This window comes from Stenotrophomonas sp. YJH_SMC_138 (assembly GCF_059369855.1).
This window is the reverse complement of record NZ_JCAFTB010000010.1, coordinates 1-55109: the sequence shown is the minus strand read 5'-3', so window position 1 is coordinate 55109 and position 55109 is coordinate 1. Positions and strand designations below refer to the sequence as shown.

The 55109-nt window shown below is 65.9% G+C and carries 60 protein-coding genes and 1 pseudogene (1 of these 61 running past the window's edge); 12 read left to right on the top strand and 49 right to left on the bottom strand.

Features of this window, described 5'->3' with window-relative positions; genetic code table 11:
* Positions 1-1193 (top strand): annotated as a pseudogene (locus AC5P7I_RS18330) (T6SS phospholipase effector Tle1-like catalytic domain-containing protein); it begins 264 nt to the left of the window's first position.
* Positions 1194-1260: 67 nt separating this feature from the next.
* Here AC5P7I_RS18330 and AC5P7I_RS18325 read toward each other — a convergent pair.
* From AC5P7I_RS18325 to AC5P7I_RS18295, 7 genes are all read right to left on the bottom strand, one after another.
* Complete coding sequence (locus AC5P7I_RS18325; RefSeq protein WP_049407161.1) at positions 1261-2085, bottom strand: ferritin-like domain-containing protein; 825 nt, start codon at positions 2083-2085, stop codon at positions 1261-1263.
* A gap of 9 nt (positions 2086-2094) precedes the next feature.
* Positions 2095-3561, bottom strand: a complete 1467-nt coding sequence (gene purF / locus AC5P7I_RS18320; RefSeq protein WP_005408246.1) for an amidophosphoribosyltransferase — start codon at positions 3559-3561, stop codon at positions 2095-2097.
* 30 nt (positions 3562-3591) lie between these two features.
* Positions 3592-4371, bottom strand: a complete 780-nt coding sequence (locus AC5P7I_RS18315) for a CvpA family protein (RefSeq protein WP_262088320.1) — start codon at positions 4369-4371, stop codon at positions 3592-3594.
* Between the two features lie 46 nt (positions 4372-4417).
* Positions 4418-5446 (bottom strand): SPOR domain-containing protein, encoded by a 1029-nt coding sequence (locus tag AC5P7I_RS18310; protein ID WP_262088321.1) that lies wholly within the window; start codon positions 5444-5446, stop codon positions 4418-4420.
* A gap of 80 nt (positions 5447-5526) precedes the next feature.
* Complete coding sequence (gene folC / locus AC5P7I_RS18305; RefSeq protein WP_262088322.1) at positions 5527-6798, bottom strand: bifunctional tetrahydrofolate synthase/dihydrofolate synthase; 1272 nt, start codon at positions 6796-6798, stop codon at positions 5527-5529.
* 41 nt (positions 6799-6839) lie between these two features.
* Entirely contained in the window at positions 6840-7484 is a 645-nt protein-coding gene (locus tag AC5P7I_RS18300; RefSeq protein WP_262088323.1) for a histidine phosphatase family protein, read from the bottom strand.
* A gap of 199 nt (positions 7485-7683) precedes the next feature.
* Positions 7684-9849, bottom strand: coding sequence for a S46 family peptidase (locus AC5P7I_RS18295; protein WP_046429104.1), 2166 nt, complete (start codon positions 9847-9849; stop codon positions 7684-7686).
* Positions 9850-10327: 478 nt separating this feature from the next.
* Here AC5P7I_RS18295 and tdh point away from each other — a divergent pair, with 478 nt between their 5' ends.
* Positions 10328-11350, top strand: a complete 1023-nt coding sequence (gene tdh / locus AC5P7I_RS18290) for an L-threonine 3-dehydrogenase (RefSeq protein ID WP_032955954.1) — start codon at positions 10328-10330, stop codon at positions 11348-11350.
* Positions 11351-11535: 185 nt separating this feature from the next.
* On the opposite strand, the gene AC5P7I_RS18285 is transcribed toward tdh, so the two are convergent.
* Positions 11536-12231 carry a TorF family putative porin gene (locus tag AC5P7I_RS18285; RefSeq protein WP_014646076.1) on the bottom strand — a complete coding sequence of 232 codons (696 nt, stop codon included), beginning with the start codon at positions 12229-12231 and terminating at the stop codon, positions 11536-11538.
* Between the two features lie 201 nt (positions 12232-12432).
* On the opposite strand from AC5P7I_RS18285, the gene kbl reads away from it, so the two are divergent.
* Positions 12433-13641, top strand: a complete 1209-nt coding sequence (gene kbl / locus AC5P7I_RS18280) for a glycine C-acetyltransferase (protein ID WP_041863091.1) — start codon at positions 12433-12435, stop codon at positions 13639-13641.
* A 161-nt stretch (positions 13642-13802) separates the two neighbouring features.
* Here kbl and AC5P7I_RS18275 read toward each other — a convergent pair whose 3' ends face one another.
* From AC5P7I_RS18275 to AC5P7I_RS18260, 4 genes are all read right to left on the bottom strand, one after another.
* The gene (locus AC5P7I_RS18275) at positions 13803-14138 is read right to left on the bottom strand and encodes a hypothetical protein (protein WP_005415439.1); all 336 of its coding nucleotides are present in this window, start codon (positions 14136-14138) and stop codon (positions 13803-13805) included.
* Between the two features lie 85 nt (positions 14139-14223).
* Complete coding sequence (locus AC5P7I_RS18270) at positions 14224-15030, bottom strand: pseudouridine synthase (RefSeq protein ID WP_425604940.1); 807 nt, start codon at positions 15028-15030, stop codon at positions 14224-14226.
* 20 nt (positions 15031-15050) lie between these two features.
* Positions 15051-15557, bottom strand: a complete 507-nt coding sequence (locus AC5P7I_RS18265; RefSeq protein ID WP_014646073.1) for a hypothetical protein — start codon at positions 15555-15557, stop codon at positions 15051-15053.
* A gap of 218 nt (positions 15558-15775) precedes the next feature.
* Positions 15776-16867, bottom strand: coding sequence for an OmpA family protein (locus AC5P7I_RS18260; protein ID WP_014646072.1), 1092 nt, complete (start codon positions 16865-16867; stop codon positions 15776-15778).
* 357 nt (positions 16868-17224) lie between these two features.
* On the opposite strand from AC5P7I_RS18260, the gene AC5P7I_RS18255 reads away from it, so the two are divergent.
* The 5 genes from AC5P7I_RS18255 to AC5P7I_RS18235 all read left to right on the top strand — a co-directional run bounded on the left by AC5P7I_RS18255 (position 17225) and on the right by AC5P7I_RS18235 (position 22958).
* Positions 17225-18244 (top strand): zinc-binding alcohol dehydrogenase family protein, encoded by a 1020-nt coding sequence (locus AC5P7I_RS18255; protein WP_046429091.1) that lies wholly within the window; start codon positions 17225-17227, stop codon positions 18242-18244.
* 195 nt (positions 18245-18439) lie between these two features.
* Entirely contained in the window at positions 18440-19069 is a 630-nt protein-coding gene (gene yczE, locus AC5P7I_RS18250) for a membrane protein YczE (RefSeq protein WP_014646070.1), read from the top strand.
* A 407-nt stretch (positions 19070-19476) separates the two neighbouring features.
* On the top strand, positions 19477-21507 hold the full coding sequence (locus AC5P7I_RS18245) for an FAD-dependent oxidoreductase (protein ID WP_262088324.1): 2031 nt from the start codon (positions 19477-19479) through the stop codon (positions 21505-21507).
* 296 nt (positions 21508-21803) lie between these two features.
* Entirely contained in the window at positions 21804-22262 is a 459-nt protein-coding gene (locus tag AC5P7I_RS18240) for a cell wall hydrolase (RefSeq protein ID WP_004154513.1), read from the top strand.
* Between the two features lie 84 nt (positions 22263-22346).
* Complete coding sequence (locus AC5P7I_RS18235; RefSeq protein WP_032955882.1) at positions 22347-22958, top strand: glutathione S-transferase N-terminal domain-containing protein; 612 nt, start codon at positions 22347-22349, stop codon at positions 22956-22958.
* Positions 22959-23078: 120 nt separating this feature from the next.
* Here the strand turns inward: AC5P7I_RS18235 and AC5P7I_RS18230 are convergent, their stop codons facing one another.
* The 6 genes from AC5P7I_RS18230 to AC5P7I_RS18205 all read right to left on the bottom strand — a co-directional run bounded on the left by AC5P7I_RS18230 (position 23079) and on the right by AC5P7I_RS18205 (position 29837).
* Positions 23079-24134, bottom strand: a complete 1056-nt coding sequence (locus AC5P7I_RS18230) for a suppressor of fused domain protein (protein ID WP_262088325.1) — start codon at positions 24132-24134, stop codon at positions 23079-23081.
* Between the two features lie 46 nt (positions 24135-24180).
* Positions 24181-24684, bottom strand: a complete 504-nt coding sequence (locus AC5P7I_RS18225; protein WP_046429081.1) for a hypothetical protein — start codon at positions 24682-24684, stop codon at positions 24181-24183.
* 215 nt (positions 24685-24899) lie between these two features.
* Complete coding sequence (gene prpE / locus AC5P7I_RS18220) at positions 24900-26780, bottom strand: propionate--CoA ligase (protein WP_014646065.1); 1881 nt, start codon at positions 26778-26780, stop codon at positions 24900-24902.
* Between the two features lie 687 nt (positions 26781-27467).
* Positions 27468-28082, bottom strand: coding sequence for an RluA family pseudouridine synthase (locus AC5P7I_RS18215; RefSeq protein ID WP_032955877.1), 615 nt, complete (start codon positions 28080-28082; stop codon positions 27468-27470).
* 158 nt (positions 28083-28240) lie between these two features.
* Positions 28241-29227, bottom strand: coding sequence for a malate dehydrogenase (locus tag AC5P7I_RS18210; protein ID WP_262088326.1), 987 nt, complete (start codon positions 29225-29227; stop codon positions 28241-28243).
* 118 nt (positions 29228-29345) lie between these two features.
* Positions 29346-29837 carry a peptidylprolyl isomerase gene (locus AC5P7I_RS18205; protein WP_005408225.1) on the bottom strand — a complete coding sequence of 164 codons (492 nt, stop codon included), beginning with the start codon at positions 29835-29837 and terminating at the stop codon, positions 29346-29348.
* 273 nt (positions 29838-30110) lie between these two features.
* On the opposite strand from AC5P7I_RS18205, the gene typA reads away from it, so the two are divergent.
* Genes typA through AC5P7I_RS18190 form a run of 3 tightly spaced genes read left to right on the top strand, consistent with a single transcriptional unit; the run spans position 30111 to position 34101 of the window.
* Entirely contained in the window at positions 30111-31958 is a 1848-nt protein-coding gene (gene typA / locus AC5P7I_RS18200) for a translational GTPase TypA (protein WP_046429077.1), read from the top strand.
* A gap of 11 nt (positions 31959-31969) precedes the next feature.
* Entirely contained in the window at positions 31970-32437 is a 468-nt protein-coding gene (locus AC5P7I_RS18195; protein WP_032955872.1) for a DUF2127 domain-containing protein, read from the top strand.
* A gap of 41 nt (positions 32438-32478) precedes the next feature.
* Positions 32479-34101 (top strand): amidase, encoded by a 1623-nt coding sequence (locus AC5P7I_RS18190; RefSeq protein ID WP_169411758.1) that lies wholly within the window; start codon positions 32479-32481, stop codon positions 34099-34101.
* Between the two features lie 72 nt (positions 34102-34173).
* Here the strand turns inward: AC5P7I_RS18190 and AC5P7I_RS18185 are convergent, their stop codons facing one another.
* Entirely contained in the window at positions 34174-35361 is a 1188-nt protein-coding gene (locus AC5P7I_RS18185; protein WP_169411760.1) for a mechanosensitive ion channel family protein, read from the bottom strand.
* Positions 35362-35739: 378 nt separating this feature from the next.
* Positions 35740-37131 carry a class II 3-deoxy-7-phosphoheptulonate synthase gene (locus AC5P7I_RS18180; protein WP_014646058.1) on the bottom strand — a complete coding sequence of 464 codons (1392 nt, stop codon included), beginning with the start codon at positions 37129-37131 and terminating at the stop codon, positions 35740-35742.
* 216 nt (positions 37132-37347) lie between these two features.
* Here AC5P7I_RS18180 and AC5P7I_RS18175 point away from each other — a divergent pair, with 216 nt between their 5' ends.
* Positions 37348-39471: a TonB-dependent receptor gene (locus AC5P7I_RS18175; RefSeq protein WP_262088327.1), complete on the top strand. Its 2124-nt coding sequence runs from the start codon at positions 37348-37350 to the stop codon at positions 39469-39471.
* A 104-nt stretch (positions 39472-39575) separates the two neighbouring features.
* Here AC5P7I_RS18175 and AC5P7I_RS18170 read toward each other — a convergent pair whose 3' ends face one another.
* From AC5P7I_RS18170 to AC5P7I_RS18030, 29 genes are all read right to left on the bottom strand, one after another.
* Positions 39576-40082, bottom strand: a complete 507-nt coding sequence (locus tag AC5P7I_RS18170; protein ID WP_005415421.1) for a disulfide bond formation protein B — start codon at positions 40080-40082, stop codon at positions 39576-39578.
* A 242-nt stretch (positions 40083-40324) separates the two neighbouring features.
* Complete coding sequence (gene rplQ / locus AC5P7I_RS18165) at positions 40325-40708, bottom strand: 50S ribosomal protein L17 (protein ID WP_005408217.1); 384 nt, start codon at positions 40706-40708, stop codon at positions 40325-40327.
* A gap of 190 nt (positions 40709-40898) precedes the next feature.
* The gene (locus tag AC5P7I_RS18160; RefSeq protein ID WP_005408216.1) at positions 40899-41897 is read right to left on the bottom strand and encodes a DNA-directed RNA polymerase subunit alpha; all 999 of its coding nucleotides are present in this window, start codon (positions 41895-41897) and stop codon (positions 40899-40901) included.
* Positions 41898-41952: 55 nt separating this feature from the next.
* Positions 41953-42582 (bottom strand): 30S ribosomal protein S4, encoded by a 630-nt coding sequence (gene rpsD, locus AC5P7I_RS18155; RefSeq protein ID WP_004145446.1) that lies wholly within the window; start codon positions 42580-42582, stop codon positions 41953-41955.
* A 15-nt stretch (positions 42583-42597) separates the two neighbouring features.
* Positions 42598-42987, bottom strand: a complete 390-nt coding sequence (gene rpsK, locus AC5P7I_RS18150) for a 30S ribosomal protein S11 (RefSeq protein ID WP_004145443.1) — start codon at positions 42985-42987, stop codon at positions 42598-42600.
* Between the two features lie 11 nt (positions 42988-42998).
* A complete protein-coding gene (gene rpsM / locus AC5P7I_RS18145) occupies positions 42999-43355 on the bottom strand; it encodes a 30S ribosomal protein S13 (RefSeq protein WP_004154500.1) in 357 nt (118 codons plus the stop codon).
* A gap of 347 nt (positions 43356-43702) precedes the next feature.
* Entirely contained in the window at positions 43703-45070 is a 1368-nt protein-coding gene (gene secY / locus AC5P7I_RS18140; protein ID WP_005415420.1) for a preprotein translocase subunit SecY, read from the bottom strand.
* Positions 45071-45077: 7 nt separating this feature from the next.
* On the bottom strand, positions 45078-45521 hold the full coding sequence (gene rplO, locus AC5P7I_RS18135; protein WP_004154498.1) for a 50S ribosomal protein L15: 444 nt from the start codon (positions 45519-45521) through the stop codon (positions 45078-45080).
* Positions 45522-45527: 6 nt separating this feature from the next.
* Entirely contained in the window at positions 45528-45719 is a 192-nt protein-coding gene (rpmD, locus tag AC5P7I_RS18130) for a 50S ribosomal protein L30 (RefSeq protein ID WP_005408214.1), read from the bottom strand.
* On the bottom strand, positions 45712-46254 hold the full coding sequence (rpsE, locus tag AC5P7I_RS18125) for a 30S ribosomal protein S5 (RefSeq protein WP_005408213.1): 543 nt from the start codon (positions 46252-46254) through the stop codon (positions 45712-45714). The genes rpmD and rpsE overlap by 8 nt, the downstream gene beginning before the upstream one ends.
* Before the next feature lie 161 nt (positions 46255-46415).
* On the bottom strand, positions 46416-46775 hold the full coding sequence (gene rplR, locus AC5P7I_RS18120) for a 50S ribosomal protein L18 (RefSeq protein ID WP_169411773.1): 360 nt from the start codon (positions 46773-46775) through the stop codon (positions 46416-46418).
* An 80-nt stretch (positions 46776-46855) separates the two neighbouring features.
* On the bottom strand, positions 46856-47380 hold the full coding sequence (gene rplF / locus AC5P7I_RS18115) for a 50S ribosomal protein L6 (RefSeq protein WP_014646052.1): 525 nt from the start codon (positions 47378-47380) through the stop codon (positions 46856-46858).
* 18 nt (positions 47381-47398) lie between these two features.
* Complete coding sequence (gene rpsH / locus AC5P7I_RS18110) at positions 47399-47797, bottom strand: 30S ribosomal protein S8 (RefSeq protein WP_005408210.1); 399 nt, start codon at positions 47795-47797, stop codon at positions 47399-47401.
* Positions 47798-48055: 258 nt separating this feature from the next.
* Entirely contained in the window at positions 48056-48361 is a 306-nt protein-coding gene (gene rpsN / locus AC5P7I_RS18105) for a 30S ribosomal protein S14 (RefSeq protein ID WP_005408209.1), read from the bottom strand.
* A gap of 18 nt (positions 48362-48379) precedes the next feature.
* A complete protein-coding gene (gene rplE, locus AC5P7I_RS18100) occupies positions 48380-48922 on the bottom strand; it encodes a 50S ribosomal protein L5 (RefSeq protein WP_005415416.1) in 543 nt (180 codons plus the stop codon).
* A gap of 11 nt (positions 48923-48933) precedes the next feature.
* On the bottom strand, positions 48934-49251 hold the full coding sequence (rplX, locus tag AC5P7I_RS18095) for a 50S ribosomal protein L24 (protein WP_004154490.1): 318 nt from the start codon (positions 49249-49251) through the stop codon (positions 48934-48936).
* A gap of 16 nt (positions 49252-49267) precedes the next feature.
* Complete coding sequence (rplN, locus tag AC5P7I_RS18090; protein ID WP_010483978.1) at positions 49268-49636, bottom strand: 50S ribosomal protein L14; 369 nt, start codon at positions 49634-49636, stop codon at positions 49268-49270.
* Positions 49637-49648: 12 nt separating this feature from the next.
* Entirely contained in the window at positions 49649-49918 is a 270-nt protein-coding gene (gene rpsQ / locus AC5P7I_RS18085; protein WP_004154489.1) for a 30S ribosomal protein S17, read from the bottom strand.
* A gap of 11 nt (positions 49919-49929) precedes the next feature.
* On the bottom strand, positions 49930-50115 hold the full coding sequence (rpmC, locus tag AC5P7I_RS18080; protein WP_004154487.1) for a 50S ribosomal protein L29: 186 nt from the start codon (positions 50113-50115) through the stop codon (positions 49930-49932).
* Positions 50115-50528, bottom strand: a complete 414-nt coding sequence (gene rplP, locus AC5P7I_RS18075; RefSeq protein WP_004154486.1) for a 50S ribosomal protein L16 — start codon at positions 50526-50528, stop codon at positions 50115-50117. The genes rpmC and rplP overlap by 1 nt, the downstream gene beginning before the upstream one ends.
* Positions 50529-50533: 5 nt before the next feature.
* Positions 50534-51268 carry a 30S ribosomal protein S3 gene (gene rpsC / locus AC5P7I_RS18070; protein ID WP_004145350.1) on the bottom strand — a complete coding sequence of 245 codons (735 nt, stop codon included), beginning with the start codon at positions 51266-51268 and terminating at the stop codon, positions 50534-50536.
* A gap of 18 nt (positions 51269-51286) precedes the next feature.
* Entirely contained in the window at positions 51287-51622 is a 336-nt protein-coding gene (gene rplV / locus AC5P7I_RS18065) for a 50S ribosomal protein L22 (protein ID WP_004145348.1), read from the bottom strand.
* Between the two features lie 12 nt (positions 51623-51634).
* Complete coding sequence (gene rpsS, locus AC5P7I_RS18060) at positions 51635-51904, bottom strand: 30S ribosomal protein S19 (RefSeq protein WP_005415413.1); 270 nt, start codon at positions 51902-51904, stop codon at positions 51635-51637.
* Positions 51905-51910: 6 nt separating this feature from the next.
* A complete protein-coding gene (rplB, locus tag AC5P7I_RS18055) occupies positions 51911-52738 on the bottom strand; it encodes a 50S ribosomal protein L2 (RefSeq protein WP_004145339.1) in 828 nt (275 codons plus the stop codon).
* Positions 52739-52748: 10 nt separating this feature from the next.
* Complete coding sequence (gene rplW / locus AC5P7I_RS18050; RefSeq protein WP_004145338.1) at positions 52749-53048, bottom strand: 50S ribosomal protein L23; 300 nt, start codon at positions 53046-53048, stop codon at positions 52749-52751.
* Positions 53045-53650, bottom strand: a complete 606-nt coding sequence (gene rplD, locus AC5P7I_RS18045) for a 50S ribosomal protein L4 (RefSeq protein ID WP_004145337.1) — start codon at positions 53648-53650, stop codon at positions 53045-53047. Before rplD ends, rplW begins: the two co-directional genes overlap by 4 nt.
* A gap of 12 nt (positions 53651-53662) precedes the next feature.
* Positions 53663-54313: a 50S ribosomal protein L3 gene (gene rplC / locus AC5P7I_RS18040; RefSeq protein WP_004145336.1), complete on the bottom strand. Its 651-nt coding sequence runs from the start codon at positions 54311-54313 to the stop codon at positions 53663-53665.
* An 11-nt stretch (positions 54314-54324) separates the two neighbouring features.
* Entirely contained in the window at positions 54325-54636 is a 312-nt protein-coding gene (rpsJ, locus tag AC5P7I_RS18035; RefSeq protein WP_005408208.1) for a 30S ribosomal protein S10, read from the bottom strand.
* A gap of 332 nt (positions 54637-54968) precedes the next feature.
* Positions 54969-55109, bottom strand: a 141-nt coding sequence (locus AC5P7I_RS18030; RefSeq protein WP_487247787.1) for an EF-Tu C-terminal domain-related protein, incomplete at its 5' end; no start/stop codon positions are given.

Genomic DNA, 55109 nt, shown 5'->3' with positions numbered 1-55109 from the left:
CGATCTACGTGGAAGGTGTCGGTACCCGCGATGACGCCGACGACGACCTGATCGGACTGGCGTTCGGTATCGGCGCCAGCGGCGTCCGCGCAAAGGTGCAGCGCGCGCTGCAGGTGGTGCTGCCGGCTGCGCTTGCAGAACTGTCCACGCGTTGGCGGCAACCGCTGCGTCGCGTGCAGCTGGATCTGTTCGGGTTCTCTCGAGGCGCTGCCGCCGCACGTGATATCGCCAACCAGCTGCAGGGCTGGGATACCACGCGTTGGCGGCAACTGCTGCAGTCGTCCGGCCTGGTCTGTACGCCGGACTTCGCCCCTGCCCTTCCGGTGCTGCGATTCATCGGCCTGTTCGATACCGTGGCTGCGGTCAGTGGTGGCCGCGCCGACGAACAACCGCAGCTTGCCCTGTCCAGTGGCATCGCTGCACGCGTGGTGCAGTTGACCGCGCGCGACGAGCATCGCCAGCACTATCCGCTGACCACGGTGGCACCGCCGTTCACCGAGATCGCTTTGCCCGGCGTGCACGCCAACATCGGCGGAGGCTACAACCAGCTGGAGGAAGGCCCCAAGCTGCTCAGCCGCCCACGTCGCCAGCAGCTGCGCCGCCCCGCCGTTGCCGACTACCAGATTCCCCCGCTGGCGATGCTGCAGGCCACCACGGCTTACGCTGAAACGCAGGCCGATGCCGAACGCTGGCGGCAGCAGCTGGGCGTGGACGAAAAGGAAGTGTGGGTGGATGTCTGGCACCAGTGGCAGCAGCAGCGCCGCGCCGGCAGCCGCAGCGTGCTGCTGTCCCCGGTGCTGTACGTGACTGCCGCCGTGGTACTGCGGCGGCGCATCGACTGGCGCTACCAGTTGATCGCGCTGCAGGTGATGCAGCAGCATGCCATCGATGCCGGTGTGACCTGGCGCGCCAGCGCTGCCGAAGTTCCCGGCTGGGAACTGCCGTCGGCCCTGCAACCGATCGCACGGCGGCTGGTGGCAGGGCAGGCGTTGACCCAGACCCAGGAGGCGCTGCTGCGCCGACGCTACCTGATGCAGTCGGCGCACTGGAATTTCGACGCGCTGGGCGACACCGCCCTGACCTATGCCGCCGATGCCGGCGTCAGCGAACTGCCCTACCGGCCCGGTCCCGGCCTGTTCTACATCAACCGGCCCACCGTGGATGGCAAGCGCGTGGTGCTGCCCAACGCATGAAAAAGGGGACGGAGGGGATTAAGTCGTTTGTGGCACAAACGACTTAATCCCCTCCGTCCCCTTTTGTTCAACCGGCCTGTTCGACCAGGTTGGCGAGCTCGTCGGCGTCGAAGCCGGCCAGCAGGCGCGCTTCGATGTTGAACGGCCCGTGCAGGTAGCCGCCGGCGTATTCCACCAGCAGCGCCTTGAAGCGCGCACGCGGCTCGACGCCGGCGCGATCGCAGTACCAGCGGTACCAGCGCGAACCGGCGGCAACGTGCGCCACTTCCTCGCGCAGGATCACTTCCAGTACGTCGGCGGTTTCACCATCACCGACATTGCGCAGCTTCTCGATCATGCCCGGTGTCACGTCCAGGCCGCGCGCTTCCAGCACGCGCGGTACCAGGGCCATGCGCGCCAGGCCGTCATGCGCGGTCTTTTCGCACATTTCCCACAGGCCGTTGTGCGCGGGGAAATCGGCGTAGTCGTGGCCATGCGCCTGCAGGCGCTCGCGCAGCAGCATGAAGTGCCGCGATTCGTCGTCGGCACAACTGACCCAGTCGGCATGGAACGCTGGCGGCAGGCCGCGGAAGCGGTACACCGCATCCCAGGCCAGGTCGATCGCGTTGAGTTCGATGTGGGCGATGGCGTGGATGAAGGCGGCGCGTCCTTCCACGCCGCCCAGCCCGCGCCGGGGCACTTCGCGCGGATGCACCAGCACCAGCCGTGCCGGCCGGCCAGGCATGCGGATCGGTTCCGGCGGCGGCGCATCGGCAGCCACCTTCAGGCGGCCGGCACGGAACGCGGCGGCATACGCCTGGGTCAACGCGACCTTGCGCAGCGGGTCGGCTTCGGCCAGGCACCGCTGCGCCGCGCGCAGCAGGTCGCCACCAACGTCGGGTACATCGACCACGCCTGGACCTCAGGCGCGGCGCTTGTGCTTGGCGTCGTCCGAACGCAGCTGCTGGATGCGCTCGAAGTAGCCCGGCTCGATACCCGTCGGGTAGTGGCCGTTGAAGCAGGACGAATCGAAGTTGCGCAGCGCCGGGTTGCCCTCGCTCACCGCCGCTTCCATGTCCTCCAGATCCTGGTAGATCAGCCAGTCGCAGCCCAGGTGGGCCTCGATCTCTTCCACGGTGCGGTTGTGCGCGACCAGCTCTTCGGCCGCCGGCATGTCGATGCCGTAGATGTTCGGGTAGCGCACCGGCGGTGCCGCGCTGGCCAGGTAGACCTTGCGCGCGCCCGCATCACGAGCCATCTGCACGATCTGCTGGCTGGTGGTGCCACGCACGATCGAGTCGTCCACCAGCAGCACCACGCGGTTGCGGAACTCCAGGTGGATCGGGTTGAGCTTGCGGCGCACCGACTTCACGCGTTCGCCCTGGCCCGGCATGATGAAGGTGCGGCCGATGTAGCGGTTCTTGATGAAGCCTTCGCGATACTTCACCCCGAGCACGTTGGAGATCTCCAGCGCGGCATCACGCGAGGTATCCGGGATCGGGATGATGGTGTCGATATCGTGGTCCGGGCGCAGGCGCAGGATCTTCTCGCCCAGCTTGATGCCCATGCGCATGCGCGCCTTGTGCACCGAGACGTTGTCGATCATCGAATCCGGACGCGCGAAGTACACGTACTCGAAGATGCACGGGGTGTGCTCGGCAGGCTCGGCGCAGATTTCCGAGAACAGCTCGCCGCGGGCGGTGATCACCAGGGCTTCGCCCGGCTGCACATCGCGCACCCGCTGGAAGCCCAGCACGTCCAGCGCGGCCGACTCGGAGGCCACGATGTACTCGTCGCCCTCGGCATGGCTGCGCTTGCCCAGCACCAACGGACGGATGCCGTGCGGGTCGCGGAAGGCCACCAGGCCCAGGCCCAGCACCACGCTGACCACCGCATAGCCGCCCTTGCAGCGGCGGTGCACGCCAGCCACCGCGCGGATCGCGGCTTCCGGGCTCAGCTGGCGCTGCTGTTCCAGCTCATAGGCGAACACGTTCAACAGCACTTCGCTGTCCGAATCGGTGTTGACGTTGCGGCGGTCCTGCTCGAACACCTGCTGGCGCAGCGCCTCGGTGTTGATCAGGTTGCCGTTGTGGGCCAGCGCGATGCCGTACGGCGAGTTGACGTAGAACGGCTGCGCCTCGTCCATGCCTTCCGAGCCGGCCGTCGGGTAGCGCACATGGGCGATGCCGACGCTGCCTTCCAGGGTGGACATGGTACGTGCATCGAACACATCGCGGACCAGGCCGGTGGCCTTCTGCACCCGCAGGCGGCTGCCATTGGCCGTGGCGATGCCCGCGGCATCCTGGCCGCGATGCTGGAGAACGGTCAAGCCGTCATACAACTGCCCGGCGACGTTCTGGTTGCCGACGATTCCGACGATGCCACACATGGTGCGAAGTCTCCGCTGGGCTGTGCCCAGTTACAAGGAAGGTGGCCGTACCTGGCCGCGGTGGTCGCCGCGCCTGCGGTCGACATTGGCCGGATCGCCCGGCTCGATACTGTCTGGCAGTGCTGGGGCGTCCGGGCGCACTTCGGCCGGATCGTATGCGTCGCCCTGTTCCGCTTTCGCGGGCCGCAGCCATCCGCTGCCCGCCACTACCTGGTTGAGGATGCCATTATCGCCTGCCGCGCCCGGCTTTCCCAGATCGGCGCCTGCGCTCTTCCCCAGCTCCATCAATGCAGATGGGGACAGCATGTCGGTCGGCAAGGTCTTGGGCAGCAGGTCGGCGCCGGGCACCTGCCAGTGCGGCAGCTTCCCGTTCATCCAGGCCACGGCCGGGTTCAGCACCGGGCGGACCGCCGAGCGCTTCCAGGACGGTTCGGCGGTCAGCGGGGTGAAGCCGGCCAGCAGCACCAGGATCGCCGCGATCAGGCCGCCACGCACGGTGCCCAGCACGCCGCCCAGCAACCGGTCCAGGCTGGTCAGCATGCTGCGATGGATCATCGCCTTGATGACCATGCCGATCACCGCGACCACGATCATCACGCCAATGCCCACGCCCAGGTAGCCGCCAACGAAATGCTCGCCGCCGGGTGCGGCCGGGGCCGCCCACCAGCGTGCCGCATCGTTGCCGAAGGCGAAGGCCGCCCACGCGGCCAGCAGCCACGACAGCGTGCCGATGACGATTCCAACAAAGCCACGCAGCATCCCGAGCAGGGTCGAGGCGGCGATCACGATCAGCAGCACCACGTCGATCATGGCGCCCCGCTCCTTCGGCGGCGCTGGCAACGGGCCTGCGCGTGGATCATGGGTGCGGTCGGACCATGCCGGCCACGCCGACCTTGGCGGCGACCTGCGCCTTCAGCTGCTCGGCGTCAGCGCGGTTGGCCACCGGTCCGACGCGGACGCGATGCAGCGTGCCCTTTTCAGTGCGTACCTGCTCGACGAAAGCACTGAAGCCGGCGGCGCGGACCTTGTCGCGCAGCGCGTTGGCATCGTTGGCCTGGCCGAACGCGCCCAACTGCACGGCGAAGCCGACGCCACTGGCCGCCGGTGCTGTCGGCGTGGCAGGGGCCGGCTTGCTGGCGGCAGCCTCCGGCTTCGGCTCGGGCTTGGCGTCCGGCTTCCGAGCCTCGGGCTTCGGTGCCGGCTTGGGCGGCTCTGGTTTGGTGGTCGCCGTCGGCGTGCTTGGCGGCAGGCTTTCGCTGCGCACCGGGTTGCTGGTGGCCGACGGCGTGGTGGCCGCGGCCGGGGTGCTGGTGGTCGGCGCCGGCGTGGCGGCAACCGCCGCACTGCTGCCTGCCGCCGCATCCAGGGTGATGACTTCTGCCTTCACATCGGCGCGGATCTTGACCGCCTGCAGGCGCGCGGCTTCGGCCTGGGCACGGTCGGCATACGGCCCGACACGCACACGCCACGCCTGGCGCCCGCTGATGGTGGTGGTTTCGGCGAAGCCTGGCAGCTGCGAGCGCTGCAGGTAGGCGATCACCGCATCGGCGTCGGCCTTGCTGCCGTAGGCGCCAAACGTGACGGCGAAGTTGCCGGCGGCAACCGCCGGAGACGTGTCCACGGTCGGCGGCGTAGCCGGCGCGGCCGTCTCCTGCAGCGGCTTGGCCTGCCCGGTCTGCAGGCCGGTGGCTCCACCGGCCGGAGCAACCAGCGGCAGCTCACGGGTTTCGAACTGGCCATCGGCCGGTGCGTCCGGCGCGGCGATCGGCACCGAGGCCACACCGCTGTCCGGCGCCGGTCCCTTGACCAGCATCGGCAGGAAAATCACGGCCAGCGCCACCAGCACGATGGCACCAATCAGACGCTGTTTCAGAGGCGTATCCACGTGAGGCGGCAACTGTCCGGAGGTTGCGGTCGATTATACGGGTGCCGGACCGGACGGCGTCGGCATTGGCTGAACGCGGATCAGGCGGCGCCCTGCAACCATTGCAGCGCGGCAGCGGCGGTATGGAAGGAGCCGAACACCAGTACGCGGTCACCGCGCCCGGCCTGGGCCAGTACCTGTGCCAGCGCCTGCTCGACAGTATCAGCGCGCTGGGCCTTGGCCGCCGCCGTACCGGCCAGGCGGGTCTGCAACTGGGCAGCACTCTGCCCGCGCGGGCCGTCCAGTCCGGCCAGGGTCCACTCGCCGACCACGTCCTGCAGCGCCTGCACAACGCCCACCGCGTCCTTGTCCTGCAGCGCGGCGTACACCGCCAGGGTGCGCCCGGCCGACGCTTCGGCCTTCAGCGCGCGCGCCAGCTGGCCCGCCGCCTGCGGGTTGTGCCCGACATCGACACGGACCTGCACCCCGTCACGCTCGAACGCCTGCAGGCGGCCAGAGATGCGCGCCGCCGCGACACCAGCAGCCCACGCCGCACGCGGCACCGGCTTGTCCAGCGCGCGCAGCGCAGCGATGGCGGCACCCGCGTTGGCCAGCTGGATCGGGCCGGCCAGCGCCGGGGTCGGCAGTTCCATGCGCAGGCCGACATCGCGCCAGCGCCAGCGCTGGGCATCGATTGGTTCGTAGAAATAATCGCTGCCGCCGCGGATCGCGTTGGCGCCGACCAGGTAGGCACGTGCGAGCACGCTCGACGGCGGGTCGGTCTCGCCCAGGATCACCGGCTTCCAGCCACGGATGATGCCGGCCTTCTCGGTGCCGATCGCTTCGCGGTCCCCGCCCAGCCATTCGGCATGGTCGATGTCCACGGTGGTGATCACCGCCACGTCAGCGTCGACGATGTTGACCGCATCCAGGCGACCGCCCAGGCCCACTTCCAGCACCGCCAGGTCCAGCCCGGCGTCCGCGAACAGCTGCAGCGCGGCCAGCGTGCCGTACTCGAAATAGGTCAGCGTGATATCGCCACGCGCGGCCTCGATGGTGTTGAAGGCGGCGACCAGCGCCGCATCCTCCACATCGTGGCCGTCGATGCGCACGCGCTCGTTGTAGCGCAGCAGGTGCGGCGAGGTGTACGCGCCGACCTTCCAGCCGGCAGCACGCGCGATGGCTTCGATGAAGGCCACGGTGGAGCCCTTGCCGTTGGTGCCACCGACCACGATGGTGCGCTGGGCCGGCGCCCCCAGGCCCATCGCCGTAGCCACGGCGCGCACGCGCTCCAGGCCCATGTCGATGGTCGCCGGGTGCTGGCGTTCAAGGTAGTCCAGCCAGTCGGCCAGGGTGGTCGGGGTGTTCGTCACGGCAGCGGTTCCAGCAGAAGCAGTTGATGCGAGGGGATGGATCAGAGTGCGCGGTGCTTGGCTTCGCCGAAGAACGGCGTGTGGTGGGCACAGTCGTTCAGGCGCACCACTTCCAGGCTGTCCAGGTCGGCGCCTTCGAGCAGGTTGAGCGTGGTCGGCGCCTGGCGGAAGGTCCACAGGCGGGAGATCGGCAGGCCCAGCACCTTGCACAGGATCACGCGGTTGACCGCGTCATGGGCGACCACCAGCAGGGTGTCGTGCTCGCCGAGGCCTTCGCTGGCGCGGGCCAGGCCGCGCCAACTGCGCTCCAGCACCAGGCGCAGCGATTCACCGCCGGGCATCAGCACGGTGTCCGGCTCCTCGCGCCACGCCTTCAGGCGCGACGGGTCCTTTTCGTTGATTTCGCTGGCCAGCAGGCCTTCCCACTCGCCGTGGGCGATTTCCTGCAGCTCCGGCTCGGTCAGCAACATGTCGGCACGGGCGGCACCGAGTGCCAGCTGCGCGGTGCGCTGCGCGCGTGACAGCGGCGAGGCGACGGCACGGGTGATGTCCACCGAGGCCAAGCGGGCGCCCAGGGCCTGGGCCTGGGCTTCACCGATCGGCGAAAGCGGGATGTCGATCTGGCCCTGGTAGCGGCCTTCGGCGTTCCACGGCGTTTCGCCGTGGCGGGCAAGCAGGATGCGCATGCGTGCAAGGGGTCCTGGGGGGAGGAGGTTCCGCGTTTCGTTCACATCCTGTGAAGTGCGCGGAACAGGGATGATACCCGTTCGGCGCACCGGGCCGTGCCGGGCATGAAAAAACCCCGCGACGTGGATCGCGGGGTTTTGGAAACTCCGGCTATCTGGTCGGGGTTGCCGGCCAGCGGCCGGCACTACCGCAACGGGTTTATTTCGCCAGGTTCAGTTCCTTCAGCAGCGCCGGCGCCGGCGCCACTTCCTGCATGATCCACTGCATGTAGCGGCTGTCGACCGCGATCATGCGGGTCATCACCGGGTCGAACACCCAGTTGGAGCTGACCGATTCCCAGTTGCCGTCGAAGGCCAGGCCGACCAGCTTGCCGTTGGCGTCCAGCACCGGTGAACCCGAGTTGCCACCGGTGATGTCCAGGTTGGACAGGAAGTTCACCGGCACCGAGCCCACGCGCTTGTCTTCCAGGCCGCCGTAGCGCTTGGCCTTGACCGCGTCGAGCAGGGCCTTGGGCGCATCGAACGGATCGACGCCGGTGTCCTTGGCGACGATGCCCTCCAGCGTGGTGAACGGGGTGTAGGCCACGCCGTCCCTGGGCTCATAGCCCATCACGTTGCCGAAAGTGATGCGCAGCGACAGGTTGGCATCCGGGTACACGAACTCGCCCTGGCTCTTCTTGTAGTCAGCCAGTGCCTGCAGGTACAGCGGACGTGCGGTCAGCGACTCGCCTTCGCGGATCTTCTTCTGCTCTTCCTGCTTCAGCAGCGACGGCATGATCGCCACCGCGTACTGGATGGCCGGATCGGTGCTGGCTTCGAACGCGGCGCGGTCGGCCTTGAACCACTTCAGGCGTGCATCCAGGCTGCCCAGCTCAGTGCCCGACAGCTTGCTCACCAGTGCCTTGACCGCGCTGGCATCGCTGCCGCCCAGCCAGGTGTTCAGCACGTCGTTGTTGCGCTGCGCGGCCGGCAGGGCGACGTACTGGTCCAGCCAGTAGGTCTGCAGCTGCTGGTCCATCTTCGCCACATAGCGGCGATCCATCTGCTTCAGGCCGCCTTCCAGGGTCGGCAGGTCGCGCTGCTGGTAGCCGACCTCGCGCTCGGCGTCCGGCTTGGTGCGCTCGATCGACAGGCGGTACAGGCCGATGGCGGCGTTGACCGCCGAGGTGTTGTTGAACTGGCCGACGAACAGATCGCGCTCGCGGGTCGCCTTGCTGGTATCCAGGTGCTTGACCAGCTGCGCGTGTGCGGCCAGGGCCGGCTTGCCGGCGGCGCCCTGCTTCTTCAGCCAGGCCAGCACGGCGGCTTCTTCAGCCTGCTTCTGGCCAGCAGCGTCGATGCGCTTGAAGCCTTCCAGCTGGCCGGCGTAGTTCTTGGCCACGTTGTTCATGCTGGCCGCGGTGGCGGCGTACTTCACCTTGACGTCGGCGTCGGCCTTGCCCGCCTCATCGATCATCTTCAACACTGCGTTGTAGTGCCTGGCGATGGTCGGGTAGGTCCAGCTGGCGGTTTCGTTGAACTCACCGGCCAGCGCGTAGCGGTTGGTGCGGCCCGGATAGCCTGCCACCATCACGAAGTCACCGGCGCCCAGCGGCTGGTCGGTGAACTTCAGGAAGTGCTTGGGCTGGTACGGCACGTTGTCGGCCGAGAATGCGGCCGGCTTGCCGTCCTTGCCGACGTAGGCGCGGTAGAACGAGAAGTCGCCGGTGTGGCGCGGCCACATCCAGTTGTCGACGTCGCCGCCGTACTTGCCGACGCTGCCCGGGGGCGCGTAGACCAGGCGCACGTCCTTGATTTCCATGTTGCGGAACAGTCGGTAGGTGTTGCCGCCGGAGAAGGTGTACAGGCGGCAGCGGAAGCCGTCCTCGGCTTCACACGCGGCGACCTGGGCCTTGTCGAAGGCGTCCAGCGCACGGCTGCGGGCCAGCGGGTCGTTGCCGGCGGCGGCAATGGCGGCCTTGGCCTGGGCGGTGACGTCGGTGATCTGGTCGAGCACGTAGACGCGGGCGTTCGGGCCGGCGCTCAGTTCATCGCTGTGCTTCGGCGCGTTGAAGCCGTCCTTGATCAGGTTCTTCTCGGCGGTCGAATTCAGCTGGATCGCACCGTAGGCGCAGTGGTGGTTGGTGACCACCAGGCCCTGCGGCGACACGAAGCTGGCGGTGCAGCCGCCGAGGGCGACGACCGCGCCCATCGGGTCGCCGGTGAGGTTGGACAGCTGCTCCGGCGACAGCTTCAGGCCGGCCTTCTGCAACGGACCGGCGATTTCCGGCAGCTGCTGCGGCACCCACATGCCTTCAGCGGCATGGGCGACCTGGGCCAGCCCGAGGCTGGCGACGATGGAGAATGCAAGCAGGTTCGAGCGCATGGAGCAGCCCCTGGTAGTGGAACCCTCGATTGTAGCCCGCCGCCCTGCCCCGGCCCGAACCCCGGAAGTCATGGGCCTACTTCTTGCTCTGCCATGCGCACATCGGCCGCGCACATGGAATCGTCCAGAGGAGGCGTGGTCACCCTGGCCGGGACCGTTGGCGCCATGGGCCGGGCGCATGCGACTGGCGGGTTGGGCAGGACGCCCAACCCCGGTCTTGCCGTGTGCGCAGGATAGCGCGCACGAGCAAGGCGCCATCGAGCACCATGGATGGGCTTTTGCGTGTCCCGGCCAGGGTGACCACGCCCCCTCCCCAGGAATCAAGGAGGCGCTGCTGTTTGCAGCACGTTCGAAACGCCCGTCGGCGCACGCCTTTCGTTCCGCCATTGCACCCGCAGCGCAACATGGGAAATCCGCGCGGCACCCTATAATCCGCGCTTTCCCCCTGATGAGTTCCACCCCGATGGCGCAGCAAACGATGAAGGCCCTGGTCAAGCGCGAAGCGGCCAAGGGCATCTGGCTGGAAGAAGTTCCGGTGCCGACCCCAGGCCCGAACGAGGTCCTGATCAAGCTGGAAAAGACCGCGATCTGCGGCACCGACCTGCACATCTACCTGTGGGACGAGTGGAGCCAGCGCACCATCAAGCCGGGCCTGACCATCGGCCATGAGTTCGTCGGCCGCATTGCCGCGCTCGGTTCGGCGGTGACCGGCTATGAGATCGGCCAGCGCGTCTCGGCCGAAGGTCACATCGTCTGCGGCCATTGCCGCAACTGCCGTGGCGGCCGCCCACACCTGTGCCCGAACACCGTCGGCATCGGCGTCAACGTCAACGGCGCCTTCGCCGAATACATGGTGATGCCGGCCAGCAACCTGTGGCCGATTCCGGACCAGATCCCGTCGGAACTGGCCGCGTTCTTCGACCCGTACGGCAATGCCGCACACTGCGCGCTGGAATTCGACGTGATCGGCGAAGACGTGCTGATCACCGGCGCCGGTCCGATCGGCATCATCGCCGCCGGCATCTGCAAGCACATCGGTGCGCGCAACGTGGTGGTGACCGACGTCAACGACTTCCGCCTGAAGCTGGCCGCCGACATGGGCGCCACCCGCGTGGTCAACGTCGCCAACCAGTCGCTGAAGGACGTGATGAAGGAGCTGCACATGGAGGGCTTCGACGTGGGCCTGGAAATGAGCGGCAACCCGCGCGCGTTCAACGACATGCTCGACTGCATGTACCACGGCGGCAAGATCGCCATGCTCGGCATCATGCCCAAGGGCGCCGGCTGCGACTGGGACAAGATCATCTTCAAGGGCCTGACCGTGCAGGGCATCTACGGCCGCAAGATGTACGAGACCTGGTACAAGATGACCCAGCTGGTGCTGTCCGGCTTCCCGCTCGGCAAGGTGATGACCCACCAGCTGCCGATCGACGAGTTCCAGAAGGGCTTCGACCTGATGGAAGAAGGCAAGGCCGGCAAGGTCGTGCTCAGCTGGAACTGACCCGAAGGGTCAATTCCCCCGCATGTTTCCTTATCCCCGCGCCTTTGGCGCGCCCCCTTGAACAACAAGGGGGCTCTTCCCCAGATGGGATCAAGAACACCGCGGAACTGAAAAAGGCGCCCGATGGGCGCCTTTTTCGCAATGCGTGCCAGGCAAGCTTGGCACCTACCGTAACGCCTGCGGCGTTACTTGCCCACGGCCACGGTCAGCAGCACCCGGCTGTGGGCCAGCTTGCCCGAGTTCTCGCGTCCATTGCCGTCGGTGCCGTAGTAGCCCAGGCCGACGTTGAACAGGCCGAACTGGCGGCTGACGCCGACGTTCCAGTCGGTATAGTCCTTGGCGATGCCGTCCTCGAAGGTGCTGCGACCGACGTTGGCATTCAGCGTGAAGTCCTTCGGCAGGCCCCAGCTGCCGCCCAAGCCGTAGTACCAGCCATCGGTGCCGCTGTTCCACTGGTCGTTGGTGTAGGCCACGGTCAGCTTGTAGGTGTCGTCGAGCGTGGTGGTGGTCACCAGCTCGTTGTAGTTCTGGTGGCTGGCACCGAGGTAGGTGTAGCGGTTCAGCAGCACGTCGAAGTTGACGCGCGAAGTGACGTCCACGCCGTAGCCGATCTGGTAGTCGATCTCGGTGTTCGGATCGCCCGGACCGAAGTCCACGCCCGAACCCCAGACACCGGCATACAGGCCCACCGGCGAGGTGTAGGTGAAGCCCGCCTGCAGGGTCGGCTTCTCGTCGGTCTGCGACACGCCACGGAACAGGTAGTCGGAAACGGCGGTGACATTCCAGCTGTACGGCGATTCGTTCTCCTGCGCGCTGGCGGCGAACGGGGCGGCCAGGGTCAGGGCAGCGGCAATGGCGAGGCAGGCACGGGCGTGCTTCATGAGCGTCTCCGGTGGGGGCGGTGGCGTGGCGTGGAAGGCGGGAGCAGCCGGAGCGCGACAGCTCCGGTTCACGAATTCTTAACCACTTTGCTATTGCGATGCAACATGCGCTGCCCATGGCGATGCCCCATCCAGCCCGGTTGATGACCGGCGATGCCCGGTAGAATCAGCGGTTTCCCCGTTCAGAGCCGTGCCCACGCCATGACCGACGTCTCCTCCGCCCTGACCCGCCACTACGCCGAGGAACTGGACGCCATCCGCGCCCAGGGCCTGTTCAAGTCCGAGCGGATCATCACCAGCCCGCAATCGGCCGAGATCACCCTCGACGACGGCCGCAAGGTGCTGAACTTCTGTGCCAACAACTACCTGGGCCTGGCCGACCATCCGGACCTGATCCAGGCCGCCAAGGACGCACTGGATACCCACGGCTTCGGCATGGCCTCGGTGCGCTTCATCTGCGGCACCCAGGACCTGCACAAGCAGCTGGAGAAGCAGATCGCCGATTTCTTCGGCAAGCAGGACACCATCCTGTACGCGGCCTGCTTCGATGCCAACGGTGGCCTGTTCGAGCCGCTACTCGGCGAGAACGACGCGATCATTTCCGACGCGCTGAACCATGCTTCGATCATCGACGGCGTGCGCCTGTGCAAGGCCAAGCGCTTCCGCTACGCCAACTGCGACATGGCCGATCTGGAAGCCCAGCTGCAGGCCGCCGATGCCGCAGGCTGCAAGACCAAGCTGATCACCACCGATGGCGTGTTCTCGATGGACGGCTTCATCGCGCCGCTGGACGAGATCACCGCGCTGGCGAAGAAGTACAACGCGCTGGTGCACATCGACGAATGCCACGCCACCGGCTTCCTTGGCGCTACCGGCCGTGGTTCGGCCGAGGTCAAGGGCGTGCTGGAGAAGATCGACATCATCACCGGCACTCTGGGCAAGGCCATGGGCGGCGCACTGGGCGGCTTCACCTGCGCCAGCGCCGAGGTGATCGAACTGCTGCGCCAGCGCTCGCGCCCGTACCTGTTCTCCAACTCGCTGCCGCCGCATGTGGTGGCCGCCGGCATCAAGGCGTTCGAAATGCTGGCTGCCGCTGACGACCTTCGCAGCACGCTGGCCGAGAACACCGCCTACTTCCGCGAGAAGATGACCGCCGCCGGTTTCGACGTGAAGCCGGGCGTGCATCCGATCAGCCCGGTAATGCTGTATGACGCACCGTTGGCGCAGAAATTCGCCGAGCGCCTGCTGGAAGAAGGCATCTACGCGATCGGTTTCTTCTTCCCGGTGGTGCCCAAGGGCCAGGCCCGCATCCGGACCCAGATCAGCGCCGCGCACAGCCGCGAGCACCTGGATCGCGCGATCGATGCGTTCACCCGCATTGGTGTCGAACTGGGCGTGGTCAAGGGCTGATCATGCCGGGGTCGGATCCCTTTCCTGCGGAAAAGGCCCTGACCCCGCTGGTCAAAGCGTGCCGACCAAGGTCGGCACCTACCGGGCTGGATGGCTGCCGACCACGGTCGGCACCCGCCGTGGCCTGAGGGCGTGCCGGCCAGGGTCGGCACCGCCAGGCGTCACTTCTTTTTCTTCTTGCCCTTCGGCTCTTCCTTGCTGGCCACCACTACCGGCTTGGCGGCGGCGTCCTGGCCGTTGCCCTTGGCAACGCGGATGCCGTTGGCCTTCATCCAGGCATCGAACTCATCGGCGGTCATCTTCTTGTCGCCGTTGCTCATCAGGAAGCGGTAACTGCCGCGACCATCCAGCTCCGGGGTCTTCACTTCCACCACCGGGGTCTCGGCAGGCGTTTCCGCCTTGGCCACCTTCTTGTGGCCGCCACAGGCGGCCAGCAGCACCATCGGCAGCAGCAGGCCTGCGCAGCGCAGGGTTTGGTTGAGGGTCGGGTGGTACATGGGCAGGCTCCGTTCGGGAAATTCAGCAACCAGGCGCCCCCTACGCCTGGAACGGTGGCCGGCGACTGCCGGCCGCGGGCGATGATCAGCCCGGTGCAGCGGCCCCCAGCCGCTGCTGGTCGCTGACCTCCAGCACCCGCCATTGCCCCTTGCCGAGATCGCCGAGCACCAGCCCACCGATCGCGACCCGGACCAGGCGCAGCACCTGCAGGTCGAAGGCCGCCAACAGGCGGCGGATATGGCGGTTGCGTCCCTCGTCGAGGACCACCTCCAGCCATGCGGTCTTGTCGCCACTGCGCAGTACGCGCACGGCCTGGGCGACGAGGAACTCGCCCTCGTCCTCGACACCGGCGCGCAGCGCGGCCAGGGTGTCCTCATCGGGAAGACGATCCACCTGCACGTGATAGGTCTTCTGTGGGCCGGTCTCCGGATCGGTCAGGCGCGCCGCCCACTGCGGATCATTGCTGAACAACAACAGCCCTTCGCTGGCCTTGTCCAGGCGCCCGACCGGCGCGATCCACGGCAGGCCGGCACCATCGAAGCAGCGATACACCGTGTCGCGACCACGCTCGTCCTGCGCCGTGGTCACCACGCCGCGCGGCTTGTTGAGCACCAGGTACAGCCGCTGCGGCGCATCCATCGGCCGGCCATCGACTTCGATCGGCGGGTGCGGACTGGCAATCGGGAACTCGGGATCACGGATGATGCGGCCGGACACGCGCACGCGGCCCTCGGCAATCCAGCGCGCGGCCTCGCTGCGTGAGCACACGCCGGCCTTGGACAGCACGCGCGCCAGGCCGTGGCGCACGCCATTGGAGACATCCGGAACCGCACGCCCACGCGGTGCGTGGGAGCGGGCAGCGGGGGCAGCAGGTGGGCGGCGCGTGCGCAAGCCTCTGCTCCCCGCCGCGCTTACTTCTTGTCGACCGGCTTGGTCTCAGCCGGTGCTTCGGCCGCAGCCGGAGTGGCGGCCGGAGCCGGACGCGCCTTGACCACACGCACGCCACGCGCCTTCATCCAGGCGTCGAACTCTTCGGCGGTCATGCGCTTGCCGTTCTGGCTCATGTCGAAGCGCCAGGGCGTGTTGTCGAATTCGGTCTGCGGCTTGTAGGCCGCCGGATCGTTCGGCTTCACCGCCGGTGCGCTCGGAATGGCCTTGGCGATGTTCTGGCACCCATCGATGCGCAGGCGCTGCAGCACCTGGTCCAGCGACTGCGACGGATCGTAGTTGCTGCTCAGCACGCCGGCCGGCATGCCCAACTGGTTGCCACGGATGTAGAGCTCGTCGGCCACCGGCGCGATGGTCGTGGCCGGCAACGGCAGCGGCGAGGCGCTGGTGTTGACCGAGCAATCGACCGCAGCGTGGGCGGCGGGAACCAGGGCCAGCGCCAGGAAGGCGGCCGATGCAGAGCGCAGCATGAAGGGCATCCAGGAAAGGAAGTGACGCGGCGAGTTTAGCAATGCCGCGACAGCTTTCAAGCGCCACTTGCAATGAATACGGCAACTCATTGGTTTTATGGGCAAAATCCCGACGAACGGTTACTCCCGCGCCTGAAACGCCGGGTTCCGGACCGCAGAAACAACAAGACCCGGCCGAAGCCGGGTCCTGCTGTGTCCTACTGGCAGAGCGTCAGAACTTAGTTCTGGACGTTCAGCTCGGTACGACGGTTCTTGGCGCGACCTTCCGGGTTGTCCGAACCATCCGGGTTGGTGTTCGGAGCAATCGGACGGCTCTCGCCGTAGCCGATCGGGCCGACCAGGCGACCGGCGTCGACGCCGTTCTTGGTCAGGTAGTTGTACACGGCGGTGGCGCGACGCTCCGACAGCTTCTGGTTGTAAGCGTCGGTACCCTTCGAGTCGGTGTGACCGGCAACTTCAACGCGCAGATCCGGGTAACGCTTCAGGATCTCGGTGGCTTCGCTCAGGATCGCCACGGCGTCCGGACGCAGGTTCGACTTGTCGAAGTCGAAGTTGACGCCCTTCAGGTCGATGGAGACCGGAACCGGGCAACCGTCCGGACCGATGGTCTGACCCGGCTGCGAGTTCGGGCACTTGTCGTCGCAGTTGTTGACGCCGTCACCGTCGTCATCCAGGTCGGCGCAGCTCGGGGCAACCGGAGCCGGAGCCGGAGCAGCCGCGACCGGAGCCGGGCCCAGCGGGATCACGACGCCGACCGAAGCCAGCACGTCGCCGAACCAGCTCTCGTCCTTGGCGGCGATGCTCTGGTCGTCGAAGTCAGCGCGGTAGGCCACTTCGGCGCGGACAGCAACACGCTTCTCGAAGGTGGTCTGCAGGCCGACGCCCAGCTTGGCGGCAACGTTGCCGTCCTTACGCTGGCGCGGACCGTTGTTGTCGATTGCAGCGTACTCTTCTTCCGACTTCTGGTAGCCCAGGCCACCGACGATGTACGGGTTCCAGCCGCGGCCTTCCTTGATGAAGTGGCGACGCAGGTCCAGCGAGACGCCGTACTGCGACCAGTTCAGGTCCTGGTTGCTGTCGAAGTTCGGGTTCTGGTAGTTCAGTTCACCGTCCAGCGACCAGTTCGGGCTGATGAACTTACCCAGGCCCAGGGTCACGAACGGAGCGTCATTGGTCAGACGGTCGCTGTCCTGGAAGTTGAAGCCGGCCGAACCGGTCAGGTACCAGCGGTCATCGAACTCCTGCGCCGAAGCTGCCTGGGCGAAAGCCAGGCCGCCCAGCAGCGCGGCAGTAAGGATCTTCTTGTTCATTGAGTACAGCTCCTATTTCGGGGGTATGAAACCGGTAGAGGCATGGGCCAGCACTAGTGCGTCGATGTACGACAGCCGATTCAGCACGCCACCGCCGCGAACATTATGCTCAGGCGGGTGAAGGCCATGTTAACAGTCCCGTAACATGTGAAGTGTTGCGCCCGACCGTCGACCGGTCCGACGTTGAAACCCTATACAGGATGATGAAAATCCGCAAGACCCACACGCTGCAAGGGTTTGACGGGGTTTAAGCGCGAAAACCGACATACTGCGCAGCACATTGCATCGCACGGTTCAGCAGGTTTGCGGAAACGTGAGGAACCTTATGATGGGATCACGAACCCAGCCGGAGCCGTGATGAAAGCCGTCGCCCTGAGTCGTGAATACGCACCCGCCCTGCGTGATGTCCTGCTGCCGCCGCCGCTGCCTCCTCGCGGCCGCGATCTGCTGGTGCGGATCGAAGCGGTATCGGTCAACCCCGTCGATGGCAAGCAGCGGGCCGCTACCGATCCGGCCACCCTTGAGGTTCCCCGGGTGCTCGGCTGGGACGCCGCCGGTGTGGTCGAAGCCATCGGTGACGAGGCCAGCCTGTTCGCCTCCGGTGACGAGGTCTACTTCGCCGGTGACGTTACCCGGCCGGGCTGCAACGCCCAGTACCAGTGGGTGGACGAGCGCCTGGTCGCCCGCAAGCCGAGCACGCTCGATTTCGCCGAAGCCGCCGCACTACCCCTGACCACGCTGACCGCCTGGGAGCTGTTGTTCCAGCGCATGCCGCTGCACCTGGATGATCGCCGCCATGGCGGCCAGCACCTGCTGGTGATCGGCGGTGCGGGAGGCGTGGGCTCGATGGCGATCCAGCTGGCCCGCCATGCCGGCTTCGAGGTGATCGCCACCGCCTCGCGCGAGGCCTCGATCGACTGGTGCCGGCAGATGGGGGCCACGCATGTGATCGACCATCGGCAGCCGCTGCAGCCCCAGCTGCAGGCACTGGGCATCGACGCAGTGCAGGTGGCGCTCAACCTGGCCGACACCGATCACTACTGGGACGAACTGGGCCAGCTGCTGGCACCACAGGGCCATGTCGGCCTGATCGTGGAGCCGCGTGGCGCACTGCGCATCGGCGATCCGTACAAGGCCAAATGCATCGGCATCCATTGGGAGTTCATGTTCGCGCGCTCGCGCTTCGCCACCGCCGACTGCATCGAACAGCATCGCATCCTCAGCCGCGCCGCCAGCATGATCGATGCCGGCCAGCTGCGTGGCACGCTCAGTGAAACGCTGGGCACGATCAATGCGGCCAACCTGGACATCGCGCATCAGCGCCTGGCCAGCGGGCACACGGTGGGCAAGCTGGCGCTGGTGGGCTGGGACAACTGACGCCGTGATGTAGGCCGAGCCCACGCCAGGCTGCTACGCCTGCCGCCACCAGCAGAGCACGGGCGCGGCCCTGCTCAACCGCCAGCCTGCAGGATCGGCGCTGCCTGTACTAGCGGATTGGCTGGGATCTGTATCTATGGGCTCAAGGAAATCAGGGATACGGTGGAAACAGATCTCCCCTCCCCCGAGCCCACCATGCCTACCGCCCTGCCCCTGCGCCTGCTGCAACTGATCACCGGCCTGTTCCTGTATGGCTTCGGTGCCTCGCTGATGATCCGTGCCGCCATCGGCGTGGCGCCCTGGGACGTGCTGTCGCAGGGCATCGCCGCACAGACGCCGCTGTCCTTCGGGCTGGCGACCAATGTCATCGGCGCACTGGTGCTGTTGCTGTGGTGGCCACTGCGCCAGAAGCCGGGCGTCGGCACGGTGCTCAACGTGATGCTGATCGGTCCCTCCGCACAGTTCGGGTTGTGGCTGCTGCCACCGGCCATCGGCGTGGGCTGGCAGCTGGCGATGTTCTGTGCAGGCATGCTGCTGGTCGCGCTGGCCACCGGCCTGTACATCGGCGCCCGCCTCGGCCCGGGACCGCGCGATGGCTTGATGACTGGCTTGCATGCCCGCACCGGTTGGCCGATCTGGAAGGTGCGCAGCCTGATCGAAGGCAGCGTATTGCTGCTGGGCTGGTGGCTGGGCGGCAATGTCGGCCTCGGCACCCTCGCCTTCGCCCTGCTGATCGGCCCGCTGTGCGGCGTCACGCTGGGCTGGTTTGGGATCGGCCGCCCCCCGGTCGTACCCGCCGCTGCCCGGCAGCCGCAATCACCCTGAGCTGCCCCGAATGCCGGCCAGCGGCCGGCACTACCGCCCCCGGAGTTCGGGGGCAGCGCCGCAGGCGCGGGGGGGTGGAGGCCGGTAAGTGGGGCCCGCGATTCGCGCAGCGAAACGCGGGAGCGACAGCACGCATGTGCCGAGCGTACCCGGCCAGCGGCCGGCACTACCGCCCCCGGAGTTCGGGGGCAGCGCCGCAGGCGCGGGGGGTGGAGGCCGGTAAGTGGGGCCCTCGATTCGCGCAGCGAAACGCGGGAGCGACAGCACGCATGTGCCGAGCGTACCCGGCCAGCGGCCGGCACTACCGCCCCCGGAGTTCGGGGGCAGCGCCGGCGCCATCCAGCGGCCCTTGCCCCGGCCGCCGTTTCGCGGCACGCTTCGCGCTTCCGTACGCAAGCGTATCGACCATGTCGCCAGCCAACGAAAGCGCCTATCCCCATCTGTTCGCCCCGCTGGACCTGGGCTTCACCCAACTGCGCAACCGCGTATTGATGGGCTCGATGCACACCGGCCTGGAGGATCGCGCCCGCGACTTCCCGCGGCTGGCGGCCTACTTCGCCGAGCGCGCCGAGGGCGGCGTCGGCCTGATCGTCACCGGCGGCTTCGCACCGAATGTGGTCGGCTGGCTGAAGCCGTTCGGCGGCAAGCTGTCCTGGCCCTGGGAAGTGCGGCCGCACCGCCAGCTCACCGCCGCCGCGCACCAGCACGGCGCGAAGATCTGCCTGCAGCTGCTGCATGCAGGCCGTTACGCCTATCACCCGTTGTCGGTGGCACCGTCGAAGCTGAAGGCACCGATCAACCCGTTCACCCCGCGCGCGTTGTCGGCCAGCGGCGTCGACCGGCATATCGCCGATTACGCACGCAGTGCCAAGCTGGCCCGCGAGGCCGGCTACGACGGCGTGGAAGTGATGGGCTCGGAGGGCTACCTCATCAACGAATTCATCGCCCCGCGCGCCAACAAGCGCACCGATGCCTGGGGCGGCGACGCGCGCCAACGCATGCGCTTCGCGGTCGAGATCGTACGCCGCATCCGCGAGGCCTGCGGCCCGGACTTCATCATCATCTATCGCCTGTCGCTGGTGGATCTGGTCGACGACGGCAGCAGCTGGGAAGAAATCGTGCAGCAGGCGCAGGCCATCGAGGCGGCCGGCGCAACGATCATCAATTCCGGCATCGGCTGGCACGAAGCGCGCATTCCGACCATCGCCACCTCGGTGCCGCGTGCTGCCTTCGCCGGGGTCACCGCCAAGCTCAAGCCGCATGTGAAGGTGCCGCTGGTGGCGACCAACCGCATCAACATGCCCGACGTCGCCGAGCGCATCCTCGCCGCTGGCGGCGCCGACATGGTGTCGCTGGCACGCCCGCTGCTGGCCGACCCGCAGTGGCCGAACAAGGCCCGTGCCGGCCGCGCGGAGGCGATCAACACCTGCATCGCCTGCAACCAGGCCTGCCTGGACCACGTGTTCGAGAACAAGCTGGCCAGCTGCCTGGTCAATCCGCGCGCCGCGCACGAGACCGAGCTGGTCTATCGCCCCACCGCTGCGCCGAAGAAGGTTGCGGTGGTCGGTGCCGGCCCCGCCGGCCTGGCCTGTGCCACCGTCGCTGCCCAGCGTGGCCACCAGGTCACCCTGTTCGACGCCAATGATGAGATCGGCGGCCAGTTCAACGTGGCCAAGCGCATCCCCGGCAAGGAAGAGTTCCACGAGACCCTGCGCTACTTCCGCCACAAACTGGCCGAAACCGGTGTGCAGCTGCGCCTCGGCACCCGCGCCGATGCCGCCCAGCTGACCGGCTTCGACGAGGTGGTGCTGGCCACCGGCATCACCCCGCGCAAGGTCGATTTCCCCGGTGCCGATCACGCCAAGGTGGTCAGCTACCTGGACGTGCTGCTGGGCCGGGTCGAAGTGGGCGCCAGTGCGGCGATCATCGGCGCCGGCGGCATCGGCTTCGATGTCGGCGAATTCCTCAGTCACGCCGGCGAGTCCCCCTCCCTCGACCCGCAGCGCTGGATGGCCGAATGGGGCGTGGACAGCACCTTCGAGGCCCGCGGCTCACTGGCCAGGCCGGAGGTTGAAACCTCGCCGCGCCGGCTGTGGCTGCTGCAGCGCAGCCCGGGCAAGCCCGGCGCGCGCCTGGGCAAGACCACCGGCTGGATCCATCGCGCCACGCTGAAGGCCAAGGGCGTGCGCATGCTCGGTGGCGTCGAGTACCTCGGCGTGGACGACGCGGGCCTGCGCATCCGCGTGGATGGCAGCGAACAGCTGCTGCCGGTCGACCATGTGGTGATCTGCGCCGGGCAGGAACCCAACCGCGCGCTGCAGGCCGAACTGCAGGCGGCCGGCATCAACGCGCAGCTGATCGGCGGTGCCGACGTGGCCGCAGAACTCGACGCCAAGCGCGCCATCGACCAGGGCAGCCGGGTTGCCGCCGCGCTCTGATGAGCGCCTGAATGGGGGGCGGAATGTGATTTCCGTCACCCTCATTGAACCTGAATGTCAAGCCGAGCGGTTCACGATGCGTTCGGCTACGCCCCCCTACCTTGCGCCATCTTTCCGCTCACCAGCCAGTTTCCGGTGAGCCGGCGCAGCCCCACGATCGGTACTGGTCGTTTCTTTTGGGGCTGCCCACGGGGCGGCCCCGATGGCCGCCTCCCCATGACGCCAAGTCGTACCCCGCCTCCTGTCGCCCTGCGGCCGGAACCGGAGGGTGCGGCCCATACGGAGCAAGGAGTTATATGAAACTGGCCTGGATTCTCTGGCTGTCGCAGTTGTTGCCGCAGCCGGCCGCTGATTCACTGTGTTTGAGCACCACCGTTTACCTGGAAGCCCGCGACCAGACCCTGCGCGGCCAGCAAGCCGTTGCCGAGGTCGCCCTGCGCCGTCTCGACAGTGGCCTGTGGGGCGACTCGATGTGCCAGGTGGTCACCGCGCGCAAGCAGTTCGCACCGACCATCGTCTCCCCCGGCACCCAGTTGGGCAACGACGCGGCCTGGAGCGAGGCAATGAACGTGGCCTTCGACGCCGAGCGCAACTGGGCGCTGCCGGCTGGCGAGCGCCGCGAGATCGTGCCCGGTGCCAGCCACTTCGCCGCGCTGTCCATCGCCAGCCCGAACTGGCGCAATGCCTACCAGGTGGCCACCATCGGCGATCACACCTTCTATAAGGTGCAGAACCTCAAGCCGCGGCAGTCGTAACGATCCGTGCCGGCGGCAGCGTTGCCGCCTGCCGGCAGGCTCTGGGATAGTGGGCGTTTCCCGCCCGCATCACCTGGAGTTCCCATGAAGCTGTACAGCAAGCCCGGTGCCTGTTCCACCGCCGACCACATCGCCCTGCAGTGGACCGGCCAGCCGTTCGAGGTTGAACTGCTGAACAAGGACACCCTGAAGGGTCCGGAATTCCTCAAGATCAATCCGGCCGGTGCCGTTCCCGCGCTGGTCGACGGCGACTTCGTGCTGCTGCAGAACGCCGCGATCATGGGCTACATCGCCGATCGCTTCCCGCAGGCCGGCCTCGGCGGTGACGGCAGCCCGCGCCAGCGCGCCGAAGCCACCCGCTGGCTGGCGTTCGTCAATTCCGACGTGCACCCGGCCTTCTCGCCGCTGTTCGCGCCGGGCAAGTTCATTGCCGACGAAGGCCAGTACGACGCGATCCGCGCCGCCGCGCACAAGCGCCTGCGTGGCCTGTTCGAGACCGCCGACAGGCAGCTGGCCGACAAGCCCTGGCTGGCCGGCTTCCGCAGCTTCGCCGACCCGTACTTCTACATCACCCTGCGCTGGGCCGCCGGCACCAAGGTCGACCTGTCGGGCCTGGACAATCTGGCCGCCTACAAGGCACGCATGGATGCCGATGCCGGCGTGCAGGCCGCGCTGAAGGCCGAAGGCCTGGCCTGACCTTGGTCAGGGGTCAGAGCCGTTCGCGTGGCGGACGGATCTGACCCCACCGGCCACCAGACGGGGTCGGATCCGCCTGCGCCGCAGGCGGCTCCGACCCCCTCGATATCATTCGCGCGATCAGCCGATCTGGCGGATCACTTCCCCCTTGGCATCGCGCAGGTAGGTCGGCACCACTTCGATGCGCAGCGCCCCCGCCAGCGGATAAACCCCGCGCTCGGCGCGCACCCCTGCCAGGGCCTGCAGGCCCGCCTCGTCCAGTGACCAGCGCGCGCTGTCGGCGGATACGTCCGCCGCTTCACCGCCCCCATGCGCGATGAACTCCCACTGCCGCTCGCGGCTGGCCAGTTCCAGCGATTTGCCGTGGCGCAGGCGCAGCGGCAACAGTTCGCACACGCTGGCGACCTGACCGGCGCCGAGCACCAGCGTGGTGACGCCCGCCTCCTGCCGCCAGTCCAGGGTCTCGATGAACAGCATGCCGGTGCTGGAACCCTCGCGTTCGCTGCCGGCCTGCACCCGCTGTGCCAGCGCAGGGTCCTCCAGCAGGTTGTCGCGATGCAGATCGCTGATCCACAGCGGCATCGCCGGCAGCAGCGCCTGCAGCACGCCACGCGTCGACCAGCGCTTGACCGCCTCCATCTCCTCATCGGTCAATCCGACCAGCTGCAGGAACTGCAGATGGCCGTTGGCCGTGTCCCGCGCCGGCAACTGCGGGTCCGCAATGAAGGCCAGATGGCACAGCCGCGTGCCGGTCTCCAGCGCGATCGGACCGTTGGCGTTGAGGTGATGGCCATCCTCGAACACGTTGCCACTGCCGAACACGTAACGCGCCAGGTTCTGCAGCAGGTTCATCGGCCACACCGGCGGGGTGCTGCCGGCGTTCTCACCGGCCTCGGCAGCCAGACGGAAGGTCAGCTCGAAGCCATAACCGCTGGCATCTGCATCACTGCTCTCCTTGGCGTACAGCTCGGAGAAGCCGTAGGTGATGTAATGCCAGTGCGGTACCGGCGCATCCGCCCAGTACACGCTGATGCCATCCAGTGGATCCTGGCCACCGAGCGTGTACGGAAGCGCGGTGCCGAAGTGGCGCGGCTCCTGGCCGGCATACAGCGGCGCCAGCGCCGCATTGATCGCGTCCCAGCCTGGGGTGTCGGTGTCGTCGTGGTCGTCCTGCACGCGGGACTCCTTGTAGGGAAGTGAACCGATCACTTTACGCGGTGGCTCAGGCCTGCACGACCTCACTGCCAGCGTTCAGCACCGCCGACTGGGTTTCCTGCCACCAGCGCTGCGCCAATGCCGGGCTGCGTGCCTTGCCCACCGCCGCCAGCAACTCCGGGCACAAGCGCTCCAGCGCCAGCGCGTCGGTGCAGCGTTCGATCTTCAACTGCATGAAGTAGCCCTTCAGGCCCAGGTGGCGGCGCACCGCCTCGCTCATCGCGTCGTACAACTGCTGGTACAGCGCCGGGTCCTGTTCGCGCCCGGTGCTGATGCCGCGCGCCGGCGCCACCTCTGCGCTTCCGCCGATCACTTCGATCAGGCCCTGTGCTGACAATTGCTCCAGCGCGTCCGGTGGTGCCCGCAGGCCTTCGAACAGGCCACGCAGTTCGGTGTCGTTGCGATGGCCATCGACCATCAGCAGGATCGAACGCAGTGCCGCCGGCAGGCGCCGGCTACGGTCTTCGATTTCCTGACGGCCAGCAGCCGTCTTGGCGTGCAGCAATGCCATTGCCTCCCCCTCGCTCGATGCGCAATGCCGGCGCGCCCTCGCAGGCACGCCCCCTGTGTTGCCATCTCCGGACGGCACGCGCGTTCCCCGGCGCGAGCCGCGTATTGCAGGTCGATGACAGGCCGAGCTTAGCGCAAGTACTGCGGGTAGTGCCGGCCGCTGGCCGGCAACCTCGGGGTGGATGGGGGTGCCGGCCAGTGGCCGGCACGACCGGATCAACGGCCCAGCGCCCGGCGGATCTCCTCCAGCGCGCCGGGGTCGTCCAGCGTCGACAGGTCACCCGGGTCGCGCTGCTCGGCCAGCGCCTGCAACGAGCGCCGCAGCAGCTTGCCCGAACGGGTCTTGGGCAGCGCGTTGACCACGTGCACGTGCGCCGGGCGGGCCACTGCGCCGAGCGAGGTGGTCACCGTGGCCATCATCTCGGCCACCACTTGCGCCGGATCCTCGCCATCCAGGCCCTGCTTGAGGGTGACGAACACCAGCGGCACCTGCCCCTTCAATTCGTCCTTGACCCCGATCACGGCAGCCTCGGCCACGCGCGGGTGGCTCGAAATGGCCTCTTCGATCTCGCGCGTGCCCAGCCGGTGCCCGGCCACGTTGATCACATCATCGGTACGGCCGAGGATGAAGGTGTAGCCATCGTCGTCGCGGATTGCCCAGTCCAGCGAGCTGTACAGCAGTTCCTTGAAGTGGCTGAAGTAGCTCTGCAGGAAACGGTTGTCGTCGTTCCACACCGTGCTCATGCAGCCCGGCGGCAACGGTGGCGACACCACCAGCACCCCCTTCTGCCCCGGTGCGACTTCCTCGCCGGTGTTCTCGTCGATCACCTTCATCCGGTAGCCGAGGTTGGGGAAGCCCGGCGAACCGAAGCGCACCGGCTTCATCTCCAGGCCCGGCAGCAGGGTCAGCGCCGGCCAGCCGGTCTCGGTCTGCCAGTAGTTGTCGATGATCGGCTTGCCGAGCGCTTCGCTGATCCAGTGCGCGGTCGGTTCGTCCAGCGGCTCGCCGGCCAGGAACAGGTATTTCAGCGCGCGCAGGTCGTGGCGATGGATGAAGTCCGCATCGTGCTTCTTCAGCACGCGGATGGCAGTGGGGGACGAGAACATCGTGCGCACGTTGTACTGCTCGCACAGCGCCCACCAGATGCCCGGGTCCGGGTTGGTCGGCAGCCCTTCGTACAGCAGCGAGGTGCAGCCGCCGATCAGCGGGCCGTACACATTGTAGGAATGGCCTACCGCCCAGCCGACATCGGACGTGGAGAACATCACCTGCCCCGGCCTGCAGTCGAAGACGGTTTCCATCGACTGTGCCATCGCCACCGCGTAGCCGCCGACATCGCGCTGCACGCCCTTCGGCTTGCCGGTGGTGCCCGAGGTATACAACAGGTAGCTCGGCTCGCTCGATTCCAGCCACTGCACCGGCACGTCGACCTCACCGATCTGCGCACGCAGCGCGGCGTACTCCACATCGCGGCCCGGCACGCGTGGTTCGGCGGCATCCAGTCCGCGCGACACGATCAGCACGTGCGGCGGTGGCGACGTGGCTTCGGCGCAGGCTGCATCGACCATCGGCTTGTACGGAATCAGCTTGCCACCGCGCATGCCGGCATCGGCGGCGATCAGCAGCTTCGGCTTGGCATCATCGATGCGCAGCGCCAGGTTGTGCGCGGCGAAGCCACCGAACACCACCGAATGCACCGCACCGATGCGCGCGCAGGCCAGCATCGCGAACACGGCTTCGGCCATGTTCGGCATGTAGATCACCACACGGTCACCGTGACCGACGCCGAGGTGCTTGAGCACGGCAGCGAAGTCGTTCACTTCCCGATACAGCTGGCGATAGGTGATCTCGCGGGTGCTGCTGGTCTCGGTGGAAATGGCAACCAGCGCGAGCTGGTCGGCGCGCTCGGCCAGATGGCGGTCGACGGCGTTGTAGCAGAGATTGGTTTCACCGCCGACAAACCAGCGCCGGAACGGCGGGTTGCTGTAGTCGAGTACCTGCTGCGGCGGTTTGTGCCAATGGATGCGCTTGGCTTCCTCGCCCCAGAAGGCCTCCGGCTCGTCGATCGAGCGACGGTAGGTTTCCTCGTAGTTCATGACGCAGCCCTCCCAGACAAAGTCATGGGTTCGAGGATAGTCCGGCGCTGCCGCGCGGGCCGCCCTACCTTGGTAGGGGGTGGGGTTTTCATGCAGGGCTGCGCCCTGCACCTGCGGTAGTGCCGGCCGCTGGCCGGCAACCTCAGAAGCAACAGCCGAAGCAACAGCGGGTTTCCCGTGGGATGGCGAGGTGGGTCCGGTTGCGGGGGACGCCGTGAATCCGTCCATGGAGGCTCGGTCGCCGCATCCATGCGGCTCACGCCCCCGCAACCGGACCCACCCCGCCTTCGACAGACTTCCGCGATCTGTCGGAGCACGGGGTCGGATCCCCAGATTCAATATTCAATTCGATATCTGACAGAAAAATCGTGTCGACCAAGGTCGACACCTACCAAGACCAACAGCGACAGCCGTTACCAACCGCCGCAGGAATCTGTCGGGGGTGGGGCGGTGTGGGTTGGCAGGACCGTTGGCGCCATGGGTGAGGGCGCTTTGCTTGCGAAGCACTGCTTTGCAAGCGCCCGAACGCACAGCCGCCAGCGGCTGGGCCGGCCCCCGGAGGGGGGTTTACGGCGTGTCCTGCCAACCCACACCGCCCCGCCCAGCAAGCAGAAGACCAGAGCCGCCTTGGCCTTTGACGTTGCTCCGGTTCGTAGCAGATGCAGGGCTGCAAGCCCTGCCGAACCCCTAGAACGGAGTGGCGGACTCGAACGCGAGCGCCTCGCCCGTCACCGGGTGGGTGAACCGCAGGCTGCGCGCATGCAGATGCACGCGCTGCGCAGGCGCGGCGTCATACAGCACATCGCCAACGATGGGATGGCCGAGACTGGCCATGTGCAGGCGCAGTTGATGGCTGCGGCCAGTAACCGGCTCCAGCGCCACGCGCGTGCGCTGCGCTTCGGCATCACGCGCCATTACGCGCCAGCGCGTCAGCGCCGGCTTGCCGCGTTCGTGATCGATCATCTGCTTCGGCCGGTTTGGCCAGTCCACGATCAGTGGCAGGTCCACGTCGCCGGCATCGCCTTCAAGCAGCCCCTCCACGATCGCTTCATAACGCTTGCCGACCTGGCGCTGCTCGAACTGCATCGACAACGCCACCTGCATGTCCTTGCCGCGCGCATGCAGCAGCAGGCCGGAGGTCACCTGGTCCAGGCGGTGCACGGTCAACGCATCCGGGTACAGCGCCTGCAGGCGCGCGACCACGCAATCCTGGTTCTCGGCGCCGCGGCCGGGCACGGACAGCAGGCCGGCCGGCTTCTCGGCCACCAGCAGCGCGTCGTCGATGTAATGCAGGTGGATCATGCGGCTCCGTATCCGTCCAAACAGAAACGGGGAAGCCGAAGCTTCCCCGTTCTGCGTACCGACCAACGGTCGGTACCTACCTCGATGGGAATGTACCGACCAGCGGTCGACACCTACCTTGATGAAAGAGGTACCGGCTCGAGCCGGTACCGCCTGCATCAGCCCAGCAGGTGGGCAACGCCGGCGCGCTCTTCTTCCAGCTCGGCCAGGGTCTTGTCGATGTACTTCTGGCTGAAGTCGTCGATCGGCAGATCCTTCACCAGGGTGTACTTGCCGTTCTCGGTGGTCACTGCGAAGCCGAAGATCACGCCTTCCGGAATGCCGTAGGAACCGTCGGACGGCACGCCCATGGTGACCCACTTGCCGTTGCTGCCCAGCACCCAGTCACGCACGTGGTCGATGGCAGCGTTGGCGGCCGAAGCGGCCGAGGACGAGCCACGGGCTTCGATGATCGCCGCGCCGCGCTTGCCCACGGTCGGGATGAAGGTGTTGGCGTTCCATTCCTGGTCGTTGATCGCATCGGCGATCGACGCGCCATCGGCGGTGGCGAAACGGTAGTCCGGGTACATGGTCGGGCTGTGGTTGCCCCACACGACCAGCTTCTCCATGCCACCGACCGGCTTGCCGAGCTTGGTCGACAGCTGGCTCAGCGCGCGGTTGTGGTCCAGGCGCAGCATGGCGGTGAAGTTTTCCGGCTTCAGGTCCGGGGCCGACTTCATGGCGATGTAGGCATTGGTGTTGGCCGGGTTGCCGACCACCAGCACCTTCACGTCACGGCTGGCGACCTTGTTCAGCGCCGCGCCCTGGGCGGTGAAGATCTTGGCGTTTTCCAGCAGCAGGTCCTTGCGCTCCATGCCCGGGCCACGCGGACGTGCGCCAACCAGCAGGGCGATGTCGGCGTCCTTGAACGCAACTTCGGCATCATCGCTGCCGACCATGCCGGCCAGCAGCGGGAAGGCGCAGTCTTCCAGCTCCATCATCACGCCCTTCAGGGCGGCCTGGGCCTTGTCGACCGGCAGTTCCAGCAGCTGCAGGATGACCGGCTGGTCCTTGCCCAGCATTTCGCCGGAGGCGATGCGGAACAGCAGGGCATAACCGATCTGGCCGGCGGCGCCGGTCACGGCAACACGAACGGGTGCTTTCATGGGGGTTTCCTCTTGCTTGCAAGCGTTTGATGGGACGCCGCGGGCAGAGCCACGCAGGCCTGGCGGGCGGCGGGGAACAGGGAAACGGCCACCCGTGGGTGGCCGTTTCGAAGGGGGATCAGGCGGCGAGGTGCTTGTTCCACTCCGCGACGCGGTCGGCCTGGGCGGCCAGCACGGCGTCGACGTCGCCTTCCAGGGTAATCGAATGGATCACGTCGCCCTGCTTGACCGAATCGACGATCGCCTGGCCTTCCAGGACCTTGCCGAAGACGGTGTGGCGGCCGTCCAGCCAATCGGTCTTGATGTGGGTGATGAAGAACTGGCTGCCGTTGGTGTTCGGGCCGGCGTTGGCCATCGACAGCGAGCCGACCTCGTGCTTCACGCCATTCTTCTCGTCTTCGAACTTGTAGCCCGGGCCGCCGGTGCCACGACCCTGCGGGCAGCCGCCCTGGATCATGAAGTCGGCGATAACGCGGTGGAAGATCAGGCCGTCATAGAAGCCGTGCTTGACCAGGTTCACGAAGTTGGCCACGGTCAGCGGTGCCTTGTCGGCGAACAGCTCGACCTTGATCGGGCCCTGGGTGGTGTCGAAAGTGGCGATGAGGGACATGAAGATCCTTGATGCAAAGGGGAATGCGTCTAGCCACCTAGTTTACACCCGCCTCGTGTCGGCGGCGGCTTCGACCATTGGTGAAGCGCCCCGCTTCAGCCCCCGGACGGGGAGCCGCGCAGCCGGGTCCTGGCGGCCCCGGCCGGGGCGGCGGATGCCCAGCTGAATGGGCCCCATGACAGGCGTGAAATCCACCTTTTCGCGAATCGTCAAGTTCGACGTATAATGTTGGACTTCTTTTTCCAAATCCGGCGCCGACTGGCCCCCTTTCGTATGTCCATCGAAAATCTTCGCAACATCGCCATCGTCGCCCACGTCGACCATGGCAAGACCACCCTGGTCGACCAGCTGCTGAAGCAGTCCGGCACCCTGTCCGAGCGTACCGTCCTCGCCGAGCGCGTGATGGACAGCAACGACCAGGAAAAGGAACGCGGCATTACCATCCTGGCCAAGAACACCGCCATCACCTGGGAAGACAAGAAGACCGGCATCAAGAACCGGATCAACATCGTCGACACCCCCGGCCACGCCGACTTCGGTGGTGAGGTCGAGCGCGTGCTGTCGATGGTCGACACCGTGCTGATCCTGGTCGATGCGATGGACGGCCCGATGCCGCAGACCCGCTTCGTCACCCAGAAGGCCTTCGCGATGGGCTTCAAGCCGATCGTCGTGGTCAACAAGATCGACCGTCCGGGCGCGCGTCCGGAATGGGTGATCGACCAGGTCTTCGACCTGTTCGACAAGCTCGGCGCCACCAATGAGCAGCTGGACTTCCCGATCGTCTACGCCTCGGCCCTGAACGGCTACGCCGGCCTGGAAGACACCGTGCGCGACGGCGACATGACCCCGCTGTACGAAGCGATCATGCAGCACGCCCCGCGTCCGGAAGTGGACCCGGAAGGCCCGTTCCAGATGCGCATCAGCCAGCTGGACTACAACAACTTCGTGGGCGTGATCGGCATCGGCCGCATCCAGCGCGGCACCCTGAAGAAAAACATGCAGGTCGCCGTCATCGACCGTGAAGGCAAGAAGCGCAACGGCAAGGTCGCCCAGGTGCTGGGCTTCCTGGGCCTGGAGCGCATCGAGCAGGAGACGGCCGAGGCCGGTGACATCGTGGCCATCTCCGGCATTCCGGAGCTGACCATCTCCGACACCCTGTGCCACCCGGATACCCCCGAAGCCCTGCCGGCGCTGACCGTCGACGAGCCGACCATCTCGATGACCTTCCAGGTCAACAACTCGCCGTTCGCCGGCAACAAGGACCTGTCCGGTGGCAAGTTCCTGACCAGCCGCCAGATCAAGGACCGCCTGGACCGCGAGCAGGTCCACAACGTGGCACTGAAGGTCGAACAGCTGGAAGACGCCGACAAGTTCCTGGTCTCCGGCCGCGGCGAACTGCACCTGTCGGTGCTGATCGAGAACATGCGCCGTGAAGGCTACGAGCTGGCGGTGTCGCGCCCGGAAGTGATCATCAAGGAAATCGACGGCCAGATGATGGAGCCGATCGAGCAGCTGGTGGTGGACATCGAAGAAATCCACCAGGGCGGCGTGATGGAAAAGCTGGGTACCCGCAAGGGCCAGCTGAAGAACATGGAACCGGACGGCAAGGGCCGTGTGCGCCTGGAATACCAGATCCCGGCCCGTGGCCTGATCGGTTTCCAGAACGAGTTCAAGACCCTGACCCAGGGTTCGGGCCTGCTGTTCCACGTGTTCGACCATTACGGTCCGAAGGAACAGGGTGCGATCGCCAAGCGCATCAACGGCGTGATGATCGCCAATGCGCCGGGCGTCACTCCCGCCTACTCGCTGGGTCCGCTGCAGGAGCGCGGCAAGCTCTTCGCTGCCGAAGGCGACAACGTGTATGAAGGCCAGCTGGTCGGCATCCACTCCAAGGACAACGATCTGACCGTCAACGCGATCAAGACCAAGCCGCTGACCAACATGCGCGCTTCGGGCAAGGACGACGCGATCCAGCTGACCCCGGCGATCAAGTACTCGCTGGAACAGGCCCTGGACTTCATCGAAGACGACGAGCTGGTCGAGATCACCCCCAAGGAGATCCGTCTGCGCAAGAAGTTCCTGACCGAAAGCGACCGCAAGAAGGCTTCGCGCGGCGGCTGAGCCAGCACCCCGTGGACCAGAGCGGCTACAACCCGGATCCGCACCGGCATCCGGGCCTCCACGTCATCGCCCTGCTCGAAGCGAGCAAGGCGATGCTGGCGCTGTTGGCCGCCACCGGGCTGGAAGTGCTCGGACCGCAGCCGCTGCGGCACGGCATCATGGTCCTGATCCGGCGTTTCAGCCTGGATCCGGACCATGGCACCCTGCCCTCGCTGCTGCACATGATCAGCCCCGACGCGGTCCACCTGGCCGCGGCGGGGATGATCGGCTACGGCCTGCTGCACCTGGTCGAAGCCTGGGGCCTGTGGCGGGCCAAGGCCTGGGCCTCCTGGCTGGGCTGCCTGACCGCCTCCCTGTACCTGCCTTTTGACATCTTCGCGATCATCCGCCATCCCGGCTGGCCATCGTGGACGATCCTGGCGATCAACCTGATCGTGGTCTACGTCCTCGCCCGCGACCTGCGCAAGCGCCACCGCTGAGCACCGGCTACACTGGGGATTGGAGCCGACCAAGCCGCCCCATGCGCCCGTCCTTGCCGCCTCTGCTGACCTGCCTGCTTGCCGCGCTGCCTGCGCTGCTTTCGGCTGGCTGCAGCCCGGCCGCGTCCAGCGCGCATGCGGCCGAACCCGCGAGCCGCAACGTGCCGTTCCCGTACGCCGAAACCGATGTCACCGACCTGCAGGCGCGGATGAGCGCCGGTGAGCTGGACAGCACCACCCTGACCCAGGCCTACCTGCAGCGCATCGCCACCCTGGACCGCACCGGGCCGCGCCTGCGCGCGGTGATCGAGCTCAACCCGGATGCACTGAAGGAAGCCGCTGCGCGCGACCGCGAGCGCCGTGATGGACGCCTGCGCGGCCCGCTGCACGGCATTCCGGTACTGCTGAAGGACAACATCAACGCCGCCCCGATGGCCACCAGCGCCGGCTCGCTGGCCCTGCAGGGGTTCCGCCCGGACGACGCCTACCTGGTGCGCCGGCTGCGCGACGCCGGCGCGGTGGTGCTGGGCAAGACCAATCTCAGCGAGTGGGCCAATTTCCGCGGCAACGATTCGGTGTCCGGCTGGAGCGCGCGCGGCGGCCAGACCCGCAATCCCTATCGCCTCAGCCACTCGCCCTGCGGCTCCAGCAGCGGCAGCGCGGTGGCGGTCGCCGCCAACCTGGCCAGCGTGGCGATCGGCACCGAAACCGACGGCAGCATCGTCTGCCCTGCGGCGGTCAATGGCATCGTCGGCCTCAAGCCGACCGTCGGCCTGGTCAGCCGCGAGGGCATCATCCCGATTTCCTTCAGCCAGGACACCGCAGGACCGATGACCCGCAGCGTCGCCGACGCTGCAGCCGTGCTGACCGCTATCGCCGGGCGCGACGATGCCGACCCGGCCACGGCGACCATGCCTGGCCGCGCGGTGTACGACTACACCGCGCGCCTGGACCCGGAGGGCCTGCGTGGCAAGCGCATCGGCCTGCTGCAGACACCGCTGCTGAAATACCGCGGCATGCCGCCGCTCATCGAACAGGCGGCCACCGAGCTGCGCCGGGCGGGTGCCTTCGTGGTGCCGGTGGAGCTGCCCAACCAGGGCGCCTGGGCCGAGGCGGAACGCACGGTGCTGCTGTACGAATTCAAGGCCGGGCTGGAGCGCTACTTCAGCACCCATCGCGCGCCACTACGCAGCCTGGCCGACCTGATCGCCTTCAACCAGGCGCACAGCAAGCAGGAGCTGGGCCTGTTCGGCCAGGAACTGCTGGTGGCGGCCGACGCTACCGCCGGCCTGGCCGACCCCGCCTATATCCGTGCACGCAGCGATGCGCGCCGGCTGGCCGGCGCGGAAGGCATCGACGCCGCCCTCGCCGCCCACCAGCTCGATGCCCTGGTGGCGCCGACCACCGGTGTGGCGTGGCCGATCCGCAGCGAAGGCGACGACTTCCCCGGCGAGAGCTACAGCGCCGCCGCCGTCGCCGGCTATCCCAGCCTCAGCGTGCCGATGGGCCAGATCAATGGCCTGCCGGTCGGCCTGCTGTTCATGGGCACCGCCTGGAGCGAACCGAAGCTGATCGAAATGGCCTACGCCTACGAACAGCGCACCCGCGCGCGACGCCCGCCGCACTTCGACACCGACACCCTGATCGACGCCGGCGAGCCGTGATCGTGTTTCTGTAGAGCCGAGCCCACGCCCGGCTTCAACGGAAAATCGAAAGCAGCCGAGCATGGCTCGGCTCTACAGCGGCTGGTCGGGCTCTACCGGCACGATCGCCGCCTCACCGTCTTCAGCCCCCGGCGAACGCACATCCGCAGTGCGCGCACGTGGACCGCGCGGCATGTCCAGTTCGTCTGCATGCTGCAGCCGCGCACGCACCTGCGGCAGCGACTGCGGATGCTCGCGCGCGAGGAAATCGAGCATGCGTTCGCGCACCAGGCAGCGCAGATCGAAGGCATCACCGGAGCTGCGCGCACTGACCAGCAGGCGCACCTGGATCGCGCGCTCGCTGGTCTCGGTCACCTGGGTCACGCAGACCCGGCCATCCCACAGCGCTTCACCGCGGCAGATGCGTTCCAGCTCGGCACGGATCGCTGCCACCGGGGCACGATAGTCCAGCCACAGGAACGCGGTGCCGAGCAGGTCGGCGCTGCGCCGCGTCCAGTTCTGGAAGGGGTTCTCGATGAACCAGGTCAGCGGCACCACCATTCGCCGCTCATCCCAGATGCGCACCACCACATAGCTGCTGCCGATCTCCTCGATGCGCCCCCACTCGCCTTCGACGATCACCACATCATCCAGCCGGATCGGCTGCGTCACTGCGATCTGCAGGCCGGCGATCAGATTGCCGAACACGGGCTTTGCAGCGATACCGGCCACCAGGCCGATCAGGCCCGCCGAGGCCAGCAGCGCGGTGCCGATCTTCTGCACCATGGGGAAGGTCAGCAGCACCAGCGACGCGCCCAGCACGATGATGCCGCCCATCAGCACGCGGCTGAGCACCCGCGTCTGGGTCTGGATGCGGCGCGCCTCCAGGTTGTCGGAGACATCGATGGGATGGCTGCGCAGGATGGCACGTTCGCCCGCCGCCACCGCCCGCACCAGCAGCCAGATGAAGCACGCGGTCAGCGCGATATGCAGCACCCGTTGCAGGTTGCCCAGAACGGGATCCTGCAGCGGCGTGGCCTGCAATGCAGGGATCAACAGCAGCAGCGGCCATGCGGTGGCCATCGGCAGCCCGAGCACACGCCCGATACGCGCGCGCCGACGATCGCGCCCCTTCAGCCGATGGTAGATCCACAGGATCAGCCACGCGCCGATGCCGCCCACCACTACGGCCAATCCCAACGGCCATGCGTATGCCTGTGCGCTTTGCCAGTGCACCGTTGCCACCTCCACTCGAACAGCCAAGTGGACAGACTCGCGCATGGCGCATGAGCGCCACGTCAGTCGTTCGTAAGCAGCGTGTTGGTCGGCAGGGCTTGCAGCCCTGCACCTGCGGTAGTGCCGGCCGCTGGCCGGCAACCTCAACAGCAACAGCCGAAGCAGAAGCGGGCTTCCTGTGGGATGGCGGAGTGGGGCCGGTTGCGGGAGACGCCGTGAATCCCGCTCCGCGGTCCGGCCCAGCCGCTGGCGGCTGTGCCGGACCCCGGAGGGGGGTTCACGGCGTGTCCTGCCTGCCCACATCGCCCCGCCATCCCACGGAATGCATGCTGTTGCCGTTGCTTAGGCCGTTGCCGTTGCCGTTGCCGTTGCCGTTGCCGTTGCGTCAGCAGGTGCAGGGCTGCAAGCCCTGCCGCAACGCCCTTACCGCACCTGCTCCTGCTTGCGCACGATCGCCATCGCGATCTCCAGCGACTGCTCGTAGTTCAACCGCGGGTCCACCGTCGAACGATACGCGCGTTCCAGGTCGCGCTCGGTCAGTTCGCGCGCGCCACCGGTGCATTCGGTCACGTCTTCGCCCGTCAGTTCCAGGTGCACACCGCCCAGTCGCGTGCCTGCGGCCGCATGCAGATCGAACGACATCTCCACTTCGCCACGCACGTTGTCGAAGCGGCGCGTCTTGAAGCCATTGGCGGTGCTCTCGGTATTGCCATGCATCGCGTCACACACCCACAGCACGCGACGGCCATCGCGCTTGACCGCATCCAGCAGCGGCGGCAGCTTATCGGCAATCTGCGCTGCCCCCATGCGGTGGATGAAGCTCAGTCGCCCTGGCTCGTCATGCGGGTTGAGCACATCGATCAGGCGCAGCAGCTGGTCCGGCGTCACCGACGGGCCGACCTTGATCGCAATCGGATTGCGCACGCCACGCAGGTATTCCACGTGCGCGCCGTCAAGCGCGGCGGTGCGCATGCCGATCCACGGGTAATGCGTGCTCAGGTTCAACCAGCCCTGCTGGCGCGGCACCTGCCGGGTCAGCGCCTGCTCGTAGGGCAGCAGCAGCGCTTCATGCGAGGTGTAGAAGTCGATGCGGTTGAGGTTGTGCACGCGGGCCCCGGCCAGGGTTTCCATGAAGTGCACCGCATCACCGATCGACGCCACCATCTTCTGGTACTCGGCGGCCAGCGGCGAATGCCGCACCCACTCCAGGTTCCAGTACTCCGGATGATGCAGGTCGGCGAAGCCGCCATCGATCAGCGCACGCACGAAGTTCATGGTCATCGCCGAATGCGCATGCGCCTGCAGCATCCGCTTCGGATCCGGCAGGCGCGCCGCCTCGGTGAACGCCGGCGCATTGATCACATCGCCGCGGTAGCTGGGCAGGGTCACGCCGTCGCGGGTCTCGGTATCGGCCGAACGCGGCTTGGCGTACTGGCCGGCAAAGCGCCCGACGCGGATCACCGGCTGGCGAAGGCCATGCACCAGCACCAGGCTCATCTGCAGCAGCACTTTCAATCGGTTGGAAATCGTGCCCGATTCGCAGTCGCTGAAGTTCTCGGCGCAATCGCCGCCCTGCAGCAGGAAGCGCTTGCCTTCCTGGGCCTCGGCCAACTGCTGCTTCAGCGCCAGGATTTCCCACGAGGTGACCAGCGGCGGCAGGCGCTTCAGCTCATGCAGTGCAGCGTCCAGCGCCACCGGGTCCGGGTAGGTCGGCATCTGCAGCGCGGTCTTGCCGCGCCAGCTCTCCGGCGACCAGGCAGCGCCAGCGGCGGTCGCGGCAGGATCGAGGACGGGCGGAACGGCGGACAGGCTCATTGCAGACTTCCGGGGAGGGGGGCGGTCATGGTCGCAGAGCCAGCCGCTGGCGCAAAGGGCTGGGCACGCCCTGCACATGACTGAACGCCGGGGAAAGGGCATCGCGATCGGCCAGAAACCGCATGGCCACGGCCGCCCGGACAGGCGCATGATTCGCCACGCACTGTTACGAAGTAACACTCCGTCCCCGTCGGACCCTTCCACAGCCTATCTGCCATGAAGCCCTCCCTGCTCGCTACCGGCATTACCTTCGCCCTGACCCTGGCCAGTCTGCCCACCCTCGCTATGGCCGCCGATGCCGCCGCTCCCGTGAAGGACCTCGACACGGTCACTGTCAGCGCCCAGCTCGACCAAGCCCGCAATGCGCTGTCGCCGGACATCGGCAGCAGCCAGTACCAGATCACCGCCGAGGACATCCAGAAGCAGCCGCTGGGTGCCTCCGCGCCGCTCAGCCAGGTGCTGCTGCAGGCTCCGGGCGTGGTCCAGGATTCCTACGGTGGCGTGCACGTGCGCGGCGACCACGCGAACCTGCAGTACCGCATCAACGGCGTACTGCTGCCCGAATCGATCTCCGGCTTCGGCCAGACCCTGGATGCCCGCACCATCAAGAGCATCCGCCTGATGGACGGGGCGCTGCCGGCGCAGTTCGGCGAGCGCACCGCTGCGGTGGTCGACATCACCACCCGCAGCGGCGCCGAGCTCGGCAATGGCGGCAGCGCCGGTCTGACCGCAGGCTCGTTCGGCAAGATCAATCCGAATGCCTCGTGGTGGGGCAATCAAGGGCGCTGGAGCTGGTTCCTGACCGGCAACTACGACCAGAACGAGGTCGGCCTGGAGAACCCGACCCGCTCGCGCAAGCCGCTGCACGACGACACGCACCAGGGCAAAGCCTTCGCCGACCTGACCTACCTGGTCAACGAGAACACCCGCCTGAGCGTGTTCGCCGGCTTTGCCAACAATCGCTTCCAGATCCCGGTCAATCCCGGGCAGACCCCGCAGTTCGGTTACCTGGACACGACCACCTTCGACTCCAGCCAGCTGGATGAAACCCAGCGCGAGACCACCCGCTTCGGCATGCTGGTGCTGCAGGGCACGCTGGGCGGCACCGCCTACCAGCTGTCCGCCGGGCAGCGCTACAGCGACGTGGCGTTCAACCCGGATGTCATCGGCGATCTGGTATTCAGTGGCGTCGCCTCCCAGGTCCAGCGCAGCAACCGCGCCAACACGCTGCAGGCCGACCTCTCCACCCCGCTGGGCAACGACCACACGCTGCGATACGGCCTGTACGGCAACTACGAGAATGCGCGCGCCAGCAACAACAGCTGGGTGTTCCCGGTCGATGGCGCCGGCCAGCAATCCAGCACCACGCCACTGCTGATTCCAGACCGCAGCGCCTTCCACGCCAGCACGCTGGCGGTGTACGTGCAGGATGAGTGGAAGATCGGCGACGACTGGACAGTGAACTACGGCCTGCGTGGTGATCGCTACAAGGCCTTCGGCCGCACCGAGGGCCAGCTCAGCCCCCGCGTGGGCGCGGTCTGGAATGCCAGCGACAGCACCACCGTGCATGCCGGCTATTCGCGTTACTTCACGCCACCGGCCAGTGAGCTGATCGCCAGCAGCGATATCGCCCTGTACGACGGCACCACCAACCAGCAGCCGGGCGGCGGCAACAACATTCCGCTGGCCGAACGCAGCGACTACTACGACATCGGCGTCTCGCAGCAGCTGGGTGAACACCTGACCCTGGGCCTGGACGCCTACGACCGCCGCGTCGCGCGCCTGCAGGACGAAGGCCAGTTCGGCGCCGCCTACATCTACTCGACGTTCAACTACCGCCGCGGCCATATCCGTGGGCTGGAGTTCAGTGCCGACTACAGCAACGGTCCGTTCAGCGCCTACTTCAACGCGGCGTACAACAAGGCCATCGGCACCCAGGTCATCACCAGCCAGTACAACCTCGATCCGGACGCGCTGGCCTATGTGGCCGACCACTGGATCCACCTGGACCACGACCAGAAGCTGACGTCGTCGGGGGGCCTCAGCTACGCCTTCGCCGGGCACAACCGGGTCGGTGCCAACTACGTGTTCGGCAGCGGCCTGCGTTCGGATATCGAGGGCGTGCCCAACGGCGGCGAGCTGCCGTCCTACCTGCAGGTGAACCTCAGCGCCGGGCATGATTTCAATGCCGACAGCGGCCATCCGCTGCACGTGCAGCTGGCCGTGATCAACGCATTGGATCGCAGCTACCAGCTGCGCGATGGCGGCGGTGTGGGCGTGTTCGCCCCGCAATGGGGACCGCGCCGCGGCGCCTACCTGAGCCTGCAGCAGGACTTCTGAGGAGACAGGGGTCGGATCCCTTTCCGCAGGAAAGGGCTCTGACCCCGCACCGGGAATGGGGTCAGAGCCCTTTGCGATGCAAAGGGATCCGACCCCATCCTGCTTCAGCGCTTGACCTTGCGCAGCGACACCACCAGTGCCCACAGCGCCAGCAGCACGAACCACACGCCCGACCACATCGGCATGGTCAGGCCCAGGAACGTCCAGTCGATGTTGCCGCAGTTGCCGGTACCGGTCAGCACCGTGCGGAACACTTCCAGCGGCCCCATGGTCTCGCGCAGGAAGCTCAGCGGCGGGCCACAGGTCGCGCCCATCTCCGGCGGCAGCATCTGCACGTAGACGTGGCGCGCAGCGATGCCCACGCCGACGGCCGCCGCGATGAAGGCGAGCACGCCGTAGGTGGCGCGGCCGGGACGGTTGGACGGCCCATGCAGCGCACCGATCAGGAACAACAGGCCCAGCGCGGCAAAAGCCAGGCGCTGGAAGATGCACAGCGGGCACGGCTCCAGGCCCATCTTCAGCTGCAGGAAGATCGCGTAGCCGAGCAGGCCCGCGCAGATCAGGAAGCCCAGGAAGAACTGGGCGCGGAAGGGCCAGCGCAGTGGATTCATCGTCAACGCTCGAATGGATCAAGGCGCCAAGCGTAACCGAGAGCGCGCCCCATTCGAACCGCCACAGGTGACGCCTGTCGGAACGGTGCGGGTCGGATCCCTTTGCGAATGCAAAGGGATCTGACCTGCGGTGCTGCCTGCTCGGGGTCAGAGCCCTTTCCTGCGGAAAGGGATCCGACCCCTGGAAACGCAAAAGCCCGGCAGGAGCCGGGCTTTCGCTGTGTCGCGTTGGAGCGGTCCGATTACTCGGCCACTTCCTCGGCCACGACCGGACGGTCAACCAGCTCGACGTAGGCCATCGGTGCGTTGTCGCCGGCGCGGAAACCGCACTTCAGCAGGCGCAGGTAGCCGCCCGGACGGTTCGCGTAGCGCGGGCCCAGGATGGTGAACAGGTTGCCCACGGCTTCGTTGTCGCGCAGGCGGGCGAAGGCCAGACGGCGGTTGGCGACCGAGTCGACCTTGGCCAGAGTGATCAGCGGCTCGGCAACGCGGCGCAGTTCCTTGGCCTTCGGCAGGGTGGTCTTGATCAGCTCGTGCTTGAACAGCGAGGCGGCCATGTTCTTGAACATCGCTTCGCGGTGCGCGCTGGTGCGGCTGAACTTACGGCCAGACTTCTGGTGACGCATGGTGATATTCCTTGGTTAATGATGCGGCTGTGTGGATCGTTGTCGCCATCCTGGCGTTACTGCGCGGACTGCGGTTGGTCCTGGCCGCCCGTCCTGGACGACCTGCCCGCGAACCTGCGGTTCGTCGTGGCATGGTGTGTTGCGTTGAAGGCTCCACCGCGAGCGGTGGAGCCTCCAGGCATTACCGATATCAGCCCAGCATGCCGTGGCTGGCGACGCCGGCCGGCGGCCAGTTCTCCAGCTTCATGCCGAGGGACAGGCCGCGCTGAGCCAGCACTTCCTTGATCTCGGTGAGCGACTTCTTGCCCAGGTTCGGGGTCTTCAGCAGCTCCACTTCGGTCTTCTGGATCAGATCGCCGATGTAGTAGATGCTTTCAGCCTTCAGGCAGTTGGCCGAACGCACGGTCAGCTCCAGATCGTCGATCGGGCGCAGCAGCACCGGATCCACGCCGTTGTTGGCCGGCTTGGCCGCACCGCGGTCGCGGTGGGTGAAGTCACCGAACACCGACAGCTGGTCGCTGAGGATGTCGGCGGCGGTGCGCACGGCTTCCTCGGCATCGATGGTGCCGTTGGTCTCGATATCGATGACCAGCTTGTCCAGGTCGGTACGCTGTTCGACACGCGCCGCTTCCACGGCGTAGGCGACACGGCGGACCGGCGAGAACGAGGCATCCAGGACCAGGCGGCCGATGGCACGGGTTTCTTCGTCCGGACGACGACGCGCGGCAGCCGGCTGGTAGCCGAAACCACGTTCGATCTTCAGACGCATGTTGATCGCCGTATCCTTGGTCAGGTGGCAGATCACATGGTCGCCGTTCAGGATCTCCACATTGTGGTCGACCTTGATGTCGGCAGCGGTGACAACGCCCGGGCCCTGCTTGGACAGGGACAAGGTGGCGCTGTCGCCGGAGTGCATACGGATGGCCACGTCCTTCAGGTTCAGCAGGACTTCGAGCACGTCCTCCTGCAGACCTTCGACCGTGGTGTACTCATGCAACACGCCGTCGATTTCGACTTCCGTGATGGCGAAGCCCGGGATGGACGACAGCAGCACGCGACGCAGGGCATTACCCAGCGTATGCCCGTAACCCCGCTCCAAAGGTTCGATAACGACCTTTGCACGGGTGTCGGTAAGGCGTTCGATCTGCGGACCGCGAGGACGCAGAACCTGGTTGGCGGTAACCGTCATGTTGCGGGTTCTCCTAGTGAACCCCCGGCCGTCGCCGGGGGCTCTCCAATGTGAATTACTTCGAATACAGCTCGACGATCAGCGCTTCGTTGATGTCCGCAGGCAGATCCGAACGATCCGGAACAGCCTTGAAGATGCCGGTGAACTTGCCGGAATCCACTTCAACCCACGACGGGCTCAGGTCATGCTGGGCGGCGACGGTCAGGGCTTCCTGGACGCGCAGCTGCTTGGCAGCCTTTTCAGACAGGGCGATGGCGTCGCCAGCCTTGACCTGGTACGAAGCCAGGTTGACCGACTTGCCATTCACGGTGACGCCGCGGTGCGACACCAGCTGACGGGCAGCCGGACGGGTCACGGCGAAGCCCATGCGGTAGACGACGTTGTCCAGGCGGGTTTCCAGCAGCTGCAGCAGGTTCTCGCCGGTGTTGCCCTTCTTGGTCGAGGCCTTCTTGTAGTAGTTGCGGAACTGACGCTCCAGCAGGCCGTAGATACGCTTGACCTTCTGCTTTTCACGCAGCTGGGTGGCGTAGTCGGACAGCTTGCCCTTGCGGGCAGTGGCGCCGTGCTGGCCGGGCTTCTGCTCCAGCTTGCACTTCGAGTCCAGCGCACGCGCCGGGCTCTTCAGGGACAGGTCGGCGCCTTCGCGGCGGGCGAGCTTACAGGTAGGACCGATATAACGAGCCATTTCTTATCGCTCCCTTTAGACGCGACGCTTCTTCGGCGGACGGCACCCGTTGTGCGGGATAGGCGTCACGTCGATGATGTTGGTGATCTTGTAGCCGACGTTGTTCAACGAACGCACGGCCGACTCACGGCCCGGACCCGGGCCCTTGATGCGGACTTCCAGCGACTTCACGCCGTAGTCCAGCGCAGCACGACCGGCCTTTTCAGCAGCCACCTGGGCAGCGAACGGGGTCGACTTGCGCGAACCGCGGAAGCCAGCGCCACCGGAGGTCGCCCACGACAGAGCATTGCCCTGGCGGTCGGTGATGGTGACGATGGTGTTGTTGAACGAAGCGTGGACGTGGGCAACGCCGTCGGTGACGACGCGCTTGATCTTCTTCTTGGTCTTAGCAGCGGGCTTAGCCATTTCTCAGTCCCTTACTTCTTGATCGCCTTGCGCGGACCCTTGCGGGTGCGGGCGTTGGTACGGGTGCGCTGGCCACGCAGCGGGAGGCCACGACGGTGACGCAGGCCGCGGTAGCAGCCCAGGTCCATCAGGCGCTTGATCGCGATACCGATTTCACGGCGCAGATCGCCTTCCACGATGTACTTGCCGACTTCGGCGCGCAGGCGCTCGATTTCCGGCTCCGACAGATCGCGGATCTTGGTGGTCGAAGCAACGCCTGCGACTTCGCAGACCTTCTTCGAACGGGTACGGCCGATGCCGTAAATGCTTTGCAACCCGACCCAGACATGCTTCTGGGCTGGCAGGTTGACGCCTGCAATACGCGCCATGACGCGGTTCTCCAGCTGAGTGATGGCCGACAGCGCGCCTCGGGCACGCCAATCCGGCAGGATGGATCAAAAAAGTGAACTAGCGATACTAACAAGGTTCCGGTTTACATGGAAGCCCGTGAAACCATTGGTTTCATGAACCCGGCCTGGGGAGTGTGCCCAGGCTCCGGCGCCGGATGGGGTTGGACCTGGGGTTTCCCCCGGGGCCGCCCGCGCTACTCCAGCGCGGGACCACCTCATCACACCCCCACCCGGAACCGCTGCGGGGGCCGCCCTTCGTTTGTGTGGCCGGAGTCCGCGAAGCGGAGGGACCATCACGTCAGGAAGACGAAAGTATAACAGGCCTATCAGCCGCGGGCAAAACCGCCGCGGTTGCCACCCTTCAGGTTGGCCTTCTTCAGCAGGCTCTCGTACTGGTGGGACATCAGGTGCGCCTGCACCTGGGCGATGAAGTCCATCACCACCACCACCACGATCAGCAGCGAAGTACCACCGAAGTAGAACGAGGCGTTCAGCTGCGTGCGCATCAGTTCCGGCAGCAGGCAGACGATCACCAGGTACGCCGAGCCGGCCGCGGTCAGGCGGGTCAGCACGCCGTCGATGTAGTCGGCGGTCGCCTTGCCCGGACGGATGCCCGGAATCAGCGCACCGGACTTCTTCAGGTTGTCGGCGGTTTCCTGCGAGTTGAACACCAGCGCGGTATAGAAGAACGCGAAACCGGTGATCAGCGCAGCGAACACGATCATGTGCAGCGGCTCGCCCGGGCCCAGGGCGTTGGCGACCTTCTGCAGGACCTGGCCGAAGCTGCTCTGGTTGGCGGCCTGGCCGGACCACATGGCCAGGGTGGCCGGGAAGGCCAGCAGGCTCGAGGCGAAGATCGCCGGGATGACGCCGGCCATGTTGAGCTTCAGCGGCAGGAACGAGGTCTGGTTCATGTACGCGTTGCGACCACCCTGACGGCGCGCGTAATTGACCGTGATCCGGCGCTGGCCACGCTCGACGAACACCACGAAGAAGGTGAAGGCGAGCACGACGATGGCGATCAGCAGCAGCTGGATGAACTGGATGTTGCCGTCGCGGTAGGCATCGAAGGTGTGGATGACCGCACCCGGCAGGCCCGCCACGATACCGGCGAAGATGATCAGCGACACGCCGTTGCCGATGCCGCGCTCGGTGACCTGCTCACCGACCCACATCAGGAACATGGTGCCGGCGGTCAGTGCGACCACGGCAGTGAGCACGAAGCCCATGCCCGGCGCATACACGACCGGAGCGCCCGACGGCGAGACCTGGCCCTGCAGGGCCAGCGCGATCGAGCCGCCCTGCACCACTGCCAGCAGCACGGCGCCGATGCGCGAATACTGGGTGATCTTGCGGCGGCCGGACTCACCTTCCTTCTGCATCGCCTTCAGGGCGGGGAAGATGTGCACGGCCAGCTGCATCACGATCGATGCCGAGATGTACGGCATCACGTTCAGCGCGAAGATGCTGAAACGGTGCAGGGCGCCGCCCGAGAACATGTTGAACATGTCCACGATGCCGCCGCCCTGCTGTTGCATCATGGCAAGCATGGCATCGGGATTGACGCCCGGCACCGGCACGTAGCAGCCGATGCGATAGACGATCAAAGCCCCGACGACGAACAGCAAACGTTGGCGAAGTTCAGTGAACTTGCCCATTCCGCCCGCGAGGTTACCGATGCCAGCTTGCGCCATGATTTTCTTACTCCGTTACGCTGCCGCCGGCAGCTTCGATTGCAGCCTTGGCACCCGCCGTGGCAGCAATACCCTTCAGGGTGAACGCCTTGGTCACTTCGCCCTTGACGACGACCTTGGCCTTCTTTGCGGTGCTCGGGACCAGCTTGGCAGCACGCAGGGCGGCGAAATCGATCTCACCGGCCGGCAGCTTGTCCAGCGCGTACAGCAGCACTTCAGCGGTGTCCTTGGCGATCGGCGAACGGAAGCCGATCTTCGGCAGACGACGCTGCATGGGGGTCTGGCCGCCTTCGAAGCCAGCCTTGATCTTGCCGCCACCCTTACGGGCGAACGAACCCTTGTGGCCGCGGCCGGCAGTCTTGCCCAGGCCCGAGCCGATACCGCGGCCGACGCGGGTGCGCTCGGTGCGGGCGCCCGGTGCCGGGCTCAGTTCATTGAGACGCAGAGTCATGGTCGATTACTCCTCAACCTGGACGAGGTACTGAACCTTGTTGATCAGGCCGCGTACCTGCGGGCTGTCCTTCAGTTCACGCACATCGTTGAGCTTGTTCAGGCCCAGGGCACGCACCGACAGGCGGTGACGCGACTGGGTACCACGCAGGCCACGCACCAGGCGGACCTTCACAGTCTTGTTGGACTCATTAGCCATGGTTGAGTTCCTCCACCTTCTTGCCGCGCTTGGCCGCGATGCGAGCCGGCGACTGCGCAGCAGACAGGCCCTTCACGGTGGCACGCACCAGGTTGATCGGGTTACGCGAACCGGTGGCCTTGGCCAGCACGTTCTTCACGCCAACGGCTTCCAGCACGGCGCGCATGGCACCGCCGGCGATCACGCCGGTACCTTCCGAAGCCGGCTGCATGAACACGCGGGCTGCGCCGTGACCATCCTTGATGGTGTGCCACAGGGTGCCGTTGTTCAGGTCAACGCTGACCAGGTTCTTGCGGGCCTGTTCCATCGACTTCTGGATGGCGACCGGCACTTCGCGGGCCTTGCCATAACCGAAACCGACCTTGCCTTCGCCGTCGCCGACAACGGTCAGGGCGGTGAAGGTGAACTGGCGGCCACCCTTGACGGTCTTGCTGACGCGGTTGACCGCGACCAGCTTTTCGATCATGCCGTCGTCGATCTTCTCTTCGCGGTTACGGTCGCGATCGCGACCCCGCTGCTGACGCTCTTCTGCCATGTTGATTCCTTGGTTGTTTGGGTATGTACGGCTCGAGGCCGCTTATGGTTGTGGAGTGACGCGTTGTTCCGGTGGGCCACTGCAGAAGAGCGGCGCCGTCCAGCCTCGCTCAGGCTGGCGAGCAGGCAGGCAGGAGGCCATCGGCCCCCTGCCCTTGTCCCTTAGAACTGCAGGCCGGCTTCGCGGGCCGCTTCTGCCAGGGCCTTGATGCGGCCGTGGTAGCGGTAGCCCGAACGATCGAAGGCAACCTTCTCGACGCCGGCGGCCTTGGCGCGCTCGGCGACGATGCGGCCAACCTTGGCAGCGGCATCGGCGTTCTTGCCGTTCTTCAGGCCTTCCTTGACGTCGGTCTGGGTGGTGTTGGCGGCAGCCAGCACCTTCGAACCGTCAGCGGTGAAGACCTGGGCGTACAGGTGCTGGCCGGTGCGCAGCACCGACAGGCGGGCGACGCCGAGCTCACGGATGTGGGCGCGGGTCGACTTGGCGCGACGCAGGCGGGCGATGTTCTTGTTCATTTTGATTATTCCTTGAAAGCTGAAGGATGGGCTTCTCCCTGAGGAGTCCGCACATGGATGTGCGGGCTCTTGCGAGGGACTCGCACTTACGCCTTCTTGGCTTCCTTACGGATGATGACTTCGTCGGAGTACTTCACGCCCTTGCCCTTGTACGGCTCCGGCTTGCGGAACGCACGGATCTTGGCGGCGACTTCACCGACGACCTGCTTGTCAGCGCCCTGGACCAGGATCTCGGTCTGGGTCGGGGTGGTGATGGTGATGCCTTCCGGCGCCACGAACACGACCGGGTGCGAGAAGCCCAGCGACAGGCTCAGGTCCTTGCCCTGCATGGCAGCGCGGTAACCCACGCCAACCAGCTCCAGCTTGCGCTCGAAGCCTTCGGACACGCCCTTGACCATGTTGGACAGGATCGCACGCACGGTGCCGGTCAGTGCGACCAGCTCGGCGTTCTCGGTGCTCAGGGTGGCAACGCCATTGTCGACGTTGATGGCAATGCCGGCCGGCTTGGCCAGCGACAGGGTGCCCTTCGGGCCCTTGGCGGTGACGCTGTCCGACTGGACGTTCAGTTCAACCTTACCCAGGGTGATCGGCTTCTTGGCTACGCGGGACATAGTTCTACTCCTTTCGCCTTAGGCCACGAAGCACAGGACTTCGCCGCCGACGCCCAGCTGGCGCGCCTGCGCATCAGTCATGATGCCCTTGGAGGTGGAAATGATGGAGATACCCAGGCCGTTCATGACCTTCGGCAGCTCGCTCTTGCCGCGGTACTGGCGCAGGCCCGAACGCGAGAAGCGCTTCAGGGTCGCGATGACCGGCTTGCCTTCGAAATACTTCAGCACGATTTCCAGCTCGGACTTGTTGTTTTCCAGCTGGGTCACGCGCAGGTCGGTGATGTAACCCTCGTCCTTCAGGACCTGGGCGATCGCAACCTTGATCTTGGACGACGGGGCTTTCACCGTCTGCTTGCCAACTGCGGCCGCATTCTTGATGCGGACCAGCAGGTCGGCGATGGGATCAGTCATGCTCATATGAGTACCTTTGAGTGCACCGATATCCGCTTTCGCGAAAATCTGTTGTCTCCTGGAAACGGGCCAGGTCCCTTGATGCAGCGGGCCGGGGCCCACTCCTACAACCCCGTCTGCACAGGGCAAGACGCGGGAGTATACGCCAAAAGAGCCCGACTTGCGTCGGGCTCTTCGGGTTTTTTCGCAGAAAGGAAGCTGAACAGCCCCCTCCCCCGGTTCAGCACCCCCGCAAGGGGGTGCTGAGCGCAGGGCCGGCTGGGATTACCAGCTGGCCTTGCGCAGGCCCGGGACGTCGCCACGCATGGTGGCTTCGCGCAGCTTGTTGCGGCCGAGGCCGAACTTGCTGTACACGCCACGCGGACGACCCGACAGCTCGCAACGGTTGCGCTGACGGCTCGGCGACGAATCGCGCGGCAGCTTGGCCAGCTTGGTTGCGGCGTCGATCTTCTCTTCGTAGGTCGCGTCCACGGAGGACACGATCTTCTTCAGAGCCGCACGCTTCTCAGCGTACTTCTTGGCCAGCTTTTCCCGCTTGATGTCGCGGTTGACCATGGAGGTCTTTGCCATTTCGGTTTCCTCGACAGATCAGTTACGGAACGGGAACTTGAACGCTGCCAGCAGCGCCTTCGCTTCCGCGTCGGTCTTCGCAGTGGTGGTGATGGCGATATCCATACCGCGGATCGCGTCGACGGCGTCGAAGTCGATTTCCGGGAAGATGATCTGTTCCTTCACACCCATGTTGAAGTTGCCGCGGCCGTCGAAGGAACGACCGGAAACACCACGGAAGTCGCGCACGCGCGGCAGCGAGATGTTGATCAGGCGGTCCAGGAACTCGTACATCTTGTGGCGACGCAGCGTGGTCTTGCAGCCGATCGGCCAACCATCACGGATCTTGAACGACGCAACCGAGATACGCGACTTGGTGACAACCGGCTTCTGGCCGGAAATCTTGGTCATGTCCGCGACGGCGTTTTCCAGGATCTTCTTGTTGGTGGCAGCCTCGCCGACACCCATGTTCAGGGTGACCTTGACGAGCTTCGGTACTTCCATCGGATTGGTGTAGCCGAACTGCTTCATCAGCGCCGGCACCACTTCTTCCTTGTAGATCTTTTCGAGACGGGAAGTCATCTTCACATTCCTCAGGCGTCGAGCGCCTCACCGCTGGAGCGGAACACACGCAGTTTGCGTCCATCCTCCAGCACCTTGAAGCCAACGCGTTCGCCCTTGCCCGAAGCCGGGTTCAGCACGTTCACGTTGGAGATATGGATCGAAGCTTCGCGCTCGACCACGCCGCCGGCAACACCTGCCTGCGGGTTCGGCTTGGTGTGGCGCTTGACGATGTTCACGTTGGCGACGACCACACGGTCGCCGTCGACGCGGACGACTTCGCCCTGCTTGCCCTTGTCCTTGCCAGCGTTGACGACAACCTGGTCGCCCTTCTTGATACGGTTAGCCATGATTATCTCCTGTCGCTCACAGCACTTCGGGAGCGAGCGAGACGATCTTCATGAACTTCTCCGAACGAAGTTCACGGGTCACCGGCCCGAAGATACGGGTACCGATCGGCTCCTGCTTGTTGTTCAGCAGGACGGCAGCGTTGCCGTCGAAGCGGATCAGCGAACCGTCGGCGCGACGCACACCCTTGCGGGTACGCACCACGACGGCGTCATACACTTCACCCTTCTTGACCTTGCCGCGCGGAATCGCATCCTTCACGGTGACCTTGATGATGTCGCCGATGCCGGCGTAACGGCGCTTGGAACCACCCAGCACCTTGAAGCACATCACCTGCTTGGCACCCGAATTGTCCGCGACGTCAAGGTAGCTCTGCATCTGGATCATGATTCAGACTCCTTATTCAGCCGCACGCGTGATGACTTCCACCACGCGCCAGTTCTTGGTCTTGGACATCGGAGCAATCTCGGTCACGCGGACGACATCGCCTTCCTTGCAGGCGTTGTCGGCATCGTGGGCGTGCAGCTTGGTCGAGCGCTTGATGTACTTGCCGTACAGCGCGTGCTTGACCTGACGCTCAACCAGGACGGTAACCGTCTTGTCCATCTTGTTGCTGACGACACGGCCTTCGACCGTGCGCAGCGTCTTCTTTTCAGTATTGTCGCTCATAGCGGCCATCCTTACTTCGTGCTGCCGAGCAGGGTCTTGACGCGAGCAATCTCGCGACGGACCCGGCGAATGTCGTGGGTCTTCGGCAGCTGGCCGGTGACCTGCTGCATACGGACAGAGAACTGTTCCTTACGCAGGTCGATCAGGTGGGCCTTGAGTTCGTCAGCCGACTTTTCACGGAGAGTTTTGATATCCATCAGCGCACCGTACGGGTCACGAAAGTGGTGGTGACCGAGAGCTTGGCGGCGGCCAGGCGGAACGCCTCGCGAGCCACTTCCTCGGAAACACCCTCGATTTCATAGATCATGCGGCCGGGCTGGATCTGGGCCACCCAGTATTCCACGTTACCCTTACCCGAACCCATTCGAACTTCGATGGGCTTCTTGGTGATGGGCTTGTCGGGGAACACGCGGATCCACATCTTGCCGCCGCGCTTGACGTAGCGGCTGATCGAGCGGCGGGCCGCTTCGATCTGACGCGCGGTCAGCTGACCGTGTGCGGTTGCCTTCAGGCCGTATTCGCCGAAGCTGACAGCGTTGGCGCTCCAGCTCAGGCCATCGTTACGGCCCTTGTGTACCTTGCGGTACTTGGTTCGCTTGGGTTGCAACATTGTCGTTACCTCGCTTCACGGGCCGGGCGCTGACGGTCACCACGGTCGCCGCGATCGTGACGATCGTTGCGCGACGGGGTGTCGTCCTGCTTTTCCTGGCCAACCTGGGAGAAATCGAAGACCTCGCCCTTGTAGATCCAGACCTTAATGCCGATGATGCCGTAGGTCGTCTTGGCTTCAGCGAAGCCATAGTCGATGTCGGCACGCAGGGTGTGCAGCGGCACGCGGCCTTCGCGGTACCACTCCGAACGGGCGATTTCAGCACCGTTGAGGCGGCCACCAACGTTGACCTTGATGCCCAGGGCACCCAGGCGCATCGCGTTGCCGACCGAGCGCTTCATTGCACGGCGGAACATGATGCGACGCTCCAGCTGCTGGGCGATCGACTCGGCAACGAGCTGCGCGTCCAGTTCCGGCTTGCGCACTTCGGTGACGTTGATGTGCGCCGGGACGCCCATCATCTCGCTCACTTCCTTGCGCAGCTTCTCGATGTCCTCACCGCGCTTGCCGATCACCACGCCCGGACGGGCGGTGTGGATCGTCACGCGAGCGGTCTTGGCCGGACGCTCGATCAGGATCTTGCTGATGCCGGCCTGGGCCAGCTTCTTGCGCAGCATTTCGCGCACTTTCAGGTCGGCTGCCAGGTAACCGGCGAACTCGGCCTTGTTGGCGTACCACTTGGAGTTCCAGTCCTTGGAAATGCCGAGGCGGATACCAATCGGATGAACTTTATGACCCATGGTCTTTTCCTTATCCGCTTACTTGGCGGCGCCCACAACCACAGTGATGTGGCTGGTGCGCTTGAGGATGCGGGTACCGCGGCCTTTCGCCCGCGCCATGAAACGCTTCAGGGTCGGACCTTCATCAACCATGATGGTCTGAACCTTCAGCTCGTCGACGTCGGCGCCCTGGTTGTTCTCGGCGTTGGCAATTGCCGACTCCACCACCTTCTTGATCAGGTGGGCAGCCTTCTTGTCCGAGAACTTCAGCAGGTTGACCGCACGTTCGGCCGGCAGACCGCGCACCTGGTCAGCGACCAGACGAGCCTTCTGCGGGGAGATGCGCGCAGTGCGCAGGATGGCTTTCGCTTCCATTGTCATCTCTCCTTACTTGCCCGACTTCTTGTCACCACCGTGACCCTTGAAGGTCCGGGTGATGGCAAATTCGCCGAGCTTGTGGCCGACCATGTTCTCGTTGACGAGAACCGGGATGTGGTTCTTGCCGTTATGCACGGCAATGGTGATGCCTACCATGTCAGGCAGGATCATCGAACGGCGCGACCAGGTCTTGATCGGCTTCTTGCTGCCCGCAGCGGCCTCCACCTTCTTGACGAGGTGGTGATCGACGAACGGGCCCTTCTTGAGTGAACGTGCCATGGTCGATTAGCCCCTACGATCGCGGACGATGAACTGCTGAGTGCGCTTGTTATGGCGCGTCTTGTAACCCTTGGTCGGAACACCCCACGGGGTGACCGGATGCGGGTTACCCTGGCCGGCCTTGGCCTCACCACCACCGTGCGGGTGGTCAACCGGGTTCATGGCAGCACCACGAACGGTCGGGCGGACGCCGCGCCAACGCTTGGCACCGGCCTTGCCCAGCTTTTCCAGGCTGTGCTCGTCGTTGCCGACTTCGCCGATGGTGGCGCAGCACTCGACCGGAACCTTGCGCATTTCACCCGAGCGCAGGCGCAGGGTGGCGTAGATGCCTTCGCGAGCCACCAGCTGCACGGCCGCACCAGCGGCGCGAGCGATCTGAGCGCCCTTGCCCGGCTTCAGCTCGATGCAGTGGATGGTGGTGCCGACCGGGATGTTGCGCAGCGGCAGGGTGTTGCCGGCCTTGATCGGGGCGTCCGAACCAGCGATCACCTGATCACCGGCCTTCAGGCCCTTCGGGGCGATGATGTAGCGACGCTCACCATCGACGTAGCACAGCAGGGCGATGTGGGCGGTGCGGTTCGGATCGTATTCGATGCGTTCCACGCGCGCCGGGATGCCCAGCTTGTTGCGCTTGAAGTCGATGATGCGGTAGTGCTGCTTGGCACCACCACCGACGTGACGCACGGTGATGCGGCCGTGGTGGTTGCGGCCACCCGAGCGGCTCTGCGACTCGACCAGTGCGGCGTGCGGAGCACCCTTGTGCAGGTCGGGCGTAACCACGCGCACGGCCGAACGGCGGCCGGGGGAAGTGGGCTTGAATTTCATCAATGGCATGGGATGTACCTCAGGCCTTGGCCGTTACATCGATCGACTGGCCGTCGGCCAGGCGAACGTACGCCTTGCGCCAATCGCCGCGGCGGCCAGCACGGTTACGGAAGGACTTGTTCTTGCCCTTGACGTTGACCACGTTGACGGCTTCGACCTTGACGTCGAACAGCTGCTCAACCGCGGCCTTTACATCGGCCTTGGTGGCTTCGTTCGAAACTTCGAAGACATACTGGTTGGAGAGTTCCTGCAGGCGCGCGGTCTTTTCGGAGACACGCGGGGCACGCAGCACGCTGAAGATTTTTTCGTTGCTGTTCATGCCAGCCACTCCTCGACCTTCTTGACCGCGTCAGCGGTGATGACGACCGTGTCGGCACCCACCAGCGAGACCGGATCCAGACCCTGGACGTCACGCACCTGCACGTACGGCAGATTGCGGGCGGACAGGTACAGGTGCTCGGACGCTTCTTCGGTGACGATCAGCGGGCGCTTGCCCACTTCCAGGCCGGCCAGCTTGGCGATCAGACCCTTCGTGTTGGTCACTTCGACATCGAAGGACTCCACGATGGTCAGACGGCCCTGACGGTTCAGCTCGGACAGGATCGCGCACATGGCGGCACGGTACTGCTTACGATTGACCTTCTGCTCGAAGCTGCGCGGCTTGGCCGCGAAGGTGACACCGCCGCCGACGAAGATCGGAGCCGTCAGTGCGCCATGACGCGCGCCGCCGCCCTTCTGCTTCTTCGACTTCTTGGTGGTACCAGCCACTTCGGAGCGAGTCTTCTGTGCCTTGGTGCCGGCGCGACCGGCGTTGCGGTAGGCAACGACGACCTGGTGGACCAGATCTTCGCTGAAATCGCGACCGAACACGGCGTCGGAGACCGAGACCTTGTTGTTGCTACCCGTGATAACGAGTTCCATCGTCATCTCTCCTTATGCCTTGCTCGCCGGACGGACGATCACATCGCCACCCGCCGCGCCCGGAACGGCGCCGCGAACGGCGATCAGACCGCGCTCGACGTCGACCTTGACCACTTCCAGGTTCTGGGTGCTCTGCTGCACCGCGCCCATGTGGCCCGACATCTTCTTGCCCGGGAAAACGCGACCCGGGGTCTGGCGCTGACCCAGCGAACCCGGCGCGCGATGCGACAGCGAGTTACCGTGGGTTGCATCGCCCATACGGAAGTTGTGGCGCTTGATGGTGCCCTGGAAGCCCTTACCCTTGGTGACACCCTGGACGTCGACGATCTGGCCGACTTCGAAGATGTCCGCCTTGACTTCGCCGCCAACGGCGAAATCGCCGAGCTGCGCGTCTTCAACGCGGAATTCCCACAGGCCACGACCCGCTTCCACCTTCGCCTTGGCGAAGTGGCCGGCTTCCGGCTTGTTGACCAGGGCAGCGCGACGCGCGCCGACGGTCACCTGCACGGCGCTGTAGCCGTCGGTTTCGACGGTCTTGATCTGCGCGATGCGGTTCGGGGTTGCTTCGATCAGGGTCACCGGGATGGAACGGCCATCTTCGGTGAACACGCGGCTCATGCCGGCCTTGCGGCCCACGAAGCCCAACGAATACTTCTTCGTCATGGTCGTAGTCCTCAGGTCAGCTTGATCTGAACGTCGACGCCGGCAGCCAGTTCGAGCTTCATCAGCGCGTCCACGGTCTTGTCATTCGGGTCAACGATATCGAGCACGCGCTTGTGCGTGCGGGTCTCGTACTGGTCACGCGCGTCCTTGTCGACGTGCGGGGAGACGAGAACGGTGTAACGCTCGATCTTGGTCGGCAGCGGGATCGGGCCACGCACTTGCGCGCCGGTCCGCTTTGCCGTTTCAACGATCTCGCTGGCCGAACGGTCGATCAGACGATGATCGAACGCTTTCAGCCGGATCCGGATCTTTTGGTCCGCCATGGCGGTAGGTTCCTTCGTTAAAAGAGCGACAGACAAAGCCTCTGGGTTGCTTTGCCCCATGAAATTCCTGAATACGGACGGCCCGCAGTCCTGCAGGCCGACAAGGTCACTCCATGGACCTCAAAAACGTAGGCAGACCAGTTTCCCGGCCTGCCCAGACGTAGAAGCATAATGGCACGCAAGGCAGCTGTCAACAGTCGCCTGTTGACGCCGCCTGAATGGCATTGACCCTTCCTGGTCCGGGGAACACAAGGCACATCCTGTGCCTGCTTTCCCATTTGATACGCCCCGATGCCCTACCCAGGCAACATCGGGGCGCAAATACTACCAGATTACTCGATGATCTTCGAGACCACGCCGGCGCCGACGGTACGGCCGCCTTCGCGGATGGCGAAGCGCAGGCCTTCGTCCATTGCCACCGGGTTGATCAGGGTGACGACCATCTTGACGTTGTCACCCGGCATCACCATTTC

What these genes read in the sequence shown, in the direction of transcription:
- kbl (WP_041863091.1), top strand. Translation starts at nt 12,433, where the DNA reads ATGACCGACGTCTCCTCCGCCCTGACCCGCCACTACGCCGAGGAACTG.
- typA (WP_046429077.1), top strand. Translation starts at nt 30,111, where the DNA reads ATGTCCATCGAAAATCTTCGCAACATCGCCATCGTCGCCCACGTCGAC.
- AC5P7I_RS18265 (WP_014646073.1), bottom strand. Translation starts at nt 15,557, where the DNA reads ATGCTGCGCTCTGCATCGGCCGCCTTCCTGGCGCTGGCCCTGGTTCCC.
- AC5P7I_RS18260 (WP_014646072.1), bottom strand. Translation starts at nt 16,867, where the DNA reads ATGAACAAGAAGATCCTTACTGCCGCGCTGCTGGGCGGCCTGGCTTTC.
- AC5P7I_RS18255 (WP_046429091.1), top strand. Translation starts at nt 17,225, where the DNA reads ATGAAAGCCGTCGCCCTGAGTCGTGAATACGCACCCGCCCTGCGTGAT.
- secY (WP_005415420.1), bottom strand. Translation starts at nt 45,070, where the DNA reads ATGGCGCAAGCTGGCATCGGTAACCTCGCGGGCGGAATGGGCAAGTTC.
- AC5P7I_RS18275 (WP_005415439.1), bottom strand. Translation starts at nt 14,138, where the DNA reads ATGTACCACCCGACCCTCAACCAAACCCTGCGCTGCGCAGGCCTGCTG.
- AC5P7I_RS18285 (WP_014646076.1), bottom strand. Translation starts at nt 12,231, where the DNA reads ATGAAGCACGCCCGTGCCTGCCTCGCCATTGCCGCTGCCCTGACCCTG.
- rpmD (WP_005408214.1), bottom strand. Translation starts at nt 45,719, where the DNA reads ATGGCTAATGAGTCCAACAAGACTGTGAAGGTCCGCCTGGTGCGTGGC.
- rplB (WP_004145339.1), bottom strand. Translation starts at nt 52,738, where the DNA reads ATGCCATTGATGAAATTCAAGCCCACTTCCCCCGGCCGCCGTTCGGCC.
- rplO (WP_004154498.1), bottom strand. Translation starts at nt 45,521, where the DNA reads ATGACTCTGCGTCTCAATGAACTGAGCCCGGCACCGGGCGCCCGCACC.
- AC5P7I_RS18210 (WP_262088326.1), bottom strand. Translation starts at nt 29,227, where the DNA reads ATGAAAGCACCCGTTCGTGTTGCCGTGACCGGCGCCGCCGGCCAGATC.
- AC5P7I_RS18180 (WP_014646058.1), bottom strand. Translation starts at nt 37,131, where the DNA reads ATGAGCCTGTCCGCCGTTCCGCCCGTCCTCGATCCTGCCGCGACCGCC.
- rplV (WP_004145348.1), bottom strand. Translation starts at nt 51,622, where the DNA reads ATGGAAGCGAAAGCCATCCTGCGCACTGCGCGCATCTCCCCGCAGAAG.
- rpsH (WP_005408210.1), bottom strand. Translation starts at nt 47,797, where the DNA reads ATGAGCATGACTGATCCCATCGCCGACCTGCTGGTCCGCATCAAGAAT.
- prpE (WP_014646065.1), bottom strand. Translation starts at nt 26,780, where the DNA reads ATGAACTACGAGGAAACCTACCGTCGCTCGATCGACGAGCCGGAGGCC.
- rpsJ (WP_005408208.1), bottom strand. Translation starts at nt 54,636, where the DNA reads ATGGCGGACCAAAAGATCCGGATCCGGCTGAAAGCGTTCGATCATCGT.
- rplX (WP_004154490.1), bottom strand. Translation starts at nt 49,251, where the DNA reads ATGGCTAACCGTATCAAGAAGGGCGACCAGGTTGTCGTCAACGCTGGC.
- AC5P7I_RS18175 (WP_262088327.1), top strand. Translation starts at nt 37,348, where the DNA reads ATGAAGCCCTCCCTGCTCGCTACCGGCATTACCTTCGCCCTGACCCTG.
- rplC (WP_004145336.1), bottom strand. Translation starts at nt 54,313, where the DNA reads ATGACGAAGAAGTATTCGTTGGGCTTCGTGGGCCGCAAGGCCGGCATG.
- yczE (WP_014646070.1), top strand. Translation starts at nt 18,440, where the DNA reads ATGCCTACCGCCCTGCCCCTGCGCCTGCTGCAACTGATCACCGGCCTG.
- AC5P7I_RS18215 (WP_032955877.1), bottom strand. Translation starts at nt 28,082, where the DNA reads ATGATCCACCTGCATTACATCGACGACGCGCTGCTGGTGGCCGAGAAG.
- AC5P7I_RS18240 (WP_004154513.1), top strand. Translation starts at nt 21,804, where the DNA reads ATGAAACTGGCCTGGATTCTCTGGCTGTCGCAGTTGTTGCCGCAGCCG.
- purF (WP_005408246.1), bottom strand. Translation starts at nt 3,561, where the DNA reads ATGTGTGGCATCGTCGGAATCGTCGGCAACCAGAACGTCGCCGGGCAG.
- AC5P7I_RS18245 (WP_262088324.1), top strand. Translation starts at nt 19,477, where the DNA reads ATGTCGCCAGCCAACGAAAGCGCCTATCCCCATCTGTTCGCCCCGCTG.
- rplD (WP_004145337.1), bottom strand. Translation starts at nt 53,650, where the DNA reads ATGGAACTCGTTATCACGGGTAGCAACAACAAGGTCTCGGTCTCCGAC.
- rplW (WP_004145338.1), bottom strand. Translation starts at nt 53,048, where the DNA reads ATGAACAGCAACGAAAAAATCTTCAGCGTGCTGCGTGCCCCGCGTGTC.
- AC5P7I_RS18235 (WP_032955882.1), top strand. Translation starts at nt 22,347, where the DNA reads ATGAAGCTGTACAGCAAGCCCGGTGCCTGTTCCACCGCCGACCACATC.
- rpsM (WP_004154500.1), bottom strand. Translation starts at nt 43,355, where the DNA reads ATGGCGCGTATTGCAGGCGTCAACCTGCCAGCCCAGAAGCATGTCTGG.
- rplP (WP_004154486.1), bottom strand. Translation starts at nt 50,528, where the DNA reads ATGTTGCAACCCAAGCGAACCAAGTACCGCAAGGTACACAAGGGCCGT.
- rplE (WP_005415416.1), bottom strand. Translation starts at nt 48,922, where the DNA reads ATGACTTCCCGTCTCGAAAAGATCTACAAGGAAGAAGTGGTGCCGGCG.
- rpsN (WP_005408209.1), bottom strand. Translation starts at nt 48,361, where the DNA reads ATGGCAAAGACCTCCATGGTCAACCGCGACATCAAGCGGGAAAAGCTG.
- AC5P7I_RS18160 (WP_005408216.1), bottom strand. Translation starts at nt 41,897, where the DNA reads ATGACGGTTACCGCCAACCAGGTTCTGCGTCCTCGCGGTCCGCAGATC.
- AC5P7I_RS18205 (WP_005408225.1), bottom strand. Translation starts at nt 29,837, where the DNA reads ATGTCCCTCATCGCCACTTTCGACACCACCCAGGGCCCGATCAAGGTC.
- AC5P7I_RS18190 (WP_169411758.1), top strand. Translation starts at nt 32,479, where the DNA reads ATGCGCCCGTCCTTGCCGCCTCTGCTGACCTGCCTGCTTGCCGCGCTG.
- rpmC (WP_004154487.1), bottom strand. Translation starts at nt 50,115, where the DNA reads ATGGATATCAAAACTCTCCGTGAAAAGTCGGCTGACGAACTCAAGGCC.
- rpsQ (WP_004154489.1), bottom strand. Translation starts at nt 49,918, where the DNA reads ATGAGCGACAATACTGAAAAGAAGACGCTGCGCACGGTCGAAGGCCGT.
- rplN (WP_010483978.1), bottom strand. Translation starts at nt 49,636, where the DNA reads ATGATCCAGATGCAGAGCTACCTTGACGTCGCGGACAATTCGGGTGCC.
- tdh (WP_032955954.1), top strand. Translation starts at nt 10,328, where the DNA reads ATGAAGGCCCTGGTCAAGCGCGAAGCGGCCAAGGGCATCTGGCTGGAA.
- rpsD (WP_004145446.1), bottom strand. Translation starts at nt 42,582, where the DNA reads ATGGCTCGTTATATCGGTCCTACCTGTAAGCTCGCCCGCCGCGAAGGC.
- rpsC (WP_004145350.1), bottom strand. Translation starts at nt 51,268, where the DNA reads ATGGGTCATAAAGTTCATCCGATTGGTATCCGCCTCGGCATTTCCAAG.
- rpsE (WP_005408213.1), bottom strand. Translation starts at nt 46,254, where the DNA reads ATGGCAGAAGAGCGTCAGCAGCGGGGTCGCGATCGCGACCGTAACCGC.
- AC5P7I_RS18225 (WP_046429081.1), bottom strand. Translation starts at nt 24,684, where the DNA reads ATGGCATTGCTGCACGCCAAGACGGCTGCTGGCCGTCAGGAAATCGAA.
- rpsK (WP_004145443.1), bottom strand. Translation starts at nt 42,987, where the DNA reads ATGGCTAAGCCCGCTGCTAAGACCAAGAAGAAGATCAAGCGCGTCGTC.
- rplF (WP_014646052.1), bottom strand. Translation starts at nt 47,380, where the DNA reads ATGTCCCGCGTAGCCAAGAAGCCGATCACCCTGGGTAAGGTTGAACTG.
- AC5P7I_RS18170 (WP_005415421.1), bottom strand. Translation starts at nt 40,082, where the DNA reads ATGAATCCACTGCGCTGGCCCTTCCGCGCCCAGTTCTTCCTGGGCTTC.
- rpsS (WP_005415413.1), bottom strand. Translation starts at nt 51,904, where the DNA reads ATGGCACGTTCACTCAAGAAGGGCCCGTTCGTCGATCACCACCTCGTC.
- AC5P7I_RS18185 (WP_169411760.1), bottom strand. Translation starts at nt 35,361, where the DNA reads ATGCGCGAGTCTGTCCACTTGGCTGTTCGAGTGGAGGTGGCAACGGTG.
- AC5P7I_RS18295 (WP_046429104.1), bottom strand. Translation starts at nt 9,849, where the DNA reads ATGCGCTCGAACCTGCTTGCATTCTCCATCGTCGCCAGCCTCGGGCTG.
- rplQ (WP_005408217.1), bottom strand. Translation starts at nt 40,708, where the DNA reads ATGCGTCACCAGAAGTCTGGCCGTAAGTTCAGCCGCACCAGCGCGCAC.
- AC5P7I_RS18300 (WP_262088323.1), bottom strand. Translation starts at nt 7,484, where the DNA reads ATGCGCATCCTGCTTGCCCGCCACGGCGAAACGCCGTGGAACGCCGAA.
- AC5P7I_RS18315 (WP_262088320.1), bottom strand. Translation starts at nt 4,371, where the DNA reads ATGATCGACGTGGTGCTGCTGATCGTGATCGCCGCCTCGACCCTGCTC.